Genomic DNA, 54919 nt, shown 5'->3' on the forward strand with positions numbered 1-54919 from the left:
AGTTGACGCTGACCGGCACGATGATCGGCTTCGCGATCGGACAGCTGATCGTCGGTCCGCTCAGCGACAAGGTCGGGCGGCGCATCCCCCTGCTCGTCGTGACGGCCCTGCATGTCGTCGCCAGCTCGGCGGCCGCGATCGCGCCCACGCTCGAGCTGCTGACGGTCGCCCGCGTGTTCATGGGGGCCGGTGCCGCCGCGGGCGGTGTCGTCGCTGCGGCGATCGTGCGCGACCTGTTCGGTGGGAAGCGACTCGTCGTGATGCTGTCGCGCCTGGCACTGGTGACCGGCGCGGCTCCGGTGTTCGCGCCGCTGATCGGATCCGCGCTGCTGCTGGTGATGCCGTGGCGCGGGCTGTTCGTGGTGCTCGCCCTGTACGGCGCGGTGATGCTCGTCTCGGCGATCGCGCTGATCCCCGAGACGCTGCCGCCCGCCCGCCGCCACGACAAGGGGGCGACGACGGTGTGGCAGCGCTACCGCAGCGTGTTCTCGGACCGTGTCTTCCTCGGCGTGCTGGTGATCGGCGCCATGTCGTTCAGCGGGTTGTTCTCATATCTGTCGGCCTCGCCGTTCCTGTTCCAGGAGGGCTACGGCTTCGACCCTCAGCAGTACGGCATCCTCTTCGCGGTCAACTCGGTCGGCATCGTGGTCGGCGTGCAGATCGCGGCGCGGCTGGCGGCGCGATTCGGGCCCCAGTGGGTGCTCGCGTACTCGACCGGCGCGCAGGTTCTGGCCGGCGCGGCGATCATCACCGCCGATCAGCTCGGCCTCGGGATATGGGGGACGATGGCCCCGCTGTTCGTGTTCATGACCGCGTGCGGCTTCACGTTCCCGTGCGCGCAGGTGCTCGCCCTCGACCGCCACGGCAGGGCCGCAGGCACGGCGCAGTCGATCTTGGGCGCGGCGAACTTCGGCGTCGCGGGCATCGTCGCGCCTCTGGTCGGCTGGGCCGCGCAGGACGCCGGCATCACCGCCACCACGATGGCCACCGTGATGGCGGGATGCGCGGTGATCGGTGTGCTCGCGCTGTGGTTCGTCGTGCGCCCCCGCACCGTCGCGCTGCTCACGCCGTAGGTCGGTCGTGTCGCACCGGCTGCAGCCGGAACAGCCGCACCGTACGGCCGGATGACCGCTCGTAGGTGCGGTACCCGGGCCATTGCCGCTCGATGAGGCTCCACACCGCGTCCCGCTCGTCGTCCGAGATGAGCGTCGCCCGTACCGCCATGTCCGTGCCGCGCACGGTGATCGACGCGTCGGGGTGGGCGAGCAGGTTACCCGTCCAGGACGGATGCCGGCCGCCGGCGAAGTTGGTGCCGGCGACGATCGCCCGCCCCTGGCCGTCGGGCGTGTACATGAGGACGGCATCGCGGGGTTCGCCGGAACGGGCCCCCGTCGTGTGCAGCACCAGTGAGGGCACCAGCAGCCCGCTGACCTGCACGCGTCCCCCGGTGAGCGCCGTCGCGGCACGCTCGAGGACCGGCATGATCGACGGGCCGAGGCGACGGAACCACCGTGTGCGCGTGAGGGGTGCAACACACGCACGCACGATGTCAAGGGTGCGGCTCATGTGCCCGGATTCTGCCGTACCGCTGGCAGGATGGCGGGATGTCGGACATCCGTGTCGCCTATCGCCGGCCGCTGTGGATCGGGGCGGGCCTCGTCGTCGCCGGAGCACTGCTCGGCGTCGGCATCGTGGTCGGCCTCGACAACGGCACGTTCGCCCTCGACCGCGCGTGGAACGACTTCCTCGCCGCGAGCCGAGGCCCGATCGCGCTGTGGCTCGCCTACGCCCTCGACTGGATCGGCGGCGGACTGATGGGCATCCTCGTCCTGCCGGGGATCATCGTCGTCGTCCTCTTGGCGCTGCGCAGGCCCTGGGCGGCCGGCTTCTTCATCGCGTGCGAACTGGCCAGCGCGGGCATCGTGCAGATCATCAAGCACACGGTGGGCCGCGCGCGGCCCGAAGACATCCTCGTCGTCTCCGATTTCGGATCGTTCCCGTCCGGGCACGTCGCCAACGCCACGACCATCGCCGTCGCACTGTTCGTGATCTTCCCGCGGTTGTGGATGGGCATCGCCGGCGTCGTGTGGGTCCTGGCGATGGCATGGAGCCGTACCTACCTGGGAGCCCACTGGCTGAGCGACACGATCGGCGGGGCGCTGGTGGGAGCGGGGGCGGCCCTCCTGGTGGCGGCCGCCTTCGCCCGTCCGCTGGCGACCGAGCAGGAGCGCCATGGGTCGGTCGGCGCTCCCGCCCGCGCCCCCGGGAAGGATCCGGAGCCTCGCTAGGCTGAGCGCATGACCGCGCCGAGCGATTCCGACCCTGCCGTCGCCGCCGCCGAGGCCGAGCTCGAGCGCCTGCGCGCCGAAGCGGCCGCGGCCGAGGCGCAGCTCAAGGCCGCCCAGGCGAAAGCGGCGCTCGCGGCCGCCGAAGCCGCGGCCGCGAAGGCCCGCGTGGGCGGCGACGCCCCGGACCCGAAGGCGACCCCCGACCCGGCTGCGACGCCGGACGGGCCGGCGGCATCGGGTTCGCCGGATGAGGTGATCGCGCCGGAACAGGACGAACCCACTGCCGATGAGCCTGTCCCGGCCGGATCACCTGATCTGGGCCAGGCGGCCGAAGACGGTCCGCTCGACGCCGACGAGATCCGCGCGATCATCGACGGGTACACCTTCGATGTCACGACGCTCGATCTCGGCGCGCTCGTCAACACCCATGCCGTGCCCGACGCGCAGATCCGCATCCCGCTCGGCATGATGAACCGCCACGGTCTCATCGCCGGCGCCACCGGAACGGGCAAGACCCGCACGCTGCAGGGACTCGCCGAACAGCTGGCCGCCAAGGGGGTGCCGGTGTTCGCCGCCGACATCAAGGGCGACCTGTCGGGCGTCGCGACGCCGGGGGTCGAGAGCGAGAAGCTGCTCGCCCGCACGGGGGGGATCGGGCAGGACTGGAAGCCCGAGGCATCCGCCACCGAGTACTTCGCGCTGGGCGGCATCGGCAAGGGCGTGCCGGTGCGGGCGACGGTCAGCGGATTCGGACCGCTGCTGCTGAGCAAGGTGCTGGGTCTCAACGAGACGCAGGAGTCGAGCCTCGGCCTCGTCTTCCACTACGCGGACCAGCAGGGGCTGGCGCTCGTCGACCTGTCGGACCTGCGCGCGGTGCTCACCTACCTCGTCAGCGACGAGGGCAAGGCAGAGCTCAAGGAGCTCGGCGGGCTGTCACCGGCGACAGCGGGCGTGATCCTGCGCGAACTCATCACGTTCGCCGACGGTGGAGCCGACGTGTTCTTCGGCGAGCCGGAGTTCGAGGTGTCGGAGTTCCTGCGCACCGCAGCCGACGGTCGCGGCATCATCAGCCTGCTCGAGGTGCCCGGGGTCGCTGACAAGCCGGCGCTGTTCTCGACGTTCCTCATGTACCTGCTCGCCGAGCTGTTCGAGATGCTCCCCGAGGTGGGCGACCTCGACAAGCCCAAGCTCGTCTTCTTCTTCGACGAGGCGCATCTTCTCTTCAAGGATGCCTCCAAGGACTTCCTCTCGGCGATCGTGCAGACCGTGCGACTGATCCGCTCGAAGGGCGTCGGCGTCTTCTTCGTCACGCAGACGCCGAAGGACGTGCCCGGCGACGTGCTCGCCCAGCTCGGGTCGCGCGTGCAGCACGCGCTGCGGGCCTTCACACCCGACGACGCGAAAGCCCTGCGGGCGACCGTCGGCACCTACCCGAGGAGCGGCTACGACCTCGAGCGCGTGTTGCAGGAGCTCGGCACGGGCGAGGCGATCGTCACCGTGATGAGCGAGAAGGGCGCCCCCACTCCCGTCGCCTGGACCCGCCTGCGTGCACCCCAGGGGCTCATGTCGCCGTCGGCCGACGCCGACATCGACGCCGCGGTGGTCGCGTCGCCGCTGCTGGCGAAATACGGCACCGCGATCGACCGCGAGTCGGCGCGCGAGGTGCTGACCGCCAAGATGGCCGCCGCCGACGAAGCAGCCGCCGCCGAGCACGCGGCGCTCGAGAAGGCGAAGGTCGAGGCCGAGCTCGCCAAGCAGCAGGCCGCGATCGACAAGGCGCAGGCGGCGGCCGACAAGAAGGCGCAGCAGGAATACGAGCGACTGCTGAAGAAGACGTCCGGCTCGAGCCGGACCTCGCGCAACAGCCAGAAGTCGCCGATCGAGGAGATCCTCAACTCGAAGACGACCCAGACGGTGCTCAACGGGGTGATCCGCGGGCTGTTCGGCACCGGCAGGCGGTGACCTCCGGCCGCGGCATCCGGCGCCGGCGGTAGCCTGGGGGGCATGGCGAGGAAGCCCCCCACGAGCGACATCGACGAGTCGGACCTGCGCGTATCCGACCGCAAGAAGGTCGCGGTCGGTGTGCCCGCCGTGCTGCACGGGCTGCAGGTCGCGGTCGACCAGATGGGGGTGGACCGCAGCATCCGCACTCTGTTGCGGGTCAACCAGAAGGACGGCTTCGACTGCCCCGGCTGCGCGTGGCCGGAAGAGGACAAGCGCCACGTCGCCGAGTTCTGCGAGAACGGTGCGAAGGCGGTCGCCGAGGAGGCGACGCTCCGCCGCGTGGGCCCGGAGTTCTTCGCCGCGCACTCGCTCGACGATCTCGCCGGCCACGACGACTGGTGGCTCGGCCAGCAGGGGCGACTGACGCATCCGATGATCCTCGACGAGGATGCCACGCACTACCGACCGATCTCGTGGGACGACGCGCTGCGTGAGATCGCCGAGGCCCTGCGGGGGCTCGACGACCCCGACGAGGCGATCTTCTACACGTCGGGCCGCACGTCGAACGAAGCCGCATTCCTCTACCAGCTGCTGGTGCGGGGCCTGGGGACCAACAACCTGCCCGACTGCTCGAACATGTGCCACGAGTCGTCGGGCTCGGCGCTCACCCAGACCCTCGGGATCGGGAAGGGGACGGTCTCGATCGAGGACATCCATGACGCCGACCTGCTGATCGTGGCGGGCCAGAATCCGGGCACGAACCACCCGCGCATGCTAAGCGCGCTCGAGAAGGCCAAGGGCAACGGCGCGAAGATCATCGCCGTGAATCCGCTGCCCGAGGCCGGTCTCATCCGGTTCGAGAACCCGCAGACGCCGAAGGGCGTGATCCTCGGCGGAACGAAGATGGCCGATGAGTTCGCACAGATCCGTCTCGGCGGGGATCAGGCGCTGTTCCAGGCGATCGGCAAGCACCTGCTCGAAGCAGAGGCTCGCGACGGCGACGTCGTCGATCACGCGTTCGTCGGCGAGCACACGAGTGGATACGATGCGTACCGCGCCGCGATGGCCGAGGTGCCGTGGCGCGAGCTCGTCGAGGCGACCGGGATGCCGGAGACCGCCCTGCGTCGCGTCGGCGAGATGGTGCGCACGTCCGGCAAGACGATCGTGTGCTGGGCGATGGGGCTCACACAGCACAAGCACGCCGTCGCCACCCTGCGCGACGTCGTCGACGTTCTGCTGCTGCAGGGGAACATCGGCAGGCCGGGCGCCGGCGTCTGCCCGGTGCGCGGACACTCGAACGTGCAGGGCGACCGCACCATGGGCATCTACGAGAAGCCCTCCGAGGCGTTCCTGGCAGCCCTCGACGCCGAGTTCTCGTTCACCGCGCCGCGCGAGCACGGGTACGACACCGTCGAGGCGATCCGCGCGATGCGCGACGGCACGGCGCGGGTCTTCATGGCCATGGGCGGCAACTTCGTCAGCGCCACCCCCGACACCGCGGTGACCGAGGCCGCATTGCGCACCATGGATCTGACCGTGCAGGTGTCGACGAAGCTCAACCGCTCGCACGTGGTGACCGGTCGACGGGCGATCATCCTGCCGACCCTCGGGCGCACCGACCGCGACCGTCGCGGCGGCACCGAGCAGCGTGTCACCGTCGAGGACTCGATGGGTGCCGTCCACTCCTCACGCGGACGCCTCGACCCGCCCGCCGACGACATGCTCAGCGAGGTCGCGATCATCGCACGGCTGTGCGGGATGCTGTTCCCCGACGGCGCCGCGCCCGACGACGCCCCGGCGCATGAGGGCGACCCCGAGCGCGGCCAGGCGGAGCGCGACGGCGCCGAGGGGGCGGCATCCGGGGCGGGTGACGGTCGGGGCGCGCCGCGCGCCGACTGGGCGGCGCTCGAGACCGACTATGCGCTCATCCGGCAGCACATTCAGAACGTCGTGCCCGGCTTCGACGACTACGAGCAGCGCATCGACAAGGGCCGCACGCTGATGCTGCCCAACGGCCCGCGCGATGCCCGCCGGTTCGCGACCTCGGACGGCCGGGCGCAGTTCACGGTCAACCCGCTCGAGTACCCCGTGATCCCTCGCGGCCGGCTGCTGCTGCAGACCATCCGCTCGCACGATCAGTACAACACCACCATCTACGGCAAGGACGATCGGTACCGCGGCATCCACAACGCCCGCCGCGTGGTGCTCGTCAACGAGAAGGACATCCGGCAGCTGGGCTTCGCCGAAGACGAGATCGTCGATCTGGTGTCGGAATGGCGCACACGCGACGGTGGGATCGAACTGCGCCGGGCGGAGCGGTTCCGTGTCGTGGCGTACCCGACACCCCAGGGCAATGCCGCGGCGTACTACCCCGAGACCAACGTGTTGGTGCCGCTGGATTCGGTGGCAGACGTGAGCGGCACACCGACCTCGAAGTCGGTCATCGTGCGGCTCGAGCACCGCTGAGGCGGTCGCGGGGATTCAGCCGTCCCAGCTCTTCGCGGCCTCGGTGATCGATGTCACGGCCGACTGCACGTCGGCGGGTGAACCGCCCGCCCGTCCGGCGACGAGGCCCGCGACGAATGCACTCAGCGGTGCTGCCGGGCGCGCGACCCCGTTGGCGACGTCGCGCGCGAGGTCGAGGATCAGGGAGATCGGGATGTCGTCTTCGCCGAGTCCGAAACGCTCGCGCAGCGCATGCGCCCATGCGTCGAGGGCTTCGGGGGGCAGCGTGCGGTTCGTCTCGGTCATGGTGCGTCCTCCTCGGCGCGGGCCCGTTCCAGATCCTGCCACGTGTCGACGTCGACCGTACCCCCGTCGACGTCGGCGATCACGGTGATCGCGAGGTCGTCGACCAGCGCGCGCACCGCGGCGTCGCGACCGGCGTCGGGCAGGCGGGACGCCGCATCCTCGAGCGCCGCCGTGCGGTAGAGGCCCGTGAGCCATTGCGGACGGCCGGTCGCACCCCCCAGGCACACGCCGTCACCGTCGGCGGGCAGGAGCGGGACCGCCGCCATGAGTGCGGCGACGGCACGATCGGCGCGTGGCAGATCGCACGCGAGCAGCAGCGTCCACGTCGGTCGGGTGCCGGCCTCCGCCCACGCCGAGAGCGCGGCGACGGCCGCCGCCGCCGGGCCCCCGAACGGCGGATGCTCGCGCACCCAGTCCACCGGCAGCTTCGGATCGAGAACGGGTGCGACGACCGTGATCGGGCGGGCACCGGCATCCGTCGACGCGCGCACCGCGCGCTCGAGCAGCGTCGTGCCGCCGACCTGGAACAGCGGCTTGATCTCGCCGTCGACGCGGGTGCCGCGTCCACCCGCGAGCAGGATCGCCCCGAGCTCGCTCATGTCAGCAGCAGCACCTCGATCGGGTCGCCCGCCGAGACCTCGTCGACGTCGGCGGGCACGACCGCGTATGCCTCGGCGAGGGCGAGGCCACCCGCGAGGTGGGATCCCGAACCGCCGCGGGTCGCCGGGCGCACCGTCCACGCTGCCGGATCGGTGCGGTCGATCGCGGCCGGCAGATACTGACGGCGCGACGGCGGCGTGCGCCATCCCGTTGCTGCGCGCACGGTGATCCGCGGTCGGTCGCCATCCGTCCGGCCCGTCATCGCCAGCAGCGCCGGCCGCACGAAGACCTCGAACGAGACAGCCGCACTCACCGGGTTGCCCGGCAGCCCGAACAGCAGCATTCCGCCCCGTGTCACGCCGAAACCCTGCGGCTTGCCCGGCTGCATGGCGACCGCGGCGAACTCCATCTCGCCGCCGAGGCTGCGCTTGACCGGCTCGTAGGCGCCGGCGCTCACCCCGCCCGAGAACACGATCGCGTCCGCGCCGAGCGCCTCGGCGTCGTCGACGGCACGCAGCACGCCTCCACCGTCGTCGGACACGCTCATCCGCAGCACCACCTCCGCGCCGGCGGCGGTGGCGAGCCCGGTGAGCAGCTCGCTGTTCGACTCGGGGATCTGCCCGCGGCGCAGGGGGGCACCGGGCGCCACGAGTTCCGACCCGGTCGAGACCACGGCGATGCGCGGCATCCGCGACACCGTCACGTCGGCGACTCCCGCGGCGGCCGCCGCCGCGAGCTGCAGCGGGCCGAGCATCGCGCCGGCATCGAGCACGAGGTCGCCTGCGAGGACGTCTTCGCCGCGGCGCCGGATGTGCACGCCCGCTGCGCGTGGGGGCTGCACCACACGGATGCGACCCAGCGAGTCGGCCAGCCCGCCGACGGTGCCCTCGAACGGCACGATCGCGTCGGCGTCGGTCGGCACGGGCGCGCCGGTCATGATGCGGGCCGCTTCGCCGCGGCCGAGCGGGGGATCGTCGGCGGTGCCGGCGGGAAGGTCGGCGATCACCGCCAGCTCGGCCGGGGCGTCGACGGTCGCATCGGCGACATCGGCGAAGTGCACGGCGAAGCCGTCCATGGCGGAGTTGTCGAACACGGGTATGTCGACGGTCGCCCGCAGCGGCTCGCGGAGGGTGCGGCCCAGGGCCGCGCTCACGGGCACGGTCGTCGCCTCGACGGTCCGCACGCGCGACAGCACGAGCGACTGCTGTTCCTCGACCTCGCGCATCGCCGGGCTCATGCCGGCATCGCGATGTCGACGCGTACGCGGTCGGGCCGGCTGTAGAGGTTCATCGACGTGCCGCGTACGAATCCGGCGAGGGTGAGGCCGGACGCCTCGGCCAGGTCGACCGCGAGCGACGACGGGGCCGACACCGCAGACAGGATCGGGATGCCGGCCATCACCGCCTTCTGCACCAACTCGAAGCTCGCACGCCCCGAGACCTGCAGCACGGTGCCGCGCAGCGGCAGACGGTCGGCGAGCACCGCCCAGCCGACGACCTTGTCGACGGCGTTGTGACGGCCGACGTCTTCGCGGAGCACGAGCAGGTCGCTGGTCTCGGCGTCGAAGAGGGCGGCGGCGTGCAGGCCGCCGGTCTTCTCGAAGACGTCCTGGTGCTCGCGCAGGCGGTCGGGGAAGGTCACGAGCGCGGCGGAGTCCACGCTCGCTCCGTCGTCGGCGACGGCATGCGACGAAGTCTTCTCGACCGCGTCGATCGATGCCGTGCCGCACAGACCGCACGAGCTCGTCGTGTAGAACCGCCGAGCGAGGTCGGGATCGGGCAGGGCGACGTCAGGGGCGAGGGTGACGTCGAGGATGTTGTAGGTGTTCCCGTCGGTGCCGCCGGTGCCGGGGCCCCCGCAGTGGATCGCGGTCTGGAACTGCGCCCCCTGCGCGATGACGCCCTCCGACACGAGGAACCCTGCCGCCAGCTCGACGTCGTGCCCCGGCGTGCGCATCGTGATGGCCATCGGCTCGCCGGCGACGCGGATCTCGAGGGGCTCCTCGACGGCGAGGGTGTCGGGTCGGCGGCGCGATTGCGCACCGATCGTGATCTTCACGACGGGCTTGCGTGCGGTGAGGCGACCCATGTCTCCGAGGGTAGCCCTCGCGCACGGGGGCCGCGCCGGCACGGCGGCTCCGGGGCGGGCCTTGGTGCTGCAGTTTCCTGCGGGAGCGCCGTCGCGCGACGCAGCGTTCGCAGGAAAGTGCAGCCCGCGCGCCGGAAGGTGCGGCGCTCGCAGGAACGTGCCGCTGTCGCGGCGGTGCGTGCACGGATGCCGCGGGCCTAGACTCGCCGGATGCCGCACCTGCGCCCCTATCGCAGCGCCGACCGCGACCGGGTCGCCGAGATCTGCGTGCGCACGGCCCTTGCGGGCGACGATGCCACCGGGGTGCTCAGCGACGACGCGATCTGGCCGGCGATCTTCGTGCTGCCGTACGTTGACCGGCATCCGGAGTTCGCCTTCGTCGTGGACGACGAGCGGCACGGCGTCGTCGGCTACATCGTGGCCGCTCCCGATACGCGCGACTTCGAGCAGTGGTTCCGCGCCGTGTGGTGGCCCGCGCACGGCGCCGCGTGGCCGAAGCCGACCGCCGAGGTCACCCGCGAGGACGGCGTGCTGATCTACGCGTACGGCCGCGGGCCCGGCGTCGAGCCGTACGGCGACCGATACCCCGCTCACCTGCACATCGATCTGATGCCCGAAGCGCAGGGGCAGGGCTGGGGCCGCCGCCTCATCGACGCGCTCGCCGGGGCGCTGCGGGATGCCGGCGTGAATGGCCTGCACCTGGTGGCCGCCGTCGACAACGTCCGGGCGCTGGCGTTCTACCGCCGCCTCGGGCTGGTCGAGCTCGAGTCGCATCCCGGCGTGCAGGCCTTCGCGCTACCACTGGATGCCCGCGCGTCAACCCCCGCCTGAGCGCGGGCCGTCGACGTAGCCTTCCGACATGGACGACGTCACAGCCCCGACCGGCCGCGAACCCGAGCTGCGCGCCGAGGCGCGCGCCGACGGGACGGCGCCACGGGCTCTCGTCGTGGGCGCGACGGGCTACATCGGCGGCCGTCTCGTGCCGCGACTGATCGAGGCCGGGTACCGGGTGCGTGTGCTCGCACGGGATGCCGCGCGGGTCGGCGCCTTCCCGTGGGGCGGTGCCGTCGAGATCGTCCAGGGCGACGCGACCGATCGGGGGACGGTCGCCGAAGCCGTCGACGACGTCGACGTGCTCTACTACCTCGTCCACTCCATGAGCGCGGGGAAGGGGTTCGAAGACACCGACCGCCGCGCAGCACGCACCGTCGCGGATGCGGCATGCGACGCATCCGTCCAGCGCATCGTCTACCTCGGTGGTCTTCATCCCGACGACAAGGAGCTGTCGCCGCACCTGCGGTCGCGCGTGGAGGTGGGCGAGCTGTTCCTGCGCAGCGGCGTTCCGACGCTCGTGCTGCAGGCCGGGGTCGTGATCGGCGCGGGCTCGGCGTCGTTCGAGATGGTGCGCCACCTCACCGAGGTGCTGCCGTATATGCCCGCGCCGAAGTGGGTGCGCAACCGGATCCAGCCGATCGCGGTGCGCGATGTGCTGCACTACCTGCTGGGTGCCGCGCGGGTCGATCCCGGCGTCAACCGCGCGGTCGACATCGGCGGCCCCGACGTGCTGCGCTACGGCCAGATGATGAACGGATACGCGCTGGCGGCCGGTCTGCATCAGCGGCCGATCGCGTCGCTGCCGGTGCTCACCCCTCGGCTCGCCTCGCACTGGGTGAACCTCGTCACACCGATCCCTCGGGCGATCGCCCGCCCGCTGGTCGAATCCCTGCAGAACGAGTGCGTGATGAAGGATCGCGACGTCGATGCGCTGATCCCACGCCCCCACGACGGCCTCATGCCGTATCGAGAGGCCGTGCGTCTTGCGCTCAGCCGCCTCGAGGACGACGCGGTCGAGACGAGCTGGCTGGACGCCGAGGTGCTCGGGGTGCCGAGCGATCCGCTGCCGAGCGATCCCGACTGGACCGGACGCACCGTGTTCACCGACGCCCGCAGCGCTCACACGTCGGCGTCGCCGGCGCGCCTGTGGGCGGTGATCGAAGGCATCGGCGGTGAGAACGGCTGGTACTCCTCGCCCGTGCTGTGGGCGATCCGCGGTTGGATGGACCGGCTCGTCGGGGGCGTGGGGCTCGCGCGGGGCCGCCGCAGCCGAGGGCGGCTCGCGGTCGGCGATGCACTGGACTTCTGGCGCGTCGAGGCGCTCGAGAACGGGTCGATGCTGCGGCTGCGAGCCGAGATGAAGGTGCCGGGACTCGCGTGGCTCGAGATGAAGGCGATCCCCGACGGCGAGGGGTCGCGCTACGAGCAGCGTGCCGTGTTCTTCCCCCGGGGCCTGATGGGACGCCTGTACTGGCTGGCGGTGCTGCCGTTCCACGGCTTCGTCTTCGCCGGCATGGCCCGGCGCATCACCGCCACCGCCGAGCAGGATCCCGCGATGGCCGCATAGTCGGCCGAGGCCGCACGGGTGCCCGTCACACGATGCGGCCGCCGTCGAGACGCACGGTGCGGTCGACGAGCCCGGTCGGCACGGTCACGTGCGAGATCAGCACGACCGCGCGGTCGCCGTCCACCGCGGTGAGCAGGTCGGTGAGCAGGGCATCGGATGCCTCGGGGTCGACGCCCGCGGTCGGCTCGTCGAGCACGAGCACCGGGAAGTCGCGCAACAGCGCCCGCGCCAGCGCGATCCGCTGCGCCTGCCCGCCCGAGACCAAGGCGCCGCGCTCGCCGACGCGCGCATCCAATCCACCCCGCTCACGCAGCCATGCGCCCAGGCCGACCCGGTCGAGGACGGCCTCGAGCTCGGCATCCGTCGCGGTGTCACGGGCGAAGAGCAGGTTCTGCCGGATGTCCTCGTCGAAGAGCATCGGATGCTGCTCGCACAGCCCGATCGTGCGCCGCAGGTCGTCGCCGGCGAGGTCTGCCGCCGCTCGGTCGCCGATCGTGAAGGTGCCGGTGCTGTCGAGGAACCGCACCAGCACGTGGGCGAGGGTCGTCTTCCCCGCGCCCGAGGAACCCACGACCAGGATGCGTTCGCCGGGCCGGACATCGAGGTCGACGTCGTGCAGTGCCGCGCCGTGCTCTCCCGGCCAGTGTGCGCCGACGCCGCGCAGGCGCATGCCCTCGCCGAGCGCCGGCGCGTCGCCGGTCGCGGGTACCGTCTCGTCGACGAGACCGTCCGGCAGCTCGGCGGGCAGCGCTGCGGCGATCCGCTCGGACGAAGCCCGTACCTGCCGCCACGCCGAGGCGGCCATCGGCACGGCGGCGAACACCTCGAACACGGCCATCGGCACCAGCACCGCGACCGCGAACGCCGGGCCGTCGAGCGATCCCGTGGCGACGGCAGGTGCCGCGACCGCGACCGCGGCGATCGATGCGGCGCCGGCCGCCAGCGAGACCAGTGCAGCCGTGCCCGCCTGCGCGGCCGATCGTCGGACCACCGCGCGGCGCAGGGCCCGGTCGGCGTGGCGGATGCGCTCGCGACTGGTATCTGCGGCGCCGTAGGCCAGCAGCACGTCGAGGCTGCCGAGGTGGTCGAGGAGGGCGTCGGCGAGCTTCGCGCGCAGCGGCGCGACCGCCTGCTCGGCCCGGGCACCCGCCGCCCACCCCCACAGCAGCGAGACCGCGGCGGCGACGATCAGGCAGGCGAGGAGCGTGAGCGCGGCCGGCCACCACACGACAGCGACCAGCACCACGGCGCCGATGGCGACCAGCGCGCTCGCCGCCAGCGGCTGGACGACGCGGAGGGGCAGGTTCTGCAGATCGTCGACGTCGTCGACGAGGGCGCCGAGCACCGAGCCGCGGCCCGTGCGCCCCAGACCGTCGGGCGCGAGCGGCACCAGCCGCGAGACGAGCGTCGACCGGGCATCGGCGAGCCGGCGCAGCGCCGCGTCGTGGCCGAGCAGACGCTCGAGGTAGCGGAAGACCGCACGCGTGAGGGCGAACAGTCGCACGCCGACCACCGCGGCGGTCAGGTAGAGCACCGGTGGCTGCTCGCCGGCACGCACGATCAGCCAGGCGCTCACCGCGAGCAGGGCGACGGCGGATGCCTCCGACGCGAAGCCGGACAGGGCGCCGGGCAGGAACCGGCGCATCGGGGGCATGGCGTCGCGCAGCACGGCGGCGGGCGTCGTCGGCGTGGTCATACGCCCACCTCGCTCGGGTGCAGTCGCACGACGGCATCGGCGATCTCGCGCGCCGACGTGCGGTGCGAGATGAGCAGGACGGTGGCCCCGTCGTCGGCGAGCGCGCGCAGCGAGCGCCACAGCCGTGCTTCGGTCGCGGCGTCGAGGGCCGAGCTCGGCTCGTCCAGAGCCAGCACGCCCGCGCGGCCGCCGAGACGCCGCGCGATGGCCCGCGCGACGGCGACGCGCTGGGCCTGTCCGCCGGAGAGGCCGGCTCCCTGCGCCCCGAGTTCACGGGCTGGATCGAGGTCGTCCGCGCAGGCGAGGGCGAGCGCCCGCCGCACCCGATCGTCGTCGGGTGCGGGATCGCCCAGGCTGACGTTCGCGGCGATCGTGCCGGTCACCAGGCCCGGTTGCTGCCCCGCCCAGGCCAGCCAGGAGTGCGGTGCGAGTTCGCGCACGTCGACGTCGCCGACCGTTGCCGATCCCTCGAAGTCGGCCGCGCCGCGCAACGCGGCGAACACGCTCGACTTGCCGACGCCGCTGGGGCCTTCCAGCAGTGTCACCGTGCCCGGCACGGCCACGAGGTCGACCGGCGCGAGCACGCGGGAGCCCCGCCGGACCTGCAGCCCGCGGAGGACGAGCGCTCCGCGTCGCGGTGGCCGCTCAGCCGCCCGCGGGTCGTGCGTCGTCGGCGTCGTGACCTCTTTCGGCGACGCGGCGGCATCGAGCACCTGGAACACATCATCGGTCGCGGCGACCCCCTCGGCGGCCGCGTGGAACTGCACCCCCACCTGGCGCAGCGGCAGGTACGCCTCGGGCGCGAGGAGCAGGACGAACAGCCCCACCGCGAGCACCAGCGATCCGTCGATCAGGCGGAAGCCGATCGACACGGCGACGATCGCGACCGAGATGCTCGCCAGGAACTCGAGGGCGAAGCCCGAGAGGAACGACACCCGCAGCACCTTCATCGTCTCGCGGCGATAGCGATCTGTGACCGTGCGGATGGAGGCGACGGCTCTGTGCTGGCGTCCGAAGACCTTGAGTGTCGACAGCCCCTGCACGGTGTCGGCGAATCGCGCTGCCAGCTCGTGCAGCGTGCGCCACTGGCGCTGCTGCACCGCGCGGGTCACCCAGCCGATCAACACCATGAACACGGGGATCAGGGGCAGGGTGAGCAGCACCGTGAGGCCGGAGATCCAGTCCTGCGACCACATCACGATGAGCAGCAGGGGCGTCGCGATCGCCGTCTGCGCGAGCTGGGGCAGATAGCGACCGAAGTACGCCTCCAGCGCGTCGAGTCCGCGACCGGCGGTCACCGCGAGCGCGGCGGTGCTGCGTCCCGAGATCCACGCGGGGCCGAGCGCGTCGACAGCGTCGATCAGCGCATCGCGCAGCTGCGACTGCACCTTCGCGGCCGCGCGTGCGGCGACCGCCTCGCGCAGCCACACCAGCAGCGCCCGCGCGACGACGATCGCGCCCAGCCAGACCAGCGTGGTCGGCAGATCACCGGAACCCTCGATCGCGCCGACGATCGCGTGGGTCAGCAACCAGGCGAACGCGACGATGACCGCGGTCTGCGCGACGGCGATCGCCCCGATCGCGACGAAGAAGCCCCGCGACGCGCGGGCGTGCCTGAGCAGACGCGGGTCGACGGGCGGCGTTCGCCTTCGCGAAGCATCCGTCTGACTCACCCTTCGATCCTGCCTCACGCCCGGCGCCGGCGGGCACGCGCGGAATCAGTGCGCGGCGGCGGCGGCCTTCTCGATGCGCGAACGGGAGACGCGCTTGCGGAAGACCCAGTAGGTCCAGCCCTGGTACGCGAGCACGAGGGGCAGGAACACGAGCGCTGCCCACGACATGATCTGCAGGGTGAGGTCGGTCGACGACGCGTTCTCGATCGTGAGGCTGTAGGCCGGGTCCGTCGTCGACGGCATGACGTTCGGGAACAGGGCCGTCCACAGGGTGAGCACCGCCGCCATCACCGTGGCTGCGCCGAATCCGAATGCCCACCCCTCGCGGTCGCGCAGGTTGAAGACCCACGAGAGCACGAGGAAGATCGCGGCCAGCGCGGCCAGCGCGATCACCCAGACGAGCAGCGGTGCGCCGTAGCGGGCGGCGATGAAGATCGTCCAGACCAGGAAGGCCGCGGCGACCACGATCGTGAGCAGCCCCGAGCGGCGCGCGAGGCGGCGCGCGTCCTGGTGCACCTGGCCGTCGGTCTTGAGCGCGACGAAGTACACGCCGTGAGTGAAGAACAGCAGCAGCGTCGTCAGGCCGCCCAGCAGACCATAGGGGTTCAGCAGCGTGAGCAGCGACCCCGTGAACTCATGGTCGGCATTGATCGGCACACCCTGCACGATGTTGGCGACCGCGACGCCCCACAGCAGGGCGGGCACGGCCGAGCCGATCACGATCATCCAGTCGAAGCGGCTCTTCCACTTCAGATCGTCCTTCTGGTGGCGGTACTCGAACGAGACGCCGCGCGCGATGAGAGCGAGCAGGATCAGCAGCAGCGCCAGGTAGAAGCCGCTGAACAGGGTGGCGTACCACTCGGGGAACGCGGCGAACAGGCACGCGCCGGCGACGATGACCCACGTCTCATTGAGGTCCCACACCGGACCGATGGTGTTGATGATCTGACGTCGGCCGATGTCGTCCTTGCCCAGGAAGGGCAGCGACATGCCCACGCCGAAGTCGAAGCCGTCGAGCACGAAATAGCCGACGAACAGGAATCCGACGATCCAGAACCAGAGGTAGGCGAGATCCATGGCGCGCTCCTAGTAGACCGTCGTCGGGGTGTCTTCGATGGAGGTCGGCTCGGAGCCGGGACTGCCGGGCTCGGGCACGGGATCGGGCCCCTTCTGCGCGGTGCGGACGATGAGCCCGACTTCGACGACCGCGAGGATCGCGTAGATCGCGGTGAACGCGATGAGCGAGACGAGCACGTTCCACCCGGGCACGAGTGGCGATACGCCGTCTTCGGTGAGCATGAGGCTGAAGACGATCCAGGGCTGTCGGCCCATCTCGGTGAACGTCCACCCGATGAGGATCGCCAGCAGCGACAGCGGGTACGACCAGATGGCGATCCGCCACGCCCACTGCGGAACCTCGCGCTTGGCCTTCTTGCGGGTGAGCCACAGGCCGACCAGGGCGACGAGGGCCGCCAGAGCGCCGAGGCCGATCATCCAGCGGAACGTCCAGTAGGTGATCCAGATGATCGGGGTGAAGCTGCCGTCGACCTGGGCGGCGAGCTCGGGCCACTGCTCGGAGTACTCGGCGTTGAGGTTGTTGATGCCCTCGACGCAGCCGTCGAGCGAGTGGGTCGAGAGCAGCGCGAGCAGGTATGGCACCCGCAGCGACCAGACCTCTTCTGAGCCGTCGGGCGTGCCGATGGAGAAGATCGAGAACGAGGCATCCGCCCCGCAGGCCGTCTCGTAGAGGGCCTCGGCGGCCGCCATCTTCATGGGCTGGGTCTCGACCATCACCAGACTCAGCTGGTCGCCCGACAGGAAGGTGCCGGCGAAGCCGAGGAGCATGAGCCACAGTCCGTAGCGCAGCGAGGTGCGCATCATGTCGAGATTCTGTCCGCGTGCGAGATGCCAGGCCGCGATCGAGATGATCACCCCGGCCGCGAACATCAGGCTCGCGAACATCGTGTGCGGGAATGCCGCCAGCGCCACGGGGTTGAAGAGCACCTCGAAGAAGTTCGCCATCTCGGCGCGGCCGCCCTCTTCGCTGAACTGATAGCCGACCGGGTTCTGCATGAAGGCGTTGGCGGCGAGGATGAAGTACGCCGAGAGCCACGCGCCGATCGAGGCGATCCAGATGGTCGCGAGGTGCACGCCGCGGGGGAGCTTGTCCCACCCGAAGATCCACAGGCCGATGAAGGTCGCCTCGAAGAAGAAGGCCATGAGGCCCTCGAAGGCGAGCGGGGCGCCGAACACATCGCCGACGAAGCGCGAGTACGCCGACCAGTTCATGCCGAACTGGAACTCCTGCACGATGCCGGTCACCACGCCCATGGCGAAGTTGATCAGGAAGATCTTGCCGAAGAAGCGCGTCAGGTGCAGCCACTTGAGGTTGCCGGTGCGCACCCACGCGGTCTGGAAGATGGCCACCGTGATCGACATCCCGAGCGTGAGCGGCACGAACAGGAAGTGGTACAGCGTGGTCAGGCCGAATTGCCAGCGCGCGAGCAGTAGCGGGTCGAGCAGGTCCATGTGACGCCCCTTGAGTAACGCAGACGGATGCTGGTTCTCACGCTACACACGTCGGGGCGGCGTGCAGGATCGCCCGCTCGCGCGTCTCCGGTCAGCAGGGAATCAGAAGACGAACATCTGCCCCAGGATCAGGATGGCGATGATGAACAGCACGATGATCGCGCCGATGATCGTGAGAGTGCGCGTCGACAGCTTCGCGACGCCGAACCCGACGAGGAACGGCAGGGCGACCAGCAGCAGCGTGACGATCCACCAGAACGCCATGTAGCCGCCCTGCGTCGCCTCGCTCAGGCGCCCGGCGAACAGCTGCTGCGTGTGGGGGTGGGTCGCGAAGGCGAAGGCGGACGCCAGCGGCACGGCGATCAGCGCGGCGACGATGAGGCCGGCGAGTGCGCCCCAGAGCCCGGATTTCTCGCCGAGGGCGCCGTCGGAATCTGCTGCGCGCGCGGGCGCGTTCTTGTGTGAAGCCATGGCGAGAACTCTATCCATGGTCGGGACGACTCAGCGAGGTCGTCGTCCGCGCGAACAAGCCTGCGGGCGAGGCGATCGCTCGCCCCGCCCGCAGTGCTGGGTCGGACTACTCCACGTCGTCGTGGTCGTGGTCGTGCTCGTAACCGCCGCCGGAGTTGCTGCCGACGGGGCCGGCGGGCTCGGGCCAGGTCCAGTTGCCCGGAACCTTCTTGCCCTTGACGCCGTTCACGGTCTCGGTCGAGTACGCGTACGTCAGCACCGCCGCGGCGACCGCGTCGGAGTTGACGTCGAGCGCGTGGAGCGAGTTGTTGTCGTACGTGTCGCACGCCAGGTGGTAGCACGGGTCGTACTGCTCACCCGCGGTGCCGCCCCAGATCGCCTCCTGCTCCGGGGTCTTCACGACCTCGGCGCCGGTGAACAGACCGCCCGACGGGATGTCGTTCAGGATGAACGCCTGGTAGTCGCTGCGTCCGCTGAACTGGGCGTCGTCGTAGGGCTCGCCCGCCTTCGTGTAGAAGCTCTCGAAGAGGTCCTCGATCTGGATGGATCCCTCGGGGATCGGAACGCCGGCCGGTGCCGGGAAGCCCGACTCGTCCCCGTCGTAGACCATGAACACGTAGTTCGGCGAGCCGATCATGTCGAAGTTCAGGTACAGCGCGATGCGGTCGAGTTCCTCCTGAGGCAGTCCGTTCACGTAGGCGTTCGAGCCGAGCAGGCCGCTCTCCTCGGCGCCCCACCAGGCGAAACGCACGGTGTTCTGCGGCTTGAGCTTCGACATGTTCTGCGCGATCTCGAGCAGGGCGGCCGAGCCGCTGCCGTTGTCGTTGATGCCCGGCCCGCGCTGCACCGAGTCGAGGTGCGCGCCGGCCATCACGACGTTGTCGTCGTTCGTGCCCTTGAGCTCCGCGAGCACGTTGACCTGCGGACGGTTCTCCGGCGGGTCGACCTGGATGTGCGCGGTCGAACCGGCCTGGCTGAGGGCGACGCCGTCGCCGTAGGAGCCGCCGACGACCGGAATCGTCACGCCGGCGCCGTCGGGCAGCAGCGTGCCGACGATGAGACCCTCGCGGTCGGGCGTGTTGCCCTGGTTGAAGATGATCACCGCGGTCGCTCCGGCCGCCTGGGCGTTGCTCGCCTTGATGCCGAACGAGCACGTGCCGCGCTGGACCAGCGCGATGTCACCTGCCGGGAACCCGGCGAAGTCGGCGACGTCACAGCCGCTCGTGCTGGCATTGCCCGCGCCCAGCGCGAGGTCGACCGCGGTCACGGAACCGGTGACATCGCCGTTGCCCGAGCCGGTGAACGCGCCCGTCTCGTACGACGCCGAGAGCGGCGTGAGCTGTTCGAGCACAGCGGCGGGTGTGTAGAGGAAGTCGAACTCGTCGAGGGTGACGGTCCAACCGGCAGCCTCCATGGTCTCGACGACGTACTCGACACTCTGGGTGTAGCCGGTGGTTCCGGCCGCACGGTTGCCGTCGTTGGCATCCGCGATCGCCTGGAAGGCCGCTTGATGCTCGCGGACGCCGTCGACGGTGACGCACTCCAAGAGCTTCTGGTACGTGTTGTTGTTTCGTGCGTCGCATCCGGCGCTCGCGGCACTTGCGGCCGAGAGTGGGACGATCGTGAGCGCGGCCGCGGTGGATGCGGCGGCTGCGTACACGATGACGCGGCGGGAAAGCCCTGCGCGTTGTGACATCGCTTCTCCTTTTTCCCGGGCGCCGGGTCGGCGCCCTAGGAGCCCGACGGTACGCCCCGATCCGACTCGGCGGAACCGTCCTCATCGACTTCTCATCTCGTGGCGACCCGGGCGTCGTGCCTAGACTCGGGCCAGGAGCGGAAGGGGCAGAGATGCAGCTGGGAATGGTCGGACTGGGCCGGATGGGCGCGAACATCGTCCGCCGGCTGATGCGCGACGGACACGAGTGCGTCGTCTACGACGTGAACCCCGACGCGGTGTCGACGTTGGCGGACGAGGGAGCGGTCGCATCGACCGACTTCGCCGACATGGCCGCCAAGCTCGAGGCGCCGCGGGCGGTGTGGCTGATGATCCCCGCGGGGCTCACCGGCGCCGTCGTGGACGAGGTCGCCGAGGCGCTCGAGCCCGGCGACATCATCATCGACGGCGGCAACTCGAACTACAAGGACGACGTGCGCCGCGCGGCGAAACTCAAGGACCGAGGCATCCACTACGTCGACGCGGGCACGAGCGGCGGCGTGTTCGGCCTCGAGCGCGGCTACTGCCTGATGGTGGGCGGCCCCGACGAGGCGTTCGCACGCATCGAGCCCGTGCTGAGGACCATCGCCCCGGGTGCGGGCGACATCGACCGCACACCAGGTCGCTCCGGCGACCATGCCCCCGAGGAGCTCGGCTACCTGCACTGCGGGCCGAGCGGTTCGGGTCACTTCGTGAAGATGGTGCACAACGGCATCGAGTACGGCATCATGGCCGCGCTCGCCGAGGGACTGAACATCCTCGCGAACGCGGATGCCGGTGTCCGCGAGGCCGAGCACTCCGCCGAGATCGCACCGCTGGAGGAGCCCGAGTTCTACCAGTTCGACATCGACACCCCGAAGGTCGCCGAGCTGTGGCGCCGCGGGTCGGTCATCTCGTCGTGGCTGCTGGACCTCACCGCCGCCGCTCTCGAGGAGAACCACACCCTCGACGGGCTGGCCGGTCGCGTCTCGGACTCCGGCGAAGGACGGTGGACGGTCAAAGCCGCCGTCGACGTGGGGGTCCCGGCGCCTGTGCTCGCCTCGGCGCTGTTCGAGCGGTTCGCCTCACGTGGCGAGGACCACTACGCCAACCAGCTGCTGTCGGCGATGCGCCTGCAGTTCGGCGGCCACAAGGAACTGCCCGCCGGCGACGTGCTCGAGGCCGGTTCGCGCAAAGCCGATTCGGAGTGAGGGCGGTCGGCTAGCGGTCGGCCCAGAGGTACGTGTACTTCACGAAGACCTCGGAAGCGATCCCGGCCTCGTCGAGCACGCCCTGCACGGCCGTGAGCATGTAACGCGAGTCCCACCCCATGTAGAGGAATGTCGAGTCGTCGAGCGAGTCCCACTGGCCGTTCCACGACATCGCCGGATACACCGGGCCGCCGCGTCGCGCGCTGTAGGCGACCACTGCGTCGCGCGAGTCCGCCCACAGCCGCTTGAACACCCGGTTGAAGAGGTACTTGACGTCGTAGACCTCCCAGTGCTCGCCTCGGTACTCGACGTACTCCCACTCACGCTCCCAGCCGCGAGGCCAGCCGCGCCGACGGGTCGCGTCGAGGATGGGCGTGAGCCCGTCGTCGTCGATGCTCGTCACCAGCGGGCGCCTCCACACCTCGACGAATGCATCGCTGAGCCGCACGGTGCGAGCCGCGATCGCCGCGGTGCCCCACGTGGACGCCTCGGTCAGCTCGCGGGTCAGCTGGATTCCGCTCGCGGCATACAGCGGCAGCTTGTCGGGGTAGGAGGCATCCATCGCCCGCATGGCCAGGTCGTCTTCGAGCAGGGCGAGGTTGCCGATCGTCTGGGAGAGGGCTCGATGACTGTTCTGCTCGTCGTCGGTGTAGTCGGCCCACGTCCGCTCGCCGTCGCCGCTCCAGTCGTCACCGGGCGCGATCGGGACGATGTGCTCGACGCCGAGGTCGTGGGTGTCGACGTCGCCGGCGAGACGACCGAGCACGTACGCCGGATGCGGCAGGTCGGCGAACTTCAGCGCAGCCCGGATGCGCTGGTCGGACGGCATGATCCGTGCGATGGCACGCGTGAGGGCGTCCGCGCTCTCTTCACGCGCGCGGCACAGGCGGGCGACGAGGCGGTCGACGCTCACGCCGACCACGCTGCGGCGCAGCAACAGCGACTGCACCTGCTCGATCGTCTCGATGAGCGCGTCGCGGTCGATCGCGCCGCGGCGGTGGTCGCGGTAGGCGCGCATGACGAGGGGGTACATGCCGCGCCCGAACACGCCGAGGTAGTGCAGCTGGCGCGAGAGGGAGGCATCCGGCTCGTGCGCGGGTTCGAGCAGCGCGCGATAGATGTCCGAGTACTCGCGCCAAACCGCCGCATGGTGGCGGAGGCTGTCGATGTCCAGACGCGGGAACGTCTGGCGGAAGGCGTCGTACACGCCGCGACCACCCGTCACCGCCACCTCGCGCCCGGTGGTCATGACGAGGTAGTCGCGCCAGAAGCGACCGATCGCCTCGCCGGTGTTCTGCTCGATCGGCAGCCAGTACTCGTCTTCGATCTCGGTCTGCTCGGCATGCGTGAGACCCATCAGCACGTAGTTGTGGATGAGTTCGTGGTCGCGCAACGGCTCGCCGGTCGAGTTCAGGCTCTCGAAGATCTGCTGGGCGTTCGCGCCCTGCTGGAGGGTGATCGCGACGTGCTCGAGCTTCTGCAGACCGCGCCAGACGTGCGGGGCCTCGTCGAGGCTGACCTGGCTGCGGAAGAAGGCGTAGTTGTCGTCGAAACGCGAGTCGCGTGCGGCATCCGCTTCGTGCCGATCGCGCACGACCGCGTCGAAGACGTCCGCCCACGCGCGGTGGGGGCGGAGCTTCGTACGCACGCCGTCGGCGCGCACCAGGACGCGCTCGAGGTCGGCCGCCATGCCCGGATGCGAGTCGCGCACGGTGTGGTGCAGAGCGGCGACCAGCAGCATGAGCGTCGTGATGCGCTGCTGGCCGTCGATGAGGACGAGCTCCGAGTCGCCCTGGGCGACGCTTCCCGCAGAGAGGACCGATCCGATGAAGTGCATCCGGTGGTCGTCGAGGTCGGCCACGGCGCGGATATCGGCGAGCAGCTGCTCGCACGCCCCGATGTCCCACCGGTACTGCCGCTGGTACACCGGGACCACGATCGTCGCGTCGGTCGCCGACAGCCACCGGATGGTGTTGACCGCGGTCGCGTCGATGTTGGTGGCGGTGACCATGTGCTCGCTTCGATGGGGGACGGATGCCGCGGCCCCGGCGGTGCGGCGCGAGGGCCGCCGTCGAGTCTAACGACCGCCGTCGATCCTCCTCTTGCGGGACACCCCGCGGGGATAGGCTTGCCTTAGTCGGGCCTGTAAAAACGCGCTGGCCCACTGAGGGAAAGGTGATCCGCATGGGTTACATCAAGTCCGCCGCTCTGGAGGAGACCGGCTACGTGGTCCTCGACCCGTACGACCAGTCGAAGGATCCGAAGGAGTGGCTCGACATCGAGTACAACGATTGGAAGTCGTCGGGCGACACGCGCTTCGCGCCGCTGGCGAGCGCGTTCGGCGAGATCGAGTGCAACGGGTTCTGGAACCACAAGCCCCCGCGCACCGACAAGGACGGCGTGTGGATCGACTCGCAGGTCGCCAAGGCGCCCAACCTGGTGCGCCGCGCTCAGGAGCCGGGTGCCAACGTGGGTCGCTGCCGGGTGATCGAGCTGCAGCCGACTCCGTACGGCGACTGCCTGTACAACCTGCACCAGGACGACAACAACCGTCTCAACCCCGATGGCACCGGCTGGGTCGTGCGCGGGTTCTTCAATCTCACCGATGACAAGGACAGCTTCTTCGTCCTGCGCGACAACCGCACCGACCCCGAGGGAGAGGTGCGCATCGCCCTCCCCGCCGGTGCGCAGCTGATCATCGATACGCAGCGCCTGTGGCACGCGGCCACCCACCTGGGCAGCGACCCGCGCTACTGCCTGATCACGTCGTGGACGTCCGGCCCCGAGCTCGATGCGTACATCGAGAAGTACAACGGCGTGCCGCACGCCGAGAGCGTCCACGTCGACCAGGCCGTGCTCGACCACGGCTACGCCGAGCAGGCCCGCAAGGACGCCGCCCGCGCCGCCTACTACGCCGCCAAGGGGCAGCAGGCCAAGATCGCGATGAGCGAGGCGTAACGTCTTCGCCGCGCCCGGAGCATCCGCTCATCCGACGCTTGTGCACGCCGATCCGGTGGTGTTCGCGTGCACGAGCGTCGGATGAACGGGGTCGGGCGACCTCATAGGGTGGAACGGTGATCGAGCGAACGCTGACCGACGATGCGACCCTGCGCGCCGCGCGCCCCGGAGACGAGGAGGGCATCCTCGCATGCATCCAGGCACTGGCCGACTATGAGAAGGAGCCGGATGCCGTCGAGAACACCGTCGCGGCGCTGACGGAGTGCCTGTTCGGCGACGAGCCGAAGGTGTTCGCCCACGTCGTCGAGCGCGGTGGCGAGATCGTCGGAATCGCTATCTGGTTCCTCACGTACTCGACGTGGACCGGAGGTCACGGAATCTGGCTCGAGGACCTGTTCGTCTACGACTCCGAGCGCGGTCAGGGCTACGGCAAGGCGCTCATCGCGTCGCTCGCAGCGGTCTGCGTCGAACGCGGCTACCGCCGGCTCGAGTGGACGGTGCTCGACTGGAATGCGCCGGCGCTCGCCTTCTACCGCTCGCTGGGAGCCGACCCGATGGACGAGTGGACCACCCAGCGTCTGACCGGTCACGAGTTGGCGGCGCTCGCGGCACGCTGACGCTACGGCCGAGCGGTCGCGGTCTGCGCCTCGACGCGGAGCACGGTGAACTCGGCGGGCCGCACGAGAGCGACCCCGACCTGGCAGATCAGCCGACCGGCGTCGATGTCGGTCTGTGTCATCGTCGTGCGGTCGCAGCGCACGAAGAAGGCGTGCTCGGGCTTGTGGCCCTGCAGCGCCCCGGCGCGGAACAGACCCCACAGGAAGTCCTCGACGCTCGCCCGCACCGCAGCCCACAGCGGCTCGTCGTTCGGCTCGAAGACGACCCAGTCCAGCCCGCGTTCGATGCTCTCCTCGAGGAACAGCGCGGTCCGGCGTACCGGGATGTACCTCCACTCCGGGTCGCTCGACAGCGTGCGCGCACCCCACAGCACCGTGCCGGCGCGGGGAAGCACGCGGATGACATCGACCCCCAGCGGATTCAGCACGCCCTGGTCGGCCGCGGTCACGACGATCGACGGCCCGGACACGCCGGTCAGCGTGGCATGCGTTCCCGCCGGGGCCTTCCACACGCCGCGCGTGCGGTCGGTGCGCGCGAAGACCCCCGCCACCGCTCCGAGGGGTGAGACGTCTTCGACGGTGCCCTCCGGTGTCGGCCGCCGCACCCGAGGCCAGAACACCGCCGCATCCGCACCGTCGGTCCCCAGAGCGGATGCCGCACCCGCCAGCATGGCGGACTCCGCCTCGGTGGTACCGGGCCAGGGTCCCTCCAGCAGGAGCATCGCCCGGCGATCCCCGAGCGCGGCAGCCGCCGCGCCGACGACGTGCGGGGGAGCGACCGGATCGGACGGGATCGCCACCAGCGTGGCATCCCGATGCATGCCCTCGATCTGCCGGGCGACCGCCTTCGGAGTCAGCCGACGAACGGGCGCCACCCACGCCTGGCGGCCACCGCCGAGCAGGAACAGCTCGACCGCGGTCGCCACGGCGGTGCCCGTCGGCCAACGGCTCTCGAACTCGGCGATGCTCGTGACCAGCGCTGCGTCGGTGTCGCCGCCTGTGACACCGACGAAGGCCGCGAGGTCGGTCGGAACAGCCTCGATGCGTCGCGGCCCCCTGGGCACTTCGTCGATGTGGACCCCCGGTGCACGGTACGTCGGCATGGCCTCACCCCCGGCCCCCGAGCCTTGCGAACGGTGTGCCGCGATGTCAACGGATGCTGAGAACCCGGTGTGAGCTCGCGCCGATCTGCGCACGCAGGCGTAGTCTCAGCGATATATCGTTCGCTATCGCCCGAGTGTCGGGTGCATATCGTCGAGTGAGGAGCATGACCATGAACGCAACGTTCGGCTCGGACCCGTTCGGCACGCGCGGATCGGGATCCGGCGGATCCGGCTTCGGCGGCTCGAGTGCATCCGGAGGCCAGGGCGGCTGGCCCATGTCAGGGCTGTGGGAGGCACTCGACCAGCTGCGCGAGGGCTTCGAGCAGCGCTTCACCGGGGGCAGCCGCATGGGCCGCGGAGACGTGCGCACAGCCGTGCTCGCCCTGCTGCGTGAAGAGCCGATGCACGGCTACCAGATCATCCATGAGATCGAGGAGCGCAGCGGCGGCATGTGGAAGCCGAGCCCGGGCTCGGTGTACCCCACGCTGCAGATGCTCGCCGACGAAGGACTCATCTCCGTCGAGGAGTCGGGCGGCAAGAAGGTCTACTCGCTCACCGAGACCGGGCGCGCCGAGGCCGATGCCGGCGCCGACCAGTCGGCACCGTGGGAGACGCCCGGGATGAAGGACGCCGCACGCGCCGGCGCACTCCCGAAGGCCGGGGTGAAGCTCGCCCAGGCTGCGGCGCAGGTCGGTCGCACCGGAAGCAAGGAGCAGATCGACGAGGCCGTCGCCGTGCTCGACGAGGCACGGCGCAAGCTCTACGCGATCCTCGCGCGCGAATGACGCTCGGCCGTCCGCGCGTCGGCATCATGGAGGGATGATGGCCGACGCCGTCGGCGGTCGCGCCCGCTACCGCCGCATTCTGCGCTTCGCCGCGCGCTACATGGCGCAGGCGTGGTGGTACGAGCTGATCCTGCCGCGCATCGGCCTGGCACGGCTGGGCGCCCGTGGCCGCGAGCGCCGTCTTCAGCGGATCGCACGCAACTTCCACGGTCTGGCGGTGCAGCTGGGCGGCCTCATGATCAAAGTCGGGCAGTTCCTCTCGTCGCGGCTCGACGTGCTGCCGCCCGAGATCACCAAGGAGCTCGAGGGGCTGCAGGACGAGGTGCCGCCGGTGGACTTCGAACGGATCCGAGCTCTCGCCGAGGCCGAGTTGGGCGTGCCGCTCGACCGGGCGTTCTCGAGCTTCGACGCGGTGCCGGTCGCCGCGGCATCCCTCGGGCAGGCGCATCGCGCCACGCTGTCGGAGGAGGATGCGGCGATGACGGGGTTCACCGACGTCGTCGTCAAGGTGCAGCGGCCCGGGATCGACGACATCGTCGCGATCGACCTCGCGGCTCTGCGCAAAGTCGCCGGGTGGCTGGACCGGGTGCGGATCGTCTCGGATCACGTCGACCTGCCGCGACTCATCGAAGAGTTCGCCGTGACGAGCTTCGAAGAGATCGACTATCTGAACGAGGCGAGCAACGCCGAGCGTTTCGACGCCGACTTCGCCGATGACCCGCGCGTGGGTGCTCCCGACGTCGCGTGGGAGCGCACGACGCGGCGGGTGCTGACACTGCAGGATGTCACCGCCATCAAGATCAACGACGTCGAGGGGCTGCGTGCGGCCGGCATCGATCCGTCGGAGGTGGCGGCCGGGTTCGCTGCCGTCATGCTCGACCAGCTGTTCGGCAAGGGGTACTTCCATGCCGATCCGCACCCGGGCAACATCTTCGTCACGCCGGCGGTGTCCGGCTCGGCCGATGCTGACGGTCGGCCGTGGACGTTGACGTTCGTCGACTTCGGGATGATGGGCGAGGTGCCGTCCCGCCTGCGCGAGGGCCTGCAGAAGGTTCTCATCGCGGTGGCCGCCCGCAACGGCAGGCAGCTGGTCGATGCCTTCCAGGACGTCGGGGTCTTGCTGCCCTCCGCCGATACGAACGAGCTCGAGCGGGTGCTCACGGCGCTGTTCGCCCGCTTCGGAGGCATGGGCTTCGCCGAGCTGCGCGATGTCGATCCGCGCGAGTTCCAGGACTTCGCGGTCGAGTTCGGCGAGACCATGCGATCCATGCCGTTCCAGCTGCCCGAGAACTTCCTGCTCGTCATCCGGGCGATCTCGCTGACGTCGGGAATGTGCAGCTCGCTCGATCCGACGTTCAACATCTGGGATGCCGTCGAGCCGTACGCCCAGCGCCTGCTGCGCGACGAGAGCGGCGGAATCGTCCGGTCGTTCGCGCGCGAGGCCGTGTCGACCGCCGGGCTGGTGGCCCGCATGCCGAAGCGTCTCGACGACGTGCTCACCCGCCTCGAGGACGGCCGCATCTCGGTGGAGACGCCGAAGCTCGATCAGCGGATGCGGCGACTGGAGCGACTGGGCCGTCGCGCCGTGTCGGCGGTGATCTTCGCGGGACTGCTGGTGGGAGGCATCCTGCTGCTGCCGACGGCACCCGTGTGGGGTGGGATCCTGATGGGGGTCTCGGCGGTGCCGCTGCTGCACGCGGTGCTGGCCGGCTTCTCGCGCTGGTGACGGAGCACCCACGGCGGTGGATGGCGGACGGCCCCCGGTCGCCCTGGCGGACGTACCGTGGAGGGATGCGGCATCCCGAACCCGATCCCATCGAAGCCGGCCAGGAGTCGGTGTGGGACTACCCGCGACCGCCTCGCGTCGAGCGGGTGGTGAAACGGCTGACCATCGAGCTCGGCGGCGAGACCATCATCGACACCGACGATGTCGTGCGGGTGCTCGAGACGAGCCATCCGCCCGTCTACTACGTGCCGGTCGCCGACTTCGCCGAGGGGGCGCTCCGTCCCGGCGGCGGGTCTTCGTTCTGCGAGTTCAAAGGCGCCGCGCGCTATTTCGACGTGTACGGCGGCGATGAGCGCCGTCCGCGTGCGGCGTGGGCCTACCCCACGCCCACTCCCGGGTTCGAGGTGCTCGCCGACCGTGTCGCCGTATACCCCGCACCGATGGACCGCTGCACGCTGGAGGGCATCGACGTGCAGCCGCAGCCGGGCCGCTTCTACGGGGGGTGGATCACGCCCGACATCGTCGGTCCGTTCAAGGGCGCTCCGGGCTCGTCGGGCTGGTAGACCTCACGAGCGTGTGTGTCAAGGGGGCACGCATTGTCGCAACCCGGCCCGAGACTCGACGGTGTGACACCTTCTCGCCTCGCCGTCGTCTACAACCCCGTCAAGATCTCCAGGGACGACCTCTGCGACGCCTTCGACGCGGTCGACCCTGACGCGTGCGCCGCCGCCGACTGGTTCGAGACGTCGGCGGACGATCCGGGCCGGGGTGCAGCGCAGCGCGCGCTCGAGGCCGGCGCCGAGCTGGTGGTCGTCGCGGGGGGAGACGGCACCGTCCGCGCCGTCGCGGAGGTGCTCGCGGGAACGCAGGCCGCGCTCGGGATCGTGCCGCAGGGCACCGGGAACCTGCTCGCCCGCAATCTCGACGTGCCCCTGGGGGATGTCGCGAAGGCGCTGACGCGTGCGCTCGAGTCCGAGGACCGGCCGATCGACATCGGGTGGATCTCGCTCGACGGCGACGGGAACGACCACGAACGCGCGTTCGTGGTCATGGTGGGGTTCGGTCTCGACGCCAACATGCTCGTCGAGACCGATGAAGACCTCAAGGACAAAGCCGGCTGGCTCGCCTACGTCGAGGCGCTCGGCCGCGCGGTCTCAGACGGAGAAGTCGTCGACTTCACGCTCGCCCTCGACGACGGCGAGCCGGAGCAGGTGTCGGGCCACACCCTCGTGATCGGCAACTGCGGCACGATCCAGGGCGGCGTCGCATTGCTGCCCGATGCCGTGATCGACGACGGGCGGCTCGATCTGCTGCTTGTGAGCGCCGACACCGTGGTGGGCTGGCTCGACACGGTGCGGTCGTTCGTGTGGGACAACGGCGTGCGCCGTTTCTTCGAGAAGGACGCGCCGCTGGTCGACTCCGAGAGCGCGCGACACCTGTGCGGAACACGCATCGCCGTCGATCTGCCCAGGCCCCTGGCTTTCGAGATCGATGGCGAAGAGGTCGGAGACGTCCGGTCGTTCCGCGTTCGGCTCGACCGCGGTGCGCTGCGCGTGCGCTGACGACGCGCGCCGCGACCCCAGCGAATAGGCTCGAACGACGGACCGGAAGGAGCCCCCATGGCCCGCATCCTGCTCATCGGCGGACACGGCAAGGTCGCGCTGCTGCTCGAACCCCTGCTCGCCGACCGCGGCGACACCGTGACCGCGGTCGTGCGCAACCCCGACCACGAGGCCGACGTCGCCGCGACCGGCGCCACGCCCCTCGTCGCCGACGTCGAGACGTTCGACCTCGATCAGCTGACGAATCTCGTGAGCGGCAACGACGCGGTCGTCTGGTCGGCCGGTGCCGGCGGGGGCGACCCGCTGCGCACGTACGCGCTGGATCGGGATGCCGCGATCCGCTCGATCGACGCGGCCGTCGCGGCCGGGGTCAAGCGCTACGTCATGGTGTCGTACTTCGGTGCGCGCATCGATCACGGCGTGCCCGACGACAACCCGTTCTTCGCCTACGCCGAGGCGAAGGCCGCCGCAGACGAGCATCTGCGGGCGAGCGGTCTCGACTACACCATCGTCGCGCCGAGCTCGCTGACCCTCGACGAACCGACCGGGCGGATCGACGCGACTGCTGCGACATCGGGTTCGGTGCCGCGTGCCGATGTCGCCGCCGTCATCGCCGCCGTGCTCGCCGACGATTCGACCATCGGCCGCACGATCCGCTTCAACGGCGGCGAAACGCCGATCGTCGACGCCCTCGGGCGCTGAGCGCCCGATTCGGACGATCCGGTCCGAATCCTCAGGATCGCGCAAGGTTTTGCGCAGGGTCGCTCTCGAGGTACGGACGATTCACGTGCCGTTCCTATACTCGGCGATGCGTCGGCGAGCGTCGGCGCGCAGTATGCACATTCTGGGGAATGGGAGCAGGGAATGAAGAGAATCGCGAAGGCCGCGGGAGCACTGGCTGCCGCAGGCGCGCTCGTCCTGGGTGTCGCGGCGCCCGCGAGCGCCGCGGCGTACCCGGGCACGGTCATCAGTGACGGCCGCTACATCGTGAAGTACGAGACGCCGAAGGCGGATCTGAGCTTCCAGGTGGGCTGCACGAGCCACAGCGACACTCCGTACGTCGCGGTGTTCGCGCGGAAGACGGGTCACACGAACCGTCCGATCACGGTGAGCATCGAAGCGACCGGCGGCAAGGGCTGGACCGACACCGGGAAGTACCGGGGCGACGCCGTGCTCGACAAGGCGCTCGGGTCGACCGCCTACACGAGCCTGGCCGCCTACAAGGCGGACGGGTCGGCGTGGGATACGCGGCCCGCCGGCACGATGACCGTCACGCTCCAGCAGTTCAACCTGGACGGCAGCGCCTTCGGCGAACCGCAGTCGTTCACGTATCCGCGACCCGCCGTGAACTGCGCATCGGTCGGCGGCGCCGTTCTCTGACATCCCGACGTGCCAGCGGGTTCGACGCCCGTGGCCATCAGCACCGGATCGGTCCGGTCGACCGCGTGTCGCCGTGACCGGTCCGGTGACGTCGTCGTGGGCTGCGGCCGGGGAGCCTCGTCGACCGGGCGGCCCGCGGGCGCGTCTGCTCGTTTCTGGCCGTGGGGCGCGCGGCTCGGTAGCGTGAAGGTCATCGCCGCGGTGCCGGGAGGACATCGATGATCACGGAGCCCACGCTCATCACGATGGGCATCGCGCTGTTCACGCTCACGAACCCGATCGGCACGTCGCCGGTGTTCCTCGCGCTGACGCAGAGCAAGACGGTCAAGCAGCAGCGCCACATCGCGCTCATCGCCGGTCTCGGCGTGTTCGTCGTGCTGCTGGCGTCGCTGCTGATCGGCACGTACGTCCTCGCGTGGTTCGACATCGACGTGACGAGCTTCAAGATCGCCGGTTTCGCGTTCGTCGCGATGATCGCGTGGGGGATGTTAACCAAGCAAGGGTCGCCCGTCGCAGCGACCGATGGCTCGCCGGCGATCGTCCCGCTCGCCTTTCCGGTCCTCGCCGGACCCGGCGCGATCGCCCTGATGGTGAGTTTCTCGCACGACCACTCCACCCTCGAGGACTACGCGTGGGGAGTCGCGATCGTCGCCATCGTGGCGATCCTGACGACCGTGGTGCTGTACCTCGCGCCGTTGCTGATGAAGGTGCTCGGCGAGCAGGGCATGTCGGTGTTCACCAAGGTGTTCGGACTCATCCTGCTCGCTATCTGCGTGCAGGCGGTCCTCAGTGCACTGATCACGGCGTTCCCGGTGCTCGGCGGCTGATCGCCGGCTCGGACTCCTCCGGTGGCGGGGCGTCCCGCAGGTCGCGCACGACCTGCGCCCACCGAAGCAGGAATGTCGGCTCGTCCAGCCGGCGTCGCCGCATCCACGACGTGACCTCATCGTTGCACTTGCTGGCATTGCACGACCGACACGCGGGCACCACGTTGTCGAGCGTGTACCGGCCGCCGCGCGAGATCGGCAGGACGCAGTCCTTCTGCAGGGCCGCTCCCTCGGCGCCGCAGTAGGCGCATCGGGCCCATGCGTCGAGGATGCGATGCCATTGCCCGTCGGTGAGATCGCTGCCGGACGCCGCCACCCGCCGCGTGCGACGACGTGCGGCGCGCGCCTTCCGGGAGTTGCGAGCGGGCATGCCCGCACCGTATCGTCCAGCGCCCTGTGGGGGCGGGGTGCCGCGCCGAGTGGGTGTGGGCTACCGTCGGGTCATGGCCGATCGCGCGGTTCCCAACCTGCCGTCGCGCGATTTCGACGCGACCGTCGAGTTCTACGGGCGGTTCGGGTTCGAGGTCAGGTACCGAGACGGCGGCTGGATGATCCTCGGTCGCGGCGGCGTGCGGCTGGAGTTCTTCCCCGCGCCCGAGGTCGACCCGTACTCCAGCGGGTACATGGCCAGCATCCGTGTGGCCGACCTCGACGGCCTCTACGCTGAGGTGCGTGCGAGCGGCGTGCCCGAGCGAACCACCGGCATCCCCAGGCTCGTCCCGGTGGCTCTGCAGGAGTGGGGCCGGCGCGTCGGATATCTCATCGATCTGGACGGCACCCAGCTGCACCTCATCGAAGACGAGTGACGGTGCCCGTCGGTAGCCTGGGGTGATGCACCGGATCTACTCGATGGCGTTCGCGGCGGTGTATCCGCACTACGTGACGAAGGTCGAGCGCAAGGGTCGCACGACCGCCGAACTCGACGAAGTGATCGAGTGGCTCACGGGGTTCGACGAAGCCGACCTGCGTCGCCACCTCGACGAGCACACGACGTTCGAGGACTTCTTCGCCGACGCCGATCTCAACCCGAACGCATCGATGATCACCGGCGTGATCTGCGGGGTGAAGGTGCAGGAGATCGAGGATCCTCTCATGCAGAAGATCCGCTACCTCGACAAGCTCGTCGACGAACTCGCGAAGGGCAGGCCGATGGAGAAGGTCCTCCGCAAGCCGTGAGCTCGCGGTGCCGCGGATGCCGGGTCAGTCGCGGTGGCGGTAGTGGCTCGACAGGGTCGTCACCCAGGCGACGAATCCCTGTGCGTCGGCATCGCGACCGGCCGGAACGGGCACGATCCACGCCTGATCGGCGGAGTCGATGAGCATGTAGGCGGCTGTGGGGCGGATCTCGCGCTTCAGCATGCGTCCGGGGATCGGCCCGGTGGGCGCGAGAGCGCCACGGGAGGCGAGCGACTTGGCCAGCTTCGACCGACCGACCAGGTTCGAACCCGGCTGAACGGACGCCGCGACCTGCCCGACCGGTCTGCTCAGCTCGCCGAAGTGGATCCACCGGCCGTCGGCGACGACGCCTTCGAACTCGCGCTCCTCGCCGCTGTAGCGGTAGGCGTTGGTCCATTGCCGGCCGTCCCACCAGCGCTGGCGGCCGTCGACCTCGTGCCACCCGGCGGGCGCGGCGGGTGCGTTCGCGGGGCCCGCGTCGTTGCGCAGCACGGGCAGGTCTTCGCGCAGGTCGACGACGTCGTTCGACCAGCGCTCGCCATCCCACCAGCGCTGACGGCCGCTGCCGTCGTCATACCATCCGGGTGGTGCTCCCATGGAAGTCGAGGGTAGTCCGGGTCTGGCCGGTCAGTCGCGCGAGCCGGCGTTGACGCTGCCCGAGCGCTCCTGGCCGCTCAGCTCGGCGATGGCCGCCATCATGCGCTCGGTGATCTCGCGACGGGCCTTGCCGTCGGGCACGTCCTCGAGGTCGGTGAGATCGAGCGGCTCTCCGAAGCGGACCTCGAGACGGGGCCGTCCCGGCAACAGGTGGCCCAGGGGCTTCACGGTGCCGGTGCCGATGAGACCGACCGGCACGACCGCCGCGCCGGTGTCGCGCGCCATCCACGCCGCGCCGCCGTGGCCCTGGTGAAGTCTGCCGTTGCGCGAGCGGGTTCCTTCGGGGAAGACCGCGAACACGCTCCCGGCCCGAAGGATGCTGCTGCCGGCATCGAGGGCGGCACGGGCATCCCGACCGGTGGCCCGGTGCACGGGCACTCCGCCGATCGACGTGAAGAACCAGCGCAGGAAGCGGCCGAGCACCCCGGGGCGCGTGAAGTACGACGACTTGATGAGGAACTGCACCGGTCGCGAGGCCGACGTCGGGATGATGACGGTGTCGAGCGACGCCAGGTGGTTGCTCGCGAGCAGCACCGGTCCGCGCCGAGGGATGTCGTCCCGACCGGTGACGCGGGGCCGGTAGATCAGCCAGAACAACGGTCGCAGGACGACCCGTCCGATGAAGTAGATGGCGCCCGGTCGCGGGGCGGGGGGAGGGGTCGACGGGACGGGCGCTGTCACCTCGCCACCCTACCTGTCGTCACTGCGGGGGTCGGCGGGGTCGGCTGCGGCGTCGGATGCCCGGAATACCGACTCGTCGCACGCGTTGGTGCCGAGCATGACGACGATCGGATTCATCGGTTCAGGAAAGATCGGAAGCGCGATGGCACGGGTGGCCGTGGCGCAGGGCTATGACGTGGTGCTCAGCAACTCGCGGGCGCCCGAGACCCTCGACGATCTGGTCGCCGAGCTCGGCCCGAAGGCGAGTACGATGTGGGCAGCGGATGCCGCAGCCGCCGCCGACATCGCGGTCGTGTCGATACCGCTCCACGCGATCTGGGACATCGACACCGCCGGGCTCGAGGGCAAGATCGTGCTCGAGACGAACAATTACTACCCGTCACGCGACGGCCGCATCGCGGCGATCGACGAGGAGCGCGCGACGACGACCGGGCTGCTGCAGGACCTCGTGCCCACCGCGAAGGTCGTGAAGGTGTTCAACCACATCTACTCGGCGCATATCGCCCGTCAGGCGCTGCCCGCCGGCGATCCGAACCGGCGCGCGCTGGCGATCGCGGGAGACGACGCCGAGGCGAAGGCCTGGGCGCGGACGTTCGTCGATGGCGCCGGCTTCGATGTCGTCGACGTCGGCACGGCGGCCGAGAGCTGGCGCATCGAGAACGGCACGCCCGGCTACGGGCCTCGGCTGACGGTCGCCGAACTCGAGGCCGCGCTCGCGAGCGCCGACCGGTCCGTCGTCCACCCCTGACGGGAGGCATCCGTCCTGGCGCCGGCGTCGGCGGTGTGCTGGACTGTGCGGGCCCGCTCGTCGAAGGAGAACCCATGCCCGCACGCTTCGTGTATTGGATGAACGTCTCGCTCGACCTGTTCATCGAGCACGCGCCGAACGAAGACGGCGGCGGGGACTGGATGAGTATCGGCGAGGAGCTCCACGAGGAGTTCAACGGGCGTGCGGAAGCGCTCACCATGATGGTGCAGGGGCGCAGGGTCTTCGAGACGATGGAGAACTTCTGGCCGGCGGCGCGCGACAACGCCGAGCTGCCCCAGGTCTATCGCGACTACGGTCGCATCTGGACCGACAAGCCGAAGGTGCTCGTCTCACGCGAGCGCACCGAGGCGCCGCACAACACCACCGTGTTCGGCGGCGACGACGCGTTCGCGCGGCTCGGTGAGCTTCGCGCGGAGGGCAGCGGTGACATCGGTGTCGGGGGAGCGGGCGTCGCGACGCAGCTGCTCGGGGCCGGTCTGCTCGACGAGGTGCTGATCTTCACGCATCCGGTCATCCTCGGCGCCGGTCGGCCGATGTTCGACGCGGTGAGCGCGCCCGTGCGGCTCGAGCTGCTCGAGCAGGGCACGTACGCCGGGGGTGTCACGCTGCACCGGTACGCGGTCCAGGATGCCTGAACGCCCGGATCGCGCGTCACTCGGCGTGCTCCTCGCGGGCGTGCGCGACGATGCGCTCGCGCGCCGGGACGCCCTGCAGCAGGCGGCGGCCGACCTTCGCCGCGACCGTGGCGCCGAGACCGCCGACGACGAGCACGACCCCGAAGGCGTCACGCTGTCGATGGAGTGGGAACGAATCGAAGGGCTCCGCATCGCCGCCGAGCGCGACCTGTGTGAGATCGACGAAGCCGTCGCCCGCTGGGATGCCGGCGAGTACGGCCGCTGCGAGGGGTGTGGACGCGGCATCCCGAGCGAACGGCTCCGGGCGCGACCGACCGCGAGGCGGTGCGTGCCCTGCGCCGAGCGGATCGGCGCGTGACGACGATCCGTCGTCCACGGTCGCGGTCAGAGTACGACGAGGAAGCCGAGCACCGCGCTCGCCGCGGAGAGGACGGTGAGCACGACGGTGCGGGAGGCGTTCTCCTTACGGCGGACGTGCACGACGGTCGCGCCGACCATGACGACGGCCAGGGCCGTGGCTGCGATCGGAGTCAGGATGGGCGCGATGTTCGTGAGCAGCGGCAGGATCAGGCCGATGCCGCCGACCAGCTCTGCGATGCCGACGAGCTTGATCGTCGGGTCGGCGAAGTCCTCTGCCCAGCCCATTCCGCCCTCCACGAGAGCGGGCTTCGACTTGGCGATCTTCATGATGCCTGCGGCGATGAAGACGAGCGCGAGCAGGGCGTTGAGGATCCACAGGGCGATGATCATGACACTCCAGGGTGGGACAGTGCGGTCTGTTACTGTTCGTAAGCAACCTCATCATGTGTGATTTCGAGGTGCGGTGCAAAAGGCACACCGATGTAAGAAGGTGACACCCGATGGCGAGCACGCGCAGGGATCCGAGCGAACCGGCGACCACCGACTACGAGCGCACGTGCGAGGACGGTGCTGCCGGCACCGAGCACGGACGCGCGGTCCGCGACGTCCTCGATCGGATCGGCGACAAGTGGTCCCTCCTGGTCATCGGCACACTGCGGCACGAGAGACGGCGATTCACCGAGCTTCAGCGCCACATTCCGGGAATCTCGCAGCGCATGCTGACTCTGACACTTCGGCAACTCGAACGGGACGGATTGATCACGCGGACCGTCCACGCTGAGGTGCCGCCGCGCGTGGAGTACGAGCTCACGAGCCTCGGAGGCACGCTGATCGTGCACGCGATGGCACTTGCCCACTGGGCGATCGAGAACCGCCCGCAGATCGAGGCCGCCCGAGTGGCGTACGATTCCACCCACGCGCGCTGAGCGGGCGGCGACTCCGCGCCCGGTATCCCGGAACGGCGTCGCCCCTTGTGCGGCATCCGGTCGTCGAGATCACACGAGCCCGCGCTCGCGGATCTCCGACTCCAGCGTCACCCGATTCACCTCCAGGTACAGCCGCCGCTCGGTCACCGAGAGGGTCATCGTGTTGCGTCGCTCGATCACGGCGGCGGCCGCCTCGACGAAACCGGGGTCGAAGCTGAACAGGCTGATCTCGGAGGCCCGATGGACTCGCTGGCCCGCCCACGGCGCCGCCACCTTGGCCGGATCCCGATGGGTGTACACGGCAACCCGCGCGGCCTGCATGCTGCCCGAGTGCAGACGAGCAGCATCCGGTGCACCCACCTCGATCCAGGCTGTGAGCGCACCGGTGAGATCACGGGCGAAGACGGCCGGCTGGTCGGTCGCCGCGATCCCCTCGCTGAACGCGATGCCCTCGTCGTACTCGAGGCAGTACGCGAGCACGCGGGTCACCATGAACGCGTCGGTCTCGGACGGATGCCGCGCCACTCGCAGGCTCAGATCCTCGTACACGCCGCGATCGACATCGGCGAGGGTGATCGCATAGCTGTACATCGTCGCGCCGGCTGCCACGGTGCCTGAGCCTACGACACGTCGGCGGCTCACCCGGCCGGCAGCTGCACCGCCGACGAGGCGGTCGCCACCGGCCCCGAGGAGAGCGTCGCATAGGCGAGCACCGGTCCGGGCCGCTCGGCCTGCGCCGCCGCTTCGATCTCGAGCGCGGTGCGCCCCGGCCAGCCGGGATCGGCGAGCGCGGCGACCGCCTCTTCGATCTCTCCGCTCGTCGCCGTGTTGGGTGCCAGCGCCAGGCCGGCACCGACCCGCTCGATCGCGGCCGCCCCGGCGAACTGGTCGGTCGAGAACGGCAGCACGAGCATCGGCACACCCTGGCCGACCGCTTCGGTGACCGAGTTGTTGCCGCCGTGCGTGACCGCGACGGCGGCGTGCTCGAGCAGCCGCACCTGCGGCAGGTACTCGCGCACCAGCCAGCCCGCCGGCAGGTCGCCGAGTGCGGCGGCAGGCGTCGACCCGGTCGCGATCGCCGCACGCATGCCCGTCCGTCTGATGGCCGTCGCGACGCGCGCGAGCACGTCGCCGCGCACCGACAGGAAGCTGCCGAAGCTCACGTACACGAAGGGTGTCTCATCGCGCAGGAAGGCCTCGAGATCGGCATCGGCCGGCTCGTCGCGCGTGGTCGATCCGAGCAGCACGTGGCGCGGCAGCATTCGCTCGTCTGCCCCGAGGAGCAGCCGAGGATAGTTGTACAGCACACGCTCGCCGTGCACGGCGAAGGCGTCGTCGACGTCGACGGATGCTGAGTCGAGCACGCGCGCAGCCGAGTTCCACTGCAGCGCGAACGCCTCCGATACCTCGAGACACAGCCGGTGCAGGTCGGCGAGGTCATCCGGCCGCGGGTCGAACGCACGCGGCCACGCCGGCGGATAGCCGTAGACCTCGCCGGCCACCGGAAGCGCCGACGGATGCCCGAGCACGACGTCGCCGTAGTCGATCCCGGCGGTGTGCAGGGCGAGGCGCGCACTGAAGGCGAGATGGTCGACGAGGATCGCGTCGGGTGCGACCCGGTCGATGACCTCCAGGGTCGCGCGTGCGCGGTCGACCGGCTGCCACATGAGGTCGGTGAGCCGCTCGCCCGCCTGATAGGCGAGCGTCGGGACCATACCCTCGTGCGTGGCGGCGAAGAACCGGTCCAGCGACGCCGCCTCTGCGGCATCCTGCTCCTTGGTGCGCATCACTCCGGCGTTCGCACCGCGACCGAGTGGCAGATCGACGCGCTCGAACCCGAATCCCGCCACGATCGGCGCGGTCGCCGTGCCCGTCGCGACCACGACGCGCTCTCCCGCGTCGTGCCACGCCGTCGCGAGGGTCGCCAGCGGCAGCAGGTGTGACGCGTAGTCGGGGCTGATGACGAGCAGGGTCACGCGGCGATCCTCGTGGCCTCGATGAACTCGGCCTCTTGCGCGACGACCGAGCCGTAGATCGGCGCGAGCGTCTCGGCCATCGCCTGGATCGTGAAGCGGGATGCCACGACCTCGCGCGCTCGCTCGGCGAGGGCTTCGTCTCCGGCACGGGCGCGGTCGAGTGCCTCTGCGATCGCTTCGGCCAACCGCTCGCGATCCCACGTGGCCGTCAGGAACCCGGTGTCGCCGTCGTCCACGTAGGTGGCGGGGCCTCCTCCGTCGGGCGCGACGACCACGAGACCGGTGGCCATCGCCTCGAGCACGGCCAAGCCGAACTCCTCCTTGATGCTCGCGCAGACGTATACGCCGCCGGGGGCGGCCAGTCCGGGCAGGCCGAACCGGGCGGCGGCGATCCAGCGCGCGGCGATGTCGTTCGGCTGGTGGCCGGCGACGATGAGTCCCCGGCGGGCGCGCTCCGGCGTGGGAACGACCCGCTCGATGAGGTCGAACTGAGCGCGCTCGTCGTGCGATGGAGCGGCGAGATCGCCGCCGACGATCAGCAGGTTCGCCCGCTCGCTCAACGGCGAGCGGGACCACGCGTCGACGAGGGTCGCCATGCCCTTCACCCGGTGCATTCGGCCGACGGTGACCAGGAGGGGAAGCCCGCGTCGCTCGGGTGCGAGCCCCTCGAGGTGCGCGGTGAGTGCGGCGAGGGCGGGGTCGCCTTGGCCGGCACCGTCGACCGCTGCGGCCGCGGATCGCGCGTCGGAGACGGCCCGGTCGATGACCACCAGGTCGACGCCCTCGGCCACCGCGGTGTGGCGCTCGCTGTGGCTCTTGATGTCGATGCCGACGAGCTCGCGCATGTCGCGCGCGAGGTCCGGTCGAGGAAACAGCACGCTGTGCGACGCCGACGCCGCGAGTGTCTGCACCAGCCGTGCGCGGAACCAGAAGTGCTCCCGCAGATCGGTCTCGCCGAACCCCTCGCGCGTCAGGCTTCCGGCATCCTGCAGCGACTGGATCACGCTGTGCGGGTCAGGTGCGACCGTGAAGACGGTGGGGATGCCGAGCTCGCGGGCGACGTCGGCCGCGGCGAGGCTTCCGACGTCGGCCATGCGCAGGTGCAGCACGTCGACGCCGCCCGCGGCGCGCAGCGCACGGCGGATGCCGCGACGCGCCGCCACACGCAACGGCCAGGCCGCCGCCGACGACACCGGCTCGGCGGCGAGCGGTACGTGGGCGTAGAGGTGGCCGTCGGCGGTGCCCGCCAGCTGGAGCAGGTCCTCGGCGCTCTGGTCGAGCGACCCCCGCGAGAGTGTGAGGACGCGGCAGACCGCGCCCGAGGCATCCGTCGTCAACGCGTCGCCGAGGCGCACGAGCAGGGTGGCGATGCCACCGTTGTCTCCGGCACCGGCCGCCGACAGCGACCGGTCGATGTCGGCGTGCAGGAAGAGCTGGGCGACGGTGAGCCCGTCTGCGCGGCCGTGGGCGGGGGGAGCGGGGTCGAGGTCGAGGTCGAGCAGCGCGAGCCGGGCGACGTCCGCAAGGCGCCCGTCGCCCGCGACGAGCTTCTCGAGGTCCGCCGCCACGGCGGCGTCGTCCCGTCGCTGCCCGAGGGCGGAGACGGCGGCCTCTCGTGCGGCATCCGGCTCGTTCTCGTCGACCGCGAAGCCGCGCAGCAATCGCGTTGCGATCGGGTGGTGCACGAGACCCAGCGTCTCGATCACGGCCGCGCGGGTCGGGGCATCCGTCACCGTCAGCAGCGTCGACTCGAGCGAGACCGCGAGCGTCTCGGCCGTGGCGATCGACCACTTCTCGATCGTGTGCTGCGCGAGCATGCCGGTGAACCCGCCCGCGGCCACCATGCCGATCAGCCGTGCGACGGCATCGGGGCGGGGAAGACTCTGCGCCAGTGCCCATGCTGCATGCTCGCGGATGAACGCGCGGCGATCCGACAGCAGGGAGACCAGCGTGCGCAGCGCTTCTTCGTCGAGCATCTCAGCGAGTGCATGCACTGCGGCGATCGCAGCGATGTCGTCGGCGCCCGCCAGAGCTGTCGACAGCACCCGCAGTGTGCGCACACCCGGGTCGCGCCCGGCCTCGAACGCGACGTCGTCGGCGGCGCGCAGCGCCTGCACGATCGTGGGTGCGCCGAGCACCTCGTCCATCGCCGTCTGGACGCCCATGTGCACCTCGGTCTTCCGCGCGGAGAGGTCCCGCGCTGCAGTGAGCGTAAGCGGCGAGGACCGCGTTCGGTCGTGGCTTGACAAGAGGGGCATCCGGTGGTTCTGGCTTGCGTGCGAGACTGACGTGATGTCAGCACGGCGGTCACCTCTGCAGGTCATCCGTGTCGGCAGCCGGATCCTGCTCGCCGCCGGGCTGGTCTTCATGGGGCTCTCGCACCTGTTCTGGGCGCGGCGCGGGTTCCGGGTCGCCGTACCCGAATGGGCGCCGAAGGCGACCGGACTCGACAAGGACGCGATCGTGGTGGCATCCGGCGTTGTCGAGATCATGCTCGGCGGAGCACTCGCGGCGCTGCCGCGCGACCGGCGCACGGTCGGAGCGGCGGCGGCGGCGTTCTTCGTCGCGGTCTTCCCCGGCAACGTCCATCAGTGGCGGTCGGGCCGGTCGGCCCCGCTGCTGCGCACCGACCGCGCCCGGTTCATCCGGCTCTTCGTGCAGCCGGCGCTTGTCGCGTGGGCGCTGTGGAGTGCGGGGCCGTGGCGGGCGGCGCCGGTAACCGGCGGACCCAACTCCTGAGTCTCCGTCTCAATCGCCGTCGGCCGACGGCGTGTCGGCAGGAAGCGGGCGGTATTTCAGGAGTTCGGCACGCGTCGGCCGCCGTGCCGAGATGCCGCCGCGTCAGAGGGTGTGCGTTGCCCTCTCGCAACCGGATGGGGCCGCGCGCCACGCACACCGGACTCTCGGTCTAGGCGGCGAACCATCCATCGGGGCCGACGTCGGCACCCCAGCGAGGTGCGTACTGGTCGGCGTAGACCCGCGAGACCAGTTCGCGGCGGCTGGTCACACCGGCCTTCTCGAAGATCGACTTGAGATGGTCCTGCACGGTGTACGGCGAGACATTCATCGACGTCGCGATCTGCTTGGTGTCGGCCCCGCGCAGCACCATGGCGATGACGTCGCGCTCACGGGATGTCAGGCCGAACGCGTCGGCGACCAGCCGGATGACCTCCTGCGGACGCGCCTGCTCGATGGCGACGACGACGTCGCCGGCCCGGTCGCCGGTGCCCGTCAAGGGGGTCGCGTGCATGACCAACCAGGTGCCGTCCATCGCGCGCAGACGCACCCGCGGCGCCGTGGTCGCGCGTCCGGCCGCGTACCGGCGCGCGCCGGTGACCAGCGAGTACACGACGGCGAGCGGGTCGCCGGCGTTGGGAACATTCCCCATGCCCGACAGCAGGGTCGTCGCGCCGCCGCTCTGCTGCACGATCCGGTCTTCCGCGTCGACGATGATCACCGCGGGACCGGCGGCGGTGGCGGCGTCTCCCGCGCTGTGGTGGGCGAGCAGCCCGACCCGGATCCCGCGCGTCACCATCGGCGCGACCTCTGCCAGGAAGTCGACTTCGGCCTGCGAGAACGGCTCGTCGTCCGATCCGCGGAACAGGCACAGCGAACCCCACGCACCCGAGCGGTCTGAGAAGACGACGCGCGCCTCATCGTGGTAATCGAAGCGGGGCATGAGGAAGTCGGCGAGCCGGATCGACCTGTCGACGGCGCCGTCGGTGCTGACCCGCACACCGACGGCGACGACCCCGCCGCTGATCATGCTCATCATCGCCGTGGGGTCGTCCTCGCCGTACTCGATGTGGGCCCAGGTGATGTCCCCGTCGTTGCGACCGTCGAGATCCCCGCGCTTGCGTGTGCTCGAGACGATGCCCGTCGCCGGGTCGAGGGTCGAAAGGCACCCGGCGACGGCGGGCACGACGCCGTCGAGTGCGGCGGCAGCCTCGTCCATGAACTGGTTCAGAGGCAGTCCGGCACGCGACATCACGTCGATGTCGCTGCGCGCACGCCCCAGTTGCAGCGCGGTGGCCATGCCTCCAGTGTGCCCCGGCCGGCCAGCGAGCGGTATCCCAGGTTTCTGGGATGCCGGAAATGCCCGCTCACCTGGGATGGTGTCGGGGGAGTGGTCGGGTCGATCCTGGTCTCATCCCTCCCTCGCTCACAGAACGGATGTCACCCATGACCAGCCATCTCACCACCGACCCGGCGCAGACCCTGCGCGAGCGGCTCGGCGACCTCGTGGTGCTGCCCGACGACGCCGAGTACGACCAGGCGCGCATGCCGTGGAACACCGCCGTCGATCAACGGCCTGCCGCCGTCGCCCGCCCGGAATCGGCCGAAGACGTCGTGCAGATCGTGCGCGCGGCCGTCGACGCCGGCCTGCGGATCGCGCCGCAGTCGACCGGCCACGGAGCGGCTGCACTCGCCGACACCGACCTCTCCGACTGCGTGCTCGTCTCCCTCGTGGGACTGCGCGGGGTCACCGTCGACGTCGGCACCCGGAGCGCGCGCGTGCTCGGCGGCTCGGTGTGGGACGACGTGCTCGCCGCCGCCGCCCCTCATGGCCTCACCGCGCTGCACGGCAGCAGCGGCGGCGTGTCGGTTGCGGGCTACGCGCTGTCGGGCGGGCTCTCGTTCTACGTGCGCGAGAAGGGGCTGGCCGTCAACAGCGTGCGCGCCGTGCAGGTCGTCACCGCCGACGGCTCGCTCGTGCGGGCCAGCGCCGACGAGAACCCGGACCTGTTCTGGGCGGTCCGCGGCGGCGCGGGCTCGTTCGGCGTGGTCGTCTCGCTCGAGATCGATCTGATGCCCCTGGCCGATGTCTACGCCGGCATGCTGCTGTGGGACGCCTCGCGTGCCGCCGAGGTGGTGCCCGCCTACGCCGCGTGGACGACCACGGCGCCGGAGTCGGCGACCACCACGCTGCGGGTCATGCATTTTCCGCCGATCCCCGATCTGCCGCCCTTCCTCAGCGGACGCGACCTCGTCGTGATCGACGGCGCGATCCTCGAGTCGGATGCCGCGGCGACGGACCTGCTCGCGCCGCTGCGCGCACTCGATCCCGAGATGGACACGTTCGCCCGCATCCCGTCGGCCGGCCTCGTCGCCGTCCACATGGATCCGCCCGATCCGACGCCGGCGCTCACCGCGCACGCGATGCTGGGATCGCTGCCGGACGAGGCGGTCGCGGCCTTCCTGGAGGCATCCGCTCTGCCCGGCGTGTTCTTCCTCGAACTGCGCCATCTCGGCGGAGCCGCCACGCGACCGGCCGAGGGCGGGGGAGCGGTCTCAGCACTGGACGGCGAGTTCCTGCTGCACGCGGTCGCCCTTGCGCCGGTGCCTGAGGCGCTGGCCCCCGCGGGGGCCGTAGTGCAAGCGGCGGTCGCGTCGTTCGCACCATGGCAGGTCGACGCCTTGGCGCTCACCTTCATCGACGGCGGCGGGGTCGACCCGGCGCAGGGGTACGGGGCCTCGCTCGACCGGCTGCGCGAGCTCAAGCTCCGGTTCGACCCCGAGGGGCGGTTCGCCGCGGCCCGCGCGGTGTAGCCGGCCGGCAGAACTCCACGGGTCCGGCGCGGCGTACGGGGGCTGGGGCCCTGCCGCCGTCTGGGACGGCCGGATCCGTGGAGTTCTGCGCGCGCGGCCGCCGCGACCGCGTGCCCAACTCCTGCAATTCGGCCGCAAACACCCCGAAATCGGCCGGAATCGGGGGAGTCCGGCCCGAATTGCAGGAGTTACGCTCGGCAGGATGACCCACCGGCTCACTCCCGACCAGGCTCGGCGGCTGATCGTGCGGGCGCAGCTGCTCGATGCCGACCGGCCCGGCGACGTCGTCGAGGTCGCCGAGCAGCTGACCTACATCAAGATCGACCCGACGGCGACGATCGCGCCGTGCGAGCAGACGGTGCCGTGGTCGCGCATCGGCTGGTCGTACGAGCCCGGGCAGCTGCAGAAGGCGGTCGAGGTCGACCGCCTTCTCTTCGAGTTCGACGGGGCCTTCCGCCCGATCAGTCTGCTGCCGCTCATGCTGCCGGCGATGCGCCGGTGGCCCGAACGCGAGAAGACCCGGCAGTGGCTCGACGCGAACGCCCGCTTCCGGGCCGATGTGCTCGCGCGGCTGCGTGCCGAGGGGCCGCTGCTGACCGGCGACATTCCCGACACGGCGCAGGTGCACCGCGCTCCCGATGGCTGGTCGGGTTCGAACCAGGTGCCGATCATGCTCGACTTCCTGATGCGCCAGGGCGAGGTCGCCGTCGTCGGACGCGAGGGCCGCCACCGCCGGTGGGATCTGGCCGAGCGCGTCTATCCGGCCGATCTGCTCGAGTACGACGACGCCGAGGCGGCCCGGCTCCTCGGAGAGCGGAAGCTGCAGGCCGCCGGCCTCGCGCGTCCTCACTGGTACTGGACGGGGGTGGGGAAGGACAGCGGCGAACCCGCGGTGGTTGAAGGCAGCGCCCGCAAGCTGCGCGTCGACCCTGAAGCGTTGGCCGCGCTCGACGACGACGCCGGCGGCCGGGTCGCGTTCCTCAACCCGTACGACACCTTGCTGTTCGACCGTCAGCGCCTCGTCGAGGTGTTCGGCTTCGAGTATGTGCTCGAGCAGTTCAAGCCGAAGGCGCAGCGCGTCTACGGCTACTTCGCGCACCCGATCCTGCTCGGCGATCGGTTCATCGGGATGCTCGATGCCGAGATCGATCGCGCTCGCGAGACCCTGCAGGTCAACGCCATCCACGAGTTCCTGCCGTTCGAGCCCGACGAGACCGAGCTGGTGGGGGCCGAGATCCGCGACCTCGCCGACTGGCTCGGCGTCGGGATCACCGGGCTGTGACCGTCACACCCGCGTGCGACCGTCCTCGAGACGTGCCTGTGCGCGATCGTGACGGCTCTGCACGGGAATGAGATCGGTCGCTGCGGCGAGCCCCATACGCGGTGTGGAGACGTACATGCTCTCGGCGCGAGCGACGACGTAGGTCTCGTGCCAGATGCCGACGGCACCCGGTGCCTTCCGCGCTGCTCGGTCGAATCTCGCCCAGGCGGGCCGATGCCGTTGTGCGGGATTCGACGCGTACGCGTAGAGCTTCTCGGTCGAGTCCCAGAACTGCACGACGTACGGCCCGCCCCTGCCGAACAGCAGCTGGTGGCCGAGCAGACCCGAGTCGGGATCGACGCTGAGCTCGCGCAGCATGCCGGGCATCGCCGCGAAGGCGGGGAACCAGAGGTCGGGCCGCCACCAGCGGTTGATCTGCATGCCGATGTGGAACACGACGAGGTCGCCCTCGTGGCGGTGGGTCATACGACCCGTGATGACCGCACTCATGATTCATCCTCTCGATAGTGCTGCTATCTAGATTAGATAGCGCTACTATCGAAAGTCAAGGAGGGGTCATGCGGATCTCGGAGCTCTCGGACCGATCGGGCGTGTCCGTCGCGTCGATCAAGTACTACCTGCGTGAGGGCCTGCTTCCGGAGGGCGCACGTTCGTCGGCGACGCAAGCCGACTACGACGAGCGCCACGAGCGGCGACTCGGGGTGATTCGCGCACTGCTCGACTCCGGCGTGAGCATCGCCGACGCCCGTGCGGTCCTCGCCGCCCTCGACGACCCGCCCGCGTCGCCGCACGACCTGCTCGGCGCCGCTCACGCGGCGGTGCTGCCGCATGTCGAGGGCGAACTCGACCTCGCCGCCGCCGAGGCGCTGCTCGCCCGCATGGGGTGGACCGAGGGGGCGTGCGACGCCGATGTCGTCGCCGGCGTCGCCCGAGCGCTGCAGAACCTCGACCGCGCCGGCTTCACGGTGCCCGATGAGACGATGGACGTGTACCTCGACGCCGTCGAGCGGATGGCGACTGCCGAGCTGGCGGGTGTCCCGCTCGGCTCGCCCGAGGACGCGGTCCGCTACGTCGTGCTCGGTTCGGTGCTCGTCGAACCCCTGCTGCTGTCGCTGCGCCGCGTCGCCGAGCAGATCGCGTCGGGGCGCCGTTTCGACGTGTCGACGGATGCTGCTGATGAGGCATCCGACGAACCGCTTCGGCGGCCGACATAGGCTGACGGGATGCCGAGCCGACGGATGCCGCGGATCGTCGCCCCTGTCGCGGCGGCCCTGCTCCTGGCCGGTTGCGCCCCGGGCGGGTCGACCGGCGACGGGGCGGATGTGCCCGCGGAGGTCGCCCAGCGGCTCGACGCCATCGATGCAGCCGTCTCGGCGTGGCAGGCGGCCGGCGACCTCGAGAGTGCGCAGCGCTCGGCAGAGGACGCGCGCAACCTCATCGAGGGCCCGGGGGGACCGGACTACGGCGACGGCGACGGCGACGGCACGGTCGCGGGTGCGACGGAGGCGGGGCTGCTGCCCGGCCTGGGCGGCGAGCCCGGTCTCGCGCAGCCGCCGCTCAACGACTGCGTCGAACGCGACGTGCTGGGCGGGTCGTGGGACGACCCGCAGCGGCGGTGGGACGTGTTCGCCGACACGCTCGCCGCCTGGTCGCCGGGGAACAACACGATGCCGACGCTGCCCAGCCACCCGCAGCGCGTCGTCGGCTGGGCGACGCTGACGCTTGAGTCGGGGTCGCTCGACGAGGCACACGAGTATGCCGGCCACGCGCGCCTGCACGTCGACATCAGCCGGGCGGCGTACGAGTCCTGCCCCGGCTGACCGGCATCGCGGATCAGGCCCGCGTGCTCTCCCATCCGAGCGACGGGGCGACGTGCCGAGCGAAGGACTCGACGATGCGCAGGTTGAACTCGACGCCCAGCTGGCTCGGGATCGTGATCATCAGGGTGTCCGCGCTGGCGATCGCGGCATCCTGACGCAGCTGCTCGACGAGCACGTCGGGTTCGGCCGCGTACGTCTTCCCGAAGGTCGAGCGGATGCCGTCGATGATCCCGACCTGGTCTCCGTCCTGGCGTCCGCCGAAGTACATCTGCTCCTGCGCGGTCGTGATCGGGATGATCGACCGACTCACCGACACTCGCGCGTCGCCGGCGTGCCCCGCCTCTCGCCACGCGGAGCGGAACACGTCGATCTGCTCGGCCTGGAGCTCGTCGAACGGCATCCCGCTCTTCGCCTCGGTCACGAGCGTCGACGACATCAGATTGACCCCGATGCGTCCTGCCCATTCCGCGGAGTCGCGGTTGCCCGCGCCCCACCACACACGTGAGCGGAGCCCTGGGGAGTGCGGCTCGATGCGCTGCATCCCGTGACCTCCGCCGAAGGGCGACGTGGGGTCGCGCTCGGCGAGGCCCTCACCCTCGATCGCGCGCAGGAACAGCGCGAAGTGCTCGCGCGCGATGTCGGCACCACGCGGATCCTGCGATCCCGTGTAGCCGAACGCCTCATAGCCACGGACGACGGTCTCGGGTGAGCCGCGGCTCACGCCCAGCGCCAGACGGCCTCCCGAGATGAGGTCGACGGATGCCGCCTCCTCGGCGAGGTACAGCGGATTCTCGTACCTCATGTCGATCACGCCCGTGCCCACCTCGATGCGCTCGGTGCGGGCCGCGATCGCCGCCAGCAGCGGCAGGGGAGCCGACTGCTGACGCGCGAAATGGTGCACCCGGAACGCGACGCCGTTCACGCCGAGCTCGTCCATGCCCTGTGCGAGGTCGATGGCCTGGAGCATGGAGTCGGCGGCGCTCAGCTCGAGACCGCCGCCGAGGGGGCCGTAATGGCCGAACGAAAGGGTTCCGAATCGCTGCATCTCGGTTGCAACGGTAACGGGGCGGCGGGTGTTCCGCCGCCCCGTGGAGGATCAGACAGCCGTGGCGCCGCGCGTGGGCAGCACCCAGCCGGCGCGGGGGAAGTGGCAGGTGTACCCGTTCGGGTACTTCACCAGGTAGTCCTGGTGCTCGGGCTCGGCCTCCCAGAAGGGGCCGAGCGGCTCGATCGTGGTGACCGCCTTCGCCGGCCACAGCCCCGAGGCGTCGACGTCGGCGATGGTCTCGCGCGCCACGCGCTCCTGCTCGTCGGTGACGGGGAAGATCGCCGACCGGTAGCTCGACCCGATGTCGTTGCCCTGGCGGTTGAGCGTGCTCGGGTCGTGGATCTGGAAGAAGAACGCCAGGATGTCGCGGTACGTCGTCGCCGTCGGGTCGAAGACGATCTCGACCGCCTCGGCGTGCCCGGGGTGGTATCCGTACGTCGCGTTCGCGTTGCTTCCGCCCGTGTAGCCCACGCGGGTCTCGAGCACGCCCGGCTGCTTGCGAATGAGGTCCTGCATGCCCCAGAAGCATCCGCCGGCCAGCACGGCCGTCTCGGTGTTCGGGGTCCGAGTGATCTCGCCGCTCATGATGTGGTCTCCTCGTCGTCTGTGAACAACTCTCGACGCCGCCGGCTGCGACGTCACCAGGTGAAACGCGCGTCACCGCCCATTTGGTCCCGCCAGCCTGGGAGTGGGGTGTGAGTTCTCGGCGATGCGCCGCTCGCGCAGCGCGAGGAAGAGAGGGAACGTGAAGGCGAAGGCGGTGACCCCCGAGAGCACGATGAACAGCCAGGCGTGCCGCATCCCGATTCGGCGCGCTTCGACGATGATCAGGATGCTGCCGGCCACGGCGACCACGAGCAGATCGACGCCGATCGAGCCGACCGCCGGGCCGCCCGCGAACAGATCGGCGAACCAGTCGCGCGCGACGACGACCGACCACACGTTGAGCGCCGCGGTCGCCACCAGGCCGACGAGCGAGAGGACCAGGTAGGTGATCGCCAGAGGAGTCCAGGTCCGTGTCATCGTTCGTCTCCGCTCGGTCTCGATGCGCGCGACCGCGCCTGTTCGGTGCGAGCGCTCCTGCTATGTGTAGCGCAGTCGCACCGAACAGTCGCGGTCGTCGTGCGGGTGTTCCGAGGGAAGTCGGTCAGCCGGTGTCAGTACCAGCCGTACGACTGCGAGTGCGACCACGCGCCGCACGGCGATCCGTAGCGCGCTGAGATGTAGCCGAGTCCCCACGCGATCTGGGTGCGGGCGCTGGTCTGCCAGTCGGCGCCGGCCGAGGCCATCTTGCTGCCGGGAAGAGCCTGCGGGATGCCGAACGCGCCGCTGGACGGGTTGTAGGCCTGGTAATTCCAGCCCGACTCCTTGTTCCACAGGGACACGAGGCATCCGAACTGGTCCTGGCCCCAGCCGTAGCCACCGAGCATGCCGCTCGCGATCGACTGTGCCTCGGCGGGGCTGGCGCCCCCGCCGCCCGACGTGACGGGCTGAGGCGCGCTCGAGGCCGGCTGCGACGCTGCTGCCGCTGCCGCGGCCGCAGCCGCGGCAGCCTCTTCGGCCTGTCGCGCGGCCTCGGCGGCTTTGCGTTCCTCTTCGGCCTTGCGCTTCTCAGCCGCGTCGAGCGCCTCGACGAGCGCATCGACCTCACCGGTCACGGATGCGGTGAGGGTTTCGAGGTCCTCGGTGAGCGTCGGCGCGAGGGTCGCGGGCACCGTGCCGGCCTCGGCGAGGCGCGCGGCCGCCGTTGCGAGTTGCGTGGTGTCGACCGTGGTCTCAGAGGTTCCGATGTCCAAGCCGGACTCGTCGATGTCGTCGTCGATCCGCTCCGCTGCGGCGATCGCGTCATGCGCGTCGCTCAGCGCCGACTCGAGCTCGACGTAGATCAGGGTTGAGTCGTCGGCGTGGTCAGCGGGCTGTGCGGGCATCGAGTACGACACGAGCGCGAAGTCTGCGAGGGTGCCGGATGCCTGAGCCTGCGACGTCGGCGTCGTCGCGCTGACGCCCGTCACGACCAGCAGCGCGGCGGCGCCGCTGGTGAGGGCGATGGCCCGTCGCCGGCTTCGGCGGGTGGCTTCGAGACGACGGGTGCGGCGGGCAGGATTCGATGTGGAGACGTTGCGCATGAAGTGTGTGGGGTTCCGTTCGGAGTCTCGATCGACTCGGCGATGTCGTGGCCGCCGGACGCAGGCACACGAAGCCTCCACTCTGGCGAGGCGGCCTGGACGGTTCCTCCACGTTCCCTGAACGACCCGTGAGAACGGATACCTGGCGCTGACGCAAGCCTCCGTGAGCTACTACCCGGGTGTCGCTGCAGGCGGGCGAGACGATCAGTGACTCCGTGAAGCCGGTCGAGGCGTCACCGTCCATCGTCGGCAACACCAACACCCGAGCCCACGAAAAGTCCAGAGCCGCGCATCGCTCGTAAACGATGACGCGACTCAGGACGATCGGCGGAGGATAGGGGATTCGAACCCCTGAGGGCTTGCACCCAACACGCTTTCCAAGCGTGCGCCATAGGCCACTAGGCGAATCCTCCAGGGCCCCTGAGGGCCGCCGGACAGTCTACCTGTTCGTCGGGGGACGCCCGATCAGCAGGCAGCTCGACGGGGTTCAGCTCACGCGCGCCGACGCGTACGCGCTGCCGGGCCTCACCACGAGCGACCGCGGGGCGAGCAGCGCGAGCACGCGGCGTGACGGCGGAGCGGCGGCCAGCAGCGCGTTGCGGGCGGATGCCGCGGCATCCGCCACCTCGTCGCCGTGCCAGTAGTCGCGAACGCGAGGCGGCGCGTAGCTGGCTCGTTCGATGGCGCTCGCCAGGGTCTCCATCGCCGCTGCGGGCGCATCGTGCTCGGCCACCAGTCGCGCGGCGAAAGCGCGCGGGGTCTCGCCGGGCGGCACCGCGACGCCGAGGTCGATCGCCGCCTCTTGCACCGTCGTCCATGCCGCCGCCGAATCTCCGTCGCGCGCGGCGGTCAGCAGCGACCGGCGGCGCACCTCGCGCCAGATCGCCGGCAGCGCGAGCAGCAGCGCCAGCCCCAGCAGCACCGTCACGGTCGGCAGCGGATTGGCGCCGATGACGGCGGGTCCGGTGACCGGTCCCGCGTCAGGCGTATCGGCATCCTGGGGGTTCACGCTCGCGGTCGGGCTGGGGCTGTCTGTGGGTTCGGGGGTTGCGCTCTGCTCGTCGGGGATGTCGCCTGGGAGCTGCGTCGCGGGCGTGAAGTTCGTGGGCGCGCCCAGGCCATTGGTCGGCTCGAAGCCGATCCAGCCGATCCCGTAGAAGAAGACCTCGGGCCACGAGTGCAGCTGCCTGCTCGACACCTCATGCACGGTCTCGCCGTCGACGACGTCGGTCGTCGACGTGCCGGGAAGATAGCCGACGACGATGCGCGACGGCATCCCGAGCGTGCGCGCCATGAGTGCGAACGCCGACGCGTAGTGCACGCAATACCCCTCGCGCTGGTCGAGGAACTGCGCGACGGCCTCGGCCCCGGTGCCGTCGAAGCCATCCTCGACGGGGGCATCGAGCGAGTAGCGGAACTCGGGCGAGCGGAACCACGTCTGCAGCGCGATCAGAGCGTCGTAATCGGTGGTCGTGCCTGCGGTGATCTCGGCCGCGAGTTCCGCGATGATCGGGGGCAGGTCGTCGGGCAGTCCCGTCGTCTCGTCACGGAGCGTCGGGCCGCCGGCATCCGCGGCCCGAGCCTGCTCGCGGGTGGGCCGCGGAACGTGGGTGATGACCTCGTAGGTCTGTCCCTGCGTGCTGCCGGCACGGCTGATCACGGTGCGGTTGAACGGCACGGCGGCCCACTCGCCGTCGAGACCCTCGACACCGATGGCGGGGTAGGCGACGGGCAGCCACGGTGAGGAGAGATTCAGGATCTCGACGGTGGTGCGGTACTCGACCATGCGGATGTCGTCGTCGACAGAAACCGGACCGAAACCCGACACCGGGCCGAGGGTGACGGAGCGCTTGCGGTCGGGTTCCCACACCGCTCCGTCGAACGTCGACAGCGTCGTCGCGCGCAGGTACGGCGGGCTTGGCGCGTCGCTGCGCACGGTGAGCACCACGCTCTCGCCCGGCCTGCGCAGGTCGTTGCCGAGCTGAAGAGTCGCATCGATCCCGAGACCGATGCCGAAGCCGGCGGGCCCCGACCGTGCGATCGGCTGGGGGAGCATCGGGGTCACGACGAGTGCGAGGACGACACCGATCGCCGCGATGCCGACGGCGGTCGCGGGAACCCCGGCGGTGCGTGCGGGCTCGGCGGAGTCCTCGTCGTCGGCAGGCGTCGCCGACAGTTCGCGCGAACGGGTCTCTGCGCGCAGCAGGAAGAGGATCGACACCGCCAGGAGCACGAACGCGAGCACGTCCACGGCGGCGGGCACCACGAGGGCGGGGATGAGCGACACCGGTATCAGGGCGACGGCGGCCAGCAGCGGCATCCGTGCCGTGATGACGACGTGATCGATCACGATGGCGAGCAGCCCCGTCGCGCCGACGATCAGGAAGATGAGCGCGGAGCGCGCCTCCATCGGCGCGACACCGACCGCGATCTCATTCATCGCGGTCGCGATGATGCGCGGCACGGCGCGCAGAGCGTCGAGAGTGGGGACGAACCCGGCCCACGCGGTGTCACGCAGGAAGACGACCGTCATGAAGACGACCCACACCGCGATCTCGATGAGGCTGACCGCCAGTGCCGGCAGCCGGAATCTGCGCGCGGCGAAGCCGGCGCCGAGCACGAGCACGGCGAGCATCGGCGCGCCGAGCAACCAGACGCCCGGCGCCATCACCCGCATCAGCGGAAGCAGTGCGATGAGGACGGCGATGAGCACGCCGACGGTGAGCAGCACTTCGCCGCCGCGGCGGCCCGGGCGGGTGTCGGGCGACCCGGCACGCACGACGGTGCGCTCGCGCCGATCAGGCGACATGGGCGTTCTCCCGGTCGACGGCGCCCGCCCATGCGGCGGCGAGGTCGGTGTCGGCGCCGATCCGGGCGGTGCGCCATCCGTAGGCCCCGAGCTGGGCGAGCGCATCCTCGCGCGGCGCGACCGCCAGCAGCAACGGCAGTGCGCTGTGGTGCGCGACGGGGGCCAGTGCCGTCGCGTCCTGCACGTCGAGGCGGCCGGTGATCACCACGACCGGGCCGGTCATCACGCCGGCGAACAGGCGACCGACGCGTGCGAGATGGTCGTCGCCGCGTGCGGTCACGGTCGCGAACTGCGCGACGACGCCCTCGACCTCGGTCGTGTCACCGGCATCGATGCGCTCGGCGAGCACGGTGCCGTCCGAGTCGATCACCTCGACGGCGTACCCGTCGCCGACGAGTCGGGCGACCGCCGACACGCAGGCCGACACGGCCGCCTCGAAGCCGGGGTCGACACCGGGGGCGGACATCGCATCGGGCGAGTAGCGCAGTGCGCCGCGGTCGAGCACCACGGATGCCTCCGGCGTGGACTCCTGCTCCTCCTGACGCACCATGAGCTCGTCGCGGTGGGCAGTGGCCCTCCAGTGGATGCGGCGGCGGGAGTCGCCGGGCACGTAGGGGCGTGCGACGAGGTTGTCGGCGCCTTGGCCGAGCTGGTGGATGGTCGCCTGCAGCAGCCCACCGGTCGCACCCGCGTACTCGGCGAGAGACGGCAGGTCGACCACCGCCGGAGCGACCGTGACCGCTGAGCGCTCGCCGAAGGAGATGCTGCGCCGGGCGAGGCCGAAGGGATCGACCTGCCGCA

The 54919-nt window shown here is 70.6% G+C and carries 55 protein-coding genes and 1 tRNA gene (2 of these 56 cut by a window edge); 27 read left to right on the forward strand and 29 right to left on the reverse strand.

Annotated elements, in window-relative coordinates; translation table 11 throughout:
- On the forward strand, nt 1-1073 hold the 3' portion of the coding sequence (locus ABD663_RS14675) for a multidrug effflux MFS transporter (RefSeq protein WP_344740262.1). 196 nt of this gene lie to the left of the window's left edge; 1073 of the gene's 1269 nt are visible here — the last part of the coding sequence; its start codon lies off the left edge, out of view; the stop codon is at nt 1071-1073.
- On the opposite strand, the gene ABD663_RS14680 is transcribed toward ABD663_RS14675, so the two are convergent.
- Nucleotides 1063-1566, reverse strand: a complete 504-nt coding sequence (locus ABD663_RS14680) for a nitroreductase family deazaflavin-dependent oxidoreductase (protein ID WP_344739819.1) — start codon at nt 1564-1566, stop codon at nt 1063-1065. The two genes, ABD663_RS14675 and ABD663_RS14680, sit on opposite strands and share 11 nt — an antisense overlap.
- Nucleotides 1567-1604: 38 nt before the next feature.
- Between ABD663_RS14680 and ABD663_RS14685 the strand changes: the two genes are divergently transcribed.
- Genes ABD663_RS14685 through ABD663_RS14695 form a run of 3 tightly spaced genes read left to right on the forward strand, consistent with a single transcriptional unit; the run spans nt 1605 to nt 6698 of the window.
- The gene (locus ABD663_RS14685) at nt 1605-2288 is read left to right on the forward strand and encodes a phosphatase PAP2 family protein (protein ID WP_344739821.1); all 684 of its coding nucleotides are present in this window, start codon (nt 1605-1607) and stop codon (nt 2286-2288) included.
- Nucleotides 2289-2297: 9 nt separating this feature from the next.
- Complete coding sequence (locus ABD663_RS14690; RefSeq protein ID WP_344739823.1) at nt 2298-4250, forward strand: helicase HerA-like domain-containing protein; 1953 nt, start codon at nt 2298-2300, stop codon at nt 4248-4250.
- 42 nt (nt 4251-4292) lie between these two features.
- Nucleotides 4293-6698, forward strand: coding sequence for an FdhF/YdeP family oxidoreductase (locus tag ABD663_RS14695; protein WP_344739825.1), 2406 nt, complete (start codon nt 4293-4295; stop codon nt 6696-6698).
- A gap of 15 nt (nt 6699-6713) precedes the next feature.
- Here the strand turns inward: ABD663_RS14695 and ABD663_RS14700 are convergent, their stop codons facing one another.
- Genes ABD663_RS14700 through fdhD form a run of 4 tightly spaced genes read right to left on the reverse strand, consistent with a single transcriptional unit; the run spans nt 6714 to nt 9671 of the window.
- Complete coding sequence (locus ABD663_RS14700; protein WP_344739827.1) at nt 6714-6983, reverse strand: DUF6457 domain-containing protein; 270 nt, start codon at nt 6981-6983, stop codon at nt 6714-6716.
- Complete coding sequence (mobA, locus tag ABD663_RS14705; RefSeq protein WP_344739829.1) at nt 6980-7582, reverse strand: molybdenum cofactor guanylyltransferase; 603 nt, start codon at nt 7580-7582, stop codon at nt 6980-6982. The genes ABD663_RS14700 and mobA overlap by 4 nt, the downstream gene beginning before the upstream one ends.
- Nucleotides 7579-8820, reverse strand: coding sequence for a molybdopterin molybdotransferase MoeA (locus ABD663_RS14710; protein ID WP_344739831.1), 1242 nt, complete (start codon nt 8818-8820; stop codon nt 7579-7581). Before ABD663_RS14710 ends, mobA begins: the two co-directional genes overlap by 4 nt.
- Entirely contained in the window at nt 8817-9671 is an 855-nt protein-coding gene (gene fdhD / locus ABD663_RS14715; RefSeq protein WP_344739834.1) for a formate dehydrogenase accessory sulfurtransferase FdhD, read from the reverse strand. The genes ABD663_RS14710 and fdhD overlap by 4 nt, the downstream gene beginning before the upstream one ends.
- A gap of 210 nt (nt 9672-9881) precedes the next feature.
- Here fdhD and ABD663_RS14720 point away from each other — a divergent pair, with 210 nt between their 5' ends.
- Together ABD663_RS14720 and ABD663_RS14725 are read left to right on the forward strand one after the other, a co-directional pair.
- A complete protein-coding gene (locus tag ABD663_RS14720) occupies nt 9882-10502 on the forward strand; it encodes a GNAT family N-acetyltransferase (RefSeq protein WP_344739836.1) in 621 nt (206 codons plus the stop codon).
- A 28-nt stretch (nt 10503-10530) separates the two neighbouring features.
- Nucleotides 10531-12072 carry an SDR family oxidoreductase gene (locus tag ABD663_RS14725; RefSeq protein ID WP_344739838.1) on the forward strand — a complete coding sequence of 514 codons (1542 nt, stop codon included), beginning with the start codon at nt 10531-10533 and terminating at the stop codon, nt 12070-12072.
- Between the two features lie 25 nt (nt 12073-12097).
- Here ABD663_RS14725 and cydC read toward each other — a convergent pair whose 3' ends face one another.
- From cydC to ABD663_RS14755, 6 genes are all read right to left on the reverse strand, one after another.
- Complete coding sequence (cydC, locus tag ABD663_RS14730; RefSeq protein ID WP_344739840.1) at nt 12098-13768, reverse strand: thiol reductant ABC exporter subunit CydC; 1671 nt, start codon at nt 13766-13768, stop codon at nt 12098-12100.
- On the reverse strand, nt 13765-15441 hold the full coding sequence (gene cydD / locus ABD663_RS14735; protein WP_344739842.1) for a thiol reductant ABC exporter subunit CydD: 1677 nt from the start codon (nt 15439-15441) through the stop codon (nt 13765-13767). Before cydD ends, cydC begins: the two co-directional genes overlap by 4 nt.
- A 45-nt stretch (nt 15442-15486) precedes the next feature.
- Nucleotides 15487-16518, reverse strand: coding sequence for a cytochrome d ubiquinol oxidase subunit II (gene cydB / locus ABD663_RS14740; protein WP_344739844.1), 1032 nt, complete (start codon nt 16516-16518; stop codon nt 15487-15489).
- A 9-nt stretch (nt 16519-16527) separates the two neighbouring features.
- The gene (locus ABD663_RS14745) at nt 16528-17970 is read right to left on the reverse strand and encodes a cytochrome ubiquinol oxidase subunit I (RefSeq protein WP_344739846.1); all 1443 of its coding nucleotides are present in this window, start codon (nt 17968-17970) and stop codon (nt 16528-16530) included.
- A 102-nt stretch (nt 17971-18072) separates the two neighbouring features.
- Nucleotides 18073-18441, reverse strand: coding sequence for a hypothetical protein (locus tag ABD663_RS14750; RefSeq protein ID WP_344739848.1), 369 nt, complete (start codon nt 18439-18441; stop codon nt 18073-18075).
- Nucleotides 18442-18547: 106 nt separating this feature from the next.
- The gene (locus ABD663_RS14755) at nt 18548-20137 is read right to left on the reverse strand and encodes a M20/M25/M40 family metallo-hydrolase (RefSeq protein WP_344739850.1); all 1590 of its coding nucleotides are present in this window, start codon (nt 20135-20137) and stop codon (nt 18548-18550) included.
- Nucleotides 20138-20289: 152 nt separating this feature from the next.
- On the opposite strand from ABD663_RS14755, the gene gnd reads away from it, so the two are divergent.
- Entirely contained in the window at nt 20290-21345 is a 1056-nt protein-coding gene (gene gnd, locus ABD663_RS14760) for a phosphogluconate dehydrogenase (NAD(+)-dependent, decarboxylating) (protein ID WP_344739852.1), read from the forward strand.
- A 10-nt stretch (nt 21346-21355) separates the two neighbouring features.
- Here the strand turns inward: gnd and ABD663_RS14765 are convergent, their stop codons facing one another.
- Nucleotides 21356-23356, reverse strand: coding sequence for a DUF262 domain-containing protein (locus ABD663_RS14765; protein WP_344739854.1), 2001 nt, complete (start codon nt 23354-23356; stop codon nt 21356-21358).
- Between the two features lie 173 nt (nt 23357-23529).
- Between ABD663_RS14765 and ABD663_RS14770 the strand changes: the two genes are divergently transcribed.
- Together ABD663_RS14770 and ABD663_RS14775 are read left to right on the forward strand one after the other, a co-directional pair.
- On the forward strand, nt 23530-24303 hold the full coding sequence (locus ABD663_RS14770; RefSeq protein ID WP_344739856.1) for a hypothetical protein: 774 nt from the start codon (nt 23530-23532) through the stop codon (nt 24301-24303).
- A 116-nt stretch (nt 24304-24419) separates the two neighbouring features.
- The gene (locus tag ABD663_RS14775; protein WP_344739858.1) at nt 24420-24920 is read left to right on the forward strand and encodes a GNAT family N-acetyltransferase; all 501 of its coding nucleotides are present in this window, start codon (nt 24420-24422) and stop codon (nt 24918-24920) included.
- Between the two features lie 2 nt (nt 24921-24922).
- On the opposite strand, the gene ABD663_RS14780 is transcribed toward ABD663_RS14775, so the two are convergent.
- Nucleotides 24923-26023: a phage tail sheath family protein gene (locus ABD663_RS14780; protein WP_344739860.1), complete on the reverse strand. Its 1101-nt coding sequence runs from the start codon at nt 26021-26023 to the stop codon at nt 24923-24925.
- Between the two features lie 170 nt (nt 26024-26193).
- Between ABD663_RS14780 and ABD663_RS14785 the strand changes: the two genes are divergently transcribed.
- The 7 genes from ABD663_RS14785 (at nt 26194) to ABD663_RS14815 (ending at nt 32303) form a co-directional block, all read left to right on the forward strand.
- The gene (locus ABD663_RS14785; protein WP_344739862.1) at nt 26194-26808 is read left to right on the forward strand and encodes a PadR family transcriptional regulator; all 615 of its coding nucleotides are present in this window, start codon (nt 26194-26196) and stop codon (nt 26806-26808) included.
- A gap of 37 nt (nt 26809-26845) precedes the next feature.
- On the forward strand, nt 26846-28534 hold the full coding sequence (locus ABD663_RS14790; RefSeq protein WP_344740264.1) for an ABC1 kinase family protein: 1689 nt from the start codon (nt 26846-26848) through the stop codon (nt 28532-28534).
- Between the two features lie 65 nt (nt 28535-28599).
- Nucleotides 28600-29097, forward strand: coding sequence for a DUF427 domain-containing protein (locus ABD663_RS14795; protein WP_344739864.1), 498 nt, complete (start codon nt 28600-28602; stop codon nt 29095-29097).
- A 63-nt stretch (nt 29098-29160) separates the two neighbouring features.
- On the forward strand, nt 29161-30096 hold the full coding sequence (locus tag ABD663_RS14800; protein ID WP_344739866.1) for a diacylglycerol/lipid kinase family protein: 936 nt from the start codon (nt 29161-29163) through the stop codon (nt 30094-30096).
- Nucleotides 30097-30153: 57 nt separating this feature from the next.
- A complete protein-coding gene (locus ABD663_RS14805) occupies nt 30154-30798 on the forward strand; it encodes an NAD(P)H-binding protein (protein WP_344739868.1) in 645 nt (214 codons plus the stop codon).
- Between the two features lie 162 nt (nt 30799-30960).
- Nucleotides 30961-31476 (forward strand): hypothetical protein, encoded by a 516-nt coding sequence (locus tag ABD663_RS14810; RefSeq protein WP_344739870.1) that lies wholly within the window; start codon nt 30961-30963, stop codon nt 31474-31476.
- 218 nt (nt 31477-31694) lie between these two features.
- Nucleotides 31695-32303: a MarC family protein gene (locus ABD663_RS14815; protein ID WP_344739872.1), complete on the forward strand. Its 609-nt coding sequence runs from the start codon at nt 31695-31697 to the stop codon at nt 32301-32303.
- Here ABD663_RS14815 and ABD663_RS14820 read toward each other — a convergent pair.
- Nucleotides 32275-32673 (reverse strand): HNH endonuclease, encoded by a 399-nt coding sequence (locus ABD663_RS14820; RefSeq protein WP_344739874.1) that lies wholly within the window; start codon nt 32671-32673, stop codon nt 32275-32277. The two genes, ABD663_RS14815 and ABD663_RS14820, sit on opposite strands and share 29 nt — an antisense overlap.
- Before the next feature lie 73 nt (nt 32674-32746).
- On the opposite strand from ABD663_RS14820, the gene ABD663_RS14825 reads away from it, so the two are divergent.
- Nucleotides 32747-33109 (forward strand): bleomycin resistance protein, encoded by a 363-nt coding sequence (locus ABD663_RS14825; protein WP_344739876.1) that lies wholly within the window; start codon nt 32747-32749, stop codon nt 33107-33109.
- Nucleotides 33110-33134: 25 nt separating this feature from the next.
- Nucleotides 33135-33479, forward strand: a complete 345-nt coding sequence (locus ABD663_RS14830; RefSeq protein ID WP_344739878.1) for a DUF2200 domain-containing protein — start codon at nt 33135-33137, stop codon at nt 33477-33479.
- 24 nt (nt 33480-33503) lie between these two features.
- Here ABD663_RS14830 and ABD663_RS14835 read toward each other — a convergent pair whose 3' ends face one another.
- Together ABD663_RS14835 and ABD663_RS14840 are read right to left on the reverse strand one after the other, a co-directional pair.
- The gene (locus tag ABD663_RS14835) at nt 33504-34076 is read right to left on the reverse strand and encodes a DUF2510 domain-containing protein (protein ID WP_344739880.1); all 573 of its coding nucleotides are present in this window, start codon (nt 34074-34076) and stop codon (nt 33504-33506) included.
- Nucleotides 34077-34106: 30 nt separating this feature from the next.
- Entirely contained in the window at nt 34107-34817 is a 711-nt protein-coding gene (locus ABD663_RS14840; protein ID WP_344739882.1) for a lysophospholipid acyltransferase family protein, read from the reverse strand.
- Between the two features lie 142 nt (nt 34818-34959).
- On the opposite strand from ABD663_RS14840, the gene ABD663_RS14845 reads away from it, so the two are divergent.
- From ABD663_RS14845 to ABD663_RS14855, 3 genes are all read left to right on the forward strand, one after another.
- Complete coding sequence (locus ABD663_RS14845; protein WP_344739884.1) at nt 34960-35565, forward strand: NADPH-dependent F420 reductase; 606 nt, start codon at nt 34960-34962, stop codon at nt 35563-35565.
- 74 nt (nt 35566-35639) lie between these two features.
- On the forward strand, nt 35640-36221 hold the full coding sequence (locus tag ABD663_RS14850) for a dihydrofolate reductase family protein (RefSeq protein WP_344739886.1): 582 nt from the start codon (nt 35640-35642) through the stop codon (nt 36219-36221).
- The gene (locus ABD663_RS14855) at nt 36214-36579 is read left to right on the forward strand and encodes a TraR/DksA family transcriptional regulator (protein ID WP_344739888.1); all 366 of its coding nucleotides are present in this window, start codon (nt 36214-36216) and stop codon (nt 36577-36579) included. Before ABD663_RS14850 ends, ABD663_RS14855 begins: the two co-directional genes overlap by 8 nt.
- Before the next feature lie 26 nt (nt 36580-36605).
- On the opposite strand, the gene ABD663_RS14860 is transcribed toward ABD663_RS14855, so the two are convergent.
- Nucleotides 36606-36971 (reverse strand): DoxX family protein, encoded by a 366-nt coding sequence (locus ABD663_RS14860; RefSeq protein ID WP_344739890.1) that lies wholly within the window; start codon nt 36969-36971, stop codon nt 36606-36608.
- Between the two features lie 110 nt (nt 36972-37081).
- On the opposite strand from ABD663_RS14860, the gene ABD663_RS14865 reads away from it, so the two are divergent.
- Nucleotides 37082-37507 (forward strand): winged helix-turn-helix transcriptional regulator, encoded by a 426-nt coding sequence (locus ABD663_RS14865; RefSeq protein ID WP_344739892.1) that lies wholly within the window; start codon nt 37082-37084, stop codon nt 37505-37507.
- A 69-nt stretch (nt 37508-37576) separates the two neighbouring features.
- Here the strand turns inward: ABD663_RS14865 and ABD663_RS14870 are convergent, their stop codons facing one another.
- Genes ABD663_RS14870 through ABD663_RS14880 form a run of 3 tightly spaced genes read right to left on the reverse strand, consistent with a single transcriptional unit; the run spans nt 37577 to nt 41648 of the window.
- Nucleotides 37577-38116 (reverse strand): YaeQ family protein, encoded by a 540-nt coding sequence (locus ABD663_RS14870; RefSeq protein WP_344739894.1) that lies wholly within the window; start codon nt 38114-38116, stop codon nt 37577-37579.
- 29 nt (nt 38117-38145) lie between these two features.
- A complete protein-coding gene (locus ABD663_RS14875) occupies nt 38146-39483 on the reverse strand; it encodes a nucleotide disphospho-sugar-binding domain-containing protein (protein WP_344739896.1) in 1338 nt (445 codons plus the stop codon).
- Nucleotides 39480-41648, reverse strand: coding sequence for a glycosyltransferase (locus tag ABD663_RS14880; RefSeq protein WP_344739898.1), 2169 nt, complete (start codon nt 41646-41648; stop codon nt 39480-39482). The genes ABD663_RS14875 and ABD663_RS14880 overlap by 4 nt, the downstream gene beginning before the upstream one ends.
- A 127-nt stretch (nt 41649-41775) precedes the next feature.
- Between ABD663_RS14880 and ABD663_RS14885 the strand changes: the two genes are divergently transcribed.
- Nucleotides 41776-42222, forward strand: coding sequence for a DoxX family protein (locus ABD663_RS14885; RefSeq protein WP_344739900.1), 447 nt, complete (start codon nt 41776-41778; stop codon nt 42220-42222).
- A 169-nt stretch (nt 42223-42391) separates the two neighbouring features.
- On the opposite strand, the gene ABD663_RS14890 is transcribed toward ABD663_RS14885, so the two are convergent.
- The gene (locus tag ABD663_RS14890; RefSeq protein WP_344739902.1) at nt 42392-43519 is read right to left on the reverse strand and encodes a helix-turn-helix transcriptional regulator; all 1128 of its coding nucleotides are present in this window, start codon (nt 43517-43519) and stop codon (nt 42392-42394) included.
- A gap of 146 nt (nt 43520-43665) precedes the next feature.
- On the opposite strand from ABD663_RS14890, the gene ABD663_RS14895 reads away from it, so the two are divergent.
- A complete protein-coding gene (locus ABD663_RS14895) occupies nt 43666-45033 on the forward strand; it encodes an FAD-binding oxidoreductase (protein ID WP_344739904.1) in 1368 nt (455 codons plus the stop codon).
- A gap of 202 nt (nt 45034-45235) precedes the next feature.
- Entirely contained in the window at nt 45236-46315 is a 1080-nt protein-coding gene (locus ABD663_RS14900) for a DNA glycosylase AlkZ-like family protein (RefSeq protein ID WP_344739906.1), read from the forward strand.
- A gap of 3 nt (nt 46316-46318) precedes the next feature.
- On the opposite strand, the gene ABD663_RS14905 is transcribed toward ABD663_RS14900, so the two are convergent.
- Complete coding sequence (locus ABD663_RS14905) at nt 46319-46804, reverse strand: DUF4188 domain-containing protein (RefSeq protein ID WP_344739908.1); 486 nt, start codon at nt 46802-46804, stop codon at nt 46319-46321.
- 68 nt (nt 46805-46872) lie between these two features.
- On the opposite strand from ABD663_RS14905, the gene ABD663_RS14910 reads away from it, so the two are divergent.
- Nucleotides 46873-47529, forward strand: a complete 657-nt coding sequence (locus tag ABD663_RS14910; protein WP_344739910.1) for a MerR family transcriptional regulator — start codon at nt 46873-46875, stop codon at nt 47527-47529.
- 9 nt (nt 47530-47538) lie between these two features.
- Nucleotides 47539-48135 (forward strand): hypothetical protein, encoded by a 597-nt coding sequence (locus ABD663_RS14915; protein WP_344739912.1) that lies wholly within the window; start codon nt 47539-47541, stop codon nt 48133-48135.
- Between the two features lie 13 nt (nt 48136-48148).
- On the opposite strand, the gene ABD663_RS14920 is transcribed toward ABD663_RS14915, so the two are convergent.
- The 7 genes from ABD663_RS14920 to ABD663_RS14950 all read right to left on the reverse strand — a co-directional run.
- Nucleotides 48149-49180 (reverse strand): LLM class flavin-dependent oxidoreductase, encoded by a 1032-nt coding sequence (locus tag ABD663_RS14920; RefSeq protein WP_344739915.1) that lies wholly within the window; start codon nt 49178-49180, stop codon nt 48149-48151.
- A 51-nt stretch (nt 49181-49231) separates the two neighbouring features.
- Nucleotides 49232-49768, reverse strand: a complete 537-nt coding sequence (msrA, locus tag ABD663_RS14925; protein ID WP_344739917.1) for a peptide-methionine (S)-S-oxide reductase MsrA — start codon at nt 49766-49768, stop codon at nt 49232-49234.
- Nucleotides 49769-49840: 72 nt separating this feature from the next.
- Complete coding sequence (locus ABD663_RS14930; RefSeq protein WP_344739919.1) at nt 49841-50206, reverse strand: DUF2834 domain-containing protein; 366 nt, start codon at nt 50204-50206, stop codon at nt 49841-49843.
- A 134-nt stretch (nt 50207-50340) separates the two neighbouring features.
- Nucleotides 50341-51309: an aggregation-promoting factor C-terminal-like domain-containing protein gene (locus tag ABD663_RS14935; protein ID WP_344739921.1), complete on the reverse strand. Its 969-nt coding sequence runs from the start codon at nt 51307-51309 to the stop codon at nt 50341-50343.
- A 328-nt stretch (nt 51310-51637) separates the two neighbouring features.
- Nucleotides 51638-51722 (reverse strand) — tRNA-Ser (locus ABD663_RS14940).
- Between the two features lie 74 nt (nt 51723-51796).
- Nucleotides 51797-54118, reverse strand: a complete 2322-nt coding sequence (locus tag ABD663_RS14945) for a transglutaminase TgpA family protein (RefSeq protein ID WP_344739923.1) — start codon at nt 54116-54118, stop codon at nt 51797-51799.
- A protein-coding gene (locus ABD663_RS14950; protein WP_344739925.1) for a DUF58 domain-containing protein crosses the window boundary here: on the reverse strand, nt 54108-54919 show its 3' portion. The gene runs 433 nt beyond the window's last position; 812 of the gene's 1245 nt are visible here — the last part of the coding sequence; its start codon lies off the right edge, out of view — the gene reads right to left on this strand; the stop codon is at nt 54108-54110. The genes ABD663_RS14945 and ABD663_RS14950 overlap by 11 nt, the downstream gene beginning before the upstream one ends.

It is taken from the genome of Microbacterium awajiense (assembly GCF_039536545.1).
Lineage (GTDB): Bacteria > Actinomycetota > Actinomycetes > Actinomycetales > Microbacteriaceae > Microbacterium > Microbacterium awajiense.

Coding starts and splice junctions, on each gene's coding strand:
- ABD663_RS14880 (WP_344739898.1), bottom strand. CDS start 41,648: ATGGGCGTCCAGACGGCGATGGACGAGGTGCTCGGCGCACCCACGATC.
- ABD663_RS14825 (WP_344739876.1), top strand. CDS start 32,747: ATGGCCGATCGCGCGGTTCCCAACCTGCCGTCGCGCGATTTCGACGCG.
- ABD663_RS14860 (WP_344739890.1), bottom strand. CDS start 36,971: ATGATCATCGCCCTGTGGATCCTCAACGCCCTGCTCGCGCTCGTCTTC.
- ABD663_RS14900 (WP_344739906.1), top strand. CDS start 45,236: ATGACCCACCGGCTCACTCCCGACCAGGCTCGGCGGCTGATCGTGCGG.
- ABD663_RS14750 (WP_344739848.1), bottom strand. CDS start 18,441: ATGGCTTCACACAAGAACGCGCCCGCGCGCGCAGCAGATTCCGACGGC.
- ABD663_RS14725 (WP_344739838.1), top strand. CDS start 10,531: ATGGACGACGTCACAGCCCCGACCGGCCGCGAACCCGAGCTGCGCGCC.
- cydB (WP_344739844.1), bottom strand. CDS start 16,518: ATGGATCTCGCCTACCTCTGGTTCTGGATCGTCGGATTCCTGTTCGTC.
- ABD663_RS14790 (WP_344740264.1), top strand. CDS start 26,846: ATGGCCGACGCCGTCGGCGGTCGCGCCCGCTACCGCCGCATTCTGCGC.
- ABD663_RS14695 (WP_344739825.1), top strand. CDS start 4,293: ATGGCGAGGAAGCCCCCCACGAGCGACATCGACGAGTCGGACCTGCGC.
- ABD663_RS14915 (WP_344739912.1), top strand. CDS start 47,539: ATGCCGAGCCGACGGATGCCGCGGATCGTCGCCCCTGTCGCGGCGGCC.
- ABD663_RS14700 (WP_344739827.1), bottom strand. CDS start 6,983: ATGACCGAGACGAACCGCACGCTGCCCCCCGAAGCCCTCGACGCATGG.
- ABD663_RS14930 (WP_344739919.1), bottom strand. CDS start 50,206: ATGACACGGACCTGGACTCCTCTGGCGATCACCTACCTGGTCCTCTCG.
- ABD663_RS14770 (WP_344739856.1), top strand. CDS start 23,530: ATGGGTTACATCAAGTCCGCCGCTCTGGAGGAGACCGGCTACGTGGTC.
- ABD663_RS14865 (WP_344739892.1), top strand. CDS start 37,082: ATGGCGAGCACGCGCAGGGATCCGAGCGAACCGGCGACCACCGACTAC.
- ABD663_RS14815 (WP_344739872.1), top strand. CDS start 31,695: ATGATCACGGAGCCCACGCTCATCACGATGGGCATCGCGCTGTTCACG.
- ABD663_RS14820 (WP_344739874.1), bottom strand. CDS start 32,673: ATGCCCGCTCGCAACTCCCGGAAGGCGCGCGCCGCACGTCGTCGCACG.
- ABD663_RS14785 (WP_344739862.1), top strand. CDS start 26,194: ATGAACGCAACGTTCGGCTCGGACCCGTTCGGCACGCGCGGATCGGGA.
- ABD663_RS14905 (WP_344739908.1), bottom strand. CDS start 46,804: ATGAGTGCGGTCATCACGGGTCGTATGACCCACCGCCACGAGGGCGAC.
- ABD663_RS14805 (WP_344739868.1), top strand. CDS start 30,154: ATGGCCCGCATCCTGCTCATCGGCGGACACGGCAAGGTCGCGCTGCTG.
- ABD663_RS14780 (WP_344739860.1), bottom strand. CDS start 26,023: ATGCCGACGTACCGTGCACCGGGGGTCCACATCGACGAAGTGCCCAGG.
- ABD663_RS14920 (WP_344739915.1), bottom strand. CDS start 49,180: ATGCAGCGATTCGGAACCCTTTCGTTCGGCCATTACGGCCCCCTCGGC.
- ABD663_RS14710 (WP_344739831.1), bottom strand. CDS start 8,820: ATGAGCCCGGCGATGCGCGAGGTCGAGGAACAGCAGTCGCTCGTGCTG.
- ABD663_RS14910 (WP_344739910.1), top strand. CDS start 46,873: ATGCGGATCTCGGAGCTCTCGGACCGATCGGGCGTGTCCGTCGCGTCG.
- mobA (WP_344739829.1), bottom strand. CDS start 7,582: ATGAGCGAGCTCGGGGCGATCCTGCTCGCGGGTGGACGCGGCACCCGC.
- ABD663_RS14850 (WP_344739886.1), top strand. CDS start 35,640: ATGCCCGCACGCTTCGTGTATTGGATGAACGTCTCGCTCGACCTGTTC.
- ABD663_RS14845 (WP_344739884.1), top strand. CDS start 34,960: ATGGCACGGGTGGCCGTGGCGCAGGGCTATGACGTGGTGCTCAGCAAC.
- fdhD (WP_344739834.1), bottom strand. CDS start 9,671: ATGGGTCGCCTCACCGCACGCAAGCCCGTCGTGAAGATCACGATCGGT.
- cydC (WP_344739840.1), bottom strand. CDS start 13,768: ATGACCACGCCGACGACGCCCGCCGCCGTGCTGCGCGACGCCATGCCC.
- ABD663_RS14835 (WP_344739880.1), bottom strand. CDS start 34,076: ATGGGAGCACCACCCGGATGGTATGACGACGGCAGCGGCCGTCAGCGC.
- gnd (WP_344739852.1), top strand. CDS start 20,290: ATGCAGCTGGGAATGGTCGGACTGGGCCGGATGGGCGCGAACATCGTC.
- ABD663_RS14685 (WP_344739821.1), top strand. CDS start 1,605: ATGTCGGACATCCGTGTCGCCTATCGCCGGCCGCTGTGGATCGGGGCG.
- ABD663_RS14935 (WP_344739921.1), bottom strand. CDS start 51,309: ATGCGCAACGTCTCCACATCGAATCCTGCCCGCCGCACCCGTCGTCTC.
- ABD663_RS14895 (WP_344739904.1), top strand. CDS start 43,666: ATGACCAGCCATCTCACCACCGACCCGGCGCAGACCCTGCGCGAGCGG.
- ABD663_RS14720 (WP_344739836.1), top strand. CDS start 9,882: ATGCCGCACCTGCGCCCCTATCGCAGCGCCGACCGCGACCGGGTCGCC.
- ABD663_RS14690 (WP_344739823.1), top strand. CDS start 2,298: ATGACCGCGCCGAGCGATTCCGACCCTGCCGTCGCCGCCGCCGAGGCC.
- ABD663_RS14680 (WP_344739819.1), bottom strand. CDS start 1,566: ATGAGCCGCACCCTTGACATCGTGCGTGCGTGTGTTGCACCCCTCACG.
- ABD663_RS14855 (WP_344739888.1), top strand. CDS start 36,214: ATGCCTGAACGCCCGGATCGCGCGTCACTCGGCGTGCTCCTCGCGGGC.
- ABD663_RS14885 (WP_344739900.1), top strand. CDS start 41,776: ATGTCAGCACGGCGGTCACCTCTGCAGGTCATCCGTGTCGGCAGCCGG.
- ABD663_RS14945 (WP_344739923.1), bottom strand. CDS start 54,118: ATGTCGCCTGATCGGCGCGAGCGCACCGTCGTGCGTGCCGGGTCGCCC.
- ABD663_RS14830 (WP_344739878.1), top strand. CDS start 33,135: ATGCACCGGATCTACTCGATGGCGTTCGCGGCGGTGTATCCGCACTAC.
- msrA (WP_344739917.1), bottom strand. CDS start 49,768: ATGAGCGGCGAGATCACTCGGACCCCGAACACCGAGACGGCCGTGCTG.
- ABD663_RS14795 (WP_344739864.1), top strand. CDS start 28,600: ATGCGGCATCCCGAACCCGATCCCATCGAAGCCGGCCAGGAGTCGGTG.
- ABD663_RS14755 (WP_344739850.1), bottom strand. CDS start 20,137: ATGTCACAACGCGCAGGGCTTTCCCGCCGCGTCATCGTGTACGCAGCC.
- ABD663_RS14890 (WP_344739902.1), bottom strand. CDS start 43,519: ATGGCCACCGCGCTGCAACTGGGGCGTGCGCGCAGCGACATCGACGTG.
- ABD663_RS14810 (WP_344739870.1), top strand. CDS start 30,961: ATGAAGAGAATCGCGAAGGCCGCGGGAGCACTGGCTGCCGCAGGCGCG.
- ABD663_RS14745 (WP_344739846.1), bottom strand. CDS start 17,970: ATGGACCTGCTCGACCCGCTACTGCTCGCGCGCTGGCAATTCGGCCTG.
- ABD663_RS14765 (WP_344739854.1), bottom strand. CDS start 23,356: ATGGTCACCGCCACCAACATCGACGCGACCGCGGTCAACACCATCCGG.